At 33.2% G+C, this 48,850-nt stretch carries 61 protein-coding genes and 1 pseudogene; 52 read left to right on the top strand and 10 right to left on the bottom strand.

All coding sequences use genetic code 11. The annotated features are described in order from the left end of the window. The 33 genes from NK213_RS20640 to NK213_RS08270 all read left to right on the top strand — a co-directional run. Positions 1-84, top strand: an 84-nt coding sequence (locus tag NK213_RS20640; protein WP_253346388.1) for a hypothetical protein, incomplete at its 5' end; no start/stop codon positions are given. Between the two features lie 23 nt (positions 85-107). After that, positions 108-413: a 30S ribosomal protein S10 gene (gene rpsJ, locus NK213_RS08425; RefSeq protein ID WP_012863403.1), complete on the top strand. Its 306-nt coding sequence runs from the start codon at positions 108-110 to the stop codon at positions 411-413. Between the two features lie 62 nt (positions 414-475). Continuing rightward, entirely contained in the window at positions 476-1,102 is a 627-nt protein-coding gene (gene rplC, locus NK213_RS08420; protein WP_253348463.1) for a 50S ribosomal protein L3, read from the top strand. A 25-nt stretch (positions 1,103-1,127) separates the two neighbouring features. After that, the gene (rplD, locus tag NK213_RS08415; protein ID WP_253348462.1) at positions 1,128-1,766 is read left to right on the top strand and encodes a 50S ribosomal protein L4; all 639 of its coding nucleotides are present in this window, start codon (positions 1,128-1,130) and stop codon (positions 1,764-1,766) included. A 1-nt stretch (position 1,767) separates the two neighbouring features. Then, a complete protein-coding gene (gene rplW / locus NK213_RS08410; RefSeq protein WP_253348461.1) occupies positions 1,768-2,052 on the top strand; it encodes a 50S ribosomal protein L23 in 285 nt (94 codons plus the stop codon). Between the two features lie 40 nt (positions 2,053-2,092). After that, positions 2,093-2,920 carry a 50S ribosomal protein L2 gene (gene rplB / locus NK213_RS08405; RefSeq protein ID WP_253348460.1) on the top strand — a complete coding sequence of 276 codons (828 nt, stop codon included), beginning with the start codon at positions 2,093-2,095 and terminating at the stop codon, positions 2,918-2,920. 20 nt (positions 2,921-2,940) lie between these two features. Continuing rightward, the gene (gene rpsS, locus NK213_RS08400) at positions 2,941-3,219 is read left to right on the top strand and encodes a 30S ribosomal protein S19 (RefSeq protein WP_253348459.1); all 279 of its coding nucleotides are present in this window, start codon (positions 2,941-2,943) and stop codon (positions 3,217-3,219) included. Between the two features lie 24 nt (positions 3,220-3,243). Continuing rightward, positions 3,244-3,579 carry a 50S ribosomal protein L22 gene (gene rplV, locus NK213_RS08395; protein WP_253348458.1) on the top strand — a complete coding sequence of 112 codons (336 nt, stop codon included), beginning with the start codon at positions 3,244-3,246 and terminating at the stop codon, positions 3,577-3,579. A gap of 16 nt (positions 3,580-3,595) precedes the next feature. Continuing rightward, complete coding sequence (rpsC, locus tag NK213_RS08390) at positions 3,596-4,252, top strand: 30S ribosomal protein S3 (RefSeq protein ID WP_253348457.1); 657 nt, start codon at positions 3,596-3,598, stop codon at positions 4,250-4,252. Next, entirely contained in the window at positions 4,252-4,677 is a 426-nt protein-coding gene (gene rplP, locus NK213_RS08385) for a 50S ribosomal protein L16 (RefSeq protein ID WP_253348456.1), read from the top strand. Before rpsC ends, rplP begins: the two co-directional genes overlap by 1 nt. Then, a complete protein-coding gene (gene rpmC / locus NK213_RS08380) occupies positions 4,677-4,868 on the top strand; it encodes a 50S ribosomal protein L29 (protein ID WP_253348455.1) in 192 nt (63 codons plus the stop codon). The genes rplP and rpmC overlap by 1 nt, the downstream gene beginning before the upstream one ends. Before the next feature lie 16 nt (positions 4,869-4,884). Then, positions 4,885-5,145, top strand: coding sequence for a 30S ribosomal protein S17 (gene rpsQ, locus NK213_RS08375; protein WP_371926400.1), 261 nt, complete (start codon positions 4,885-4,887; stop codon positions 5,143-5,145). 14 nt (positions 5,146-5,159) lie between these two features. Then, the gene (gene rplN / locus NK213_RS08370; protein WP_012863392.1) at positions 5,160-5,528 is read left to right on the top strand and encodes a 50S ribosomal protein L14; all 369 of its coding nucleotides are present in this window, start codon (positions 5,160-5,162) and stop codon (positions 5,526-5,528) included. Positions 5,529-5,543: 15 nt separating this feature from the next. Next, the gene (gene rplX / locus NK213_RS08365) at positions 5,544-5,912 is read left to right on the top strand and encodes a 50S ribosomal protein L24 (RefSeq protein ID WP_253348454.1); all 369 of its coding nucleotides are present in this window, start codon (positions 5,544-5,546) and stop codon (positions 5,910-5,912) included. Positions 5,913-5,945: 33 nt separating this feature from the next. Further along, positions 5,946-6,485 (top strand): 50S ribosomal protein L5, encoded by a 540-nt coding sequence (gene rplE / locus NK213_RS08360; protein WP_371926402.1) that lies wholly within the window; start codon positions 5,946-5,948, stop codon positions 6,483-6,485. 17 nt (positions 6,486-6,502) lie between these two features. Further along, positions 6,503-6,790 (top strand): 30S ribosomal protein S14, encoded by a 288-nt coding sequence (gene rpsN / locus NK213_RS08355; protein WP_253348453.1) that lies wholly within the window; start codon positions 6,503-6,505, stop codon positions 6,788-6,790. A 22-nt stretch (positions 6,791-6,812) separates the two neighbouring features. Continuing rightward, complete coding sequence (rpsH, locus tag NK213_RS08350) at positions 6,813-7,208, top strand: 30S ribosomal protein S8 (RefSeq protein WP_253348452.1); 396 nt, start codon at positions 6,813-6,815, stop codon at positions 7,206-7,208. A gap of 33 nt (positions 7,209-7,241) precedes the next feature. Then, positions 7,242-7,775, top strand: coding sequence for a 50S ribosomal protein L6 (gene rplF / locus NK213_RS08345; RefSeq protein WP_253348451.1), 534 nt, complete (start codon positions 7,242-7,244; stop codon positions 7,773-7,775). A 13-nt stretch (positions 7,776-7,788) separates the two neighbouring features. After that, positions 7,789-8,157: a 50S ribosomal protein L18 gene (rplR, locus tag NK213_RS08340; RefSeq protein WP_253348450.1), complete on the top strand. Its 369-nt coding sequence runs from the start codon at positions 7,789-7,791 to the stop codon at positions 8,155-8,157. Positions 8,158-8,175: 18 nt separating this feature from the next. Beyond that, positions 8,176-8,682 (top strand): 30S ribosomal protein S5, encoded by a 507-nt coding sequence (gene rpsE / locus NK213_RS08335; RefSeq protein ID WP_253348449.1) that lies wholly within the window; start codon positions 8,176-8,178, stop codon positions 8,680-8,682. A gap of 18 nt (positions 8,683-8,700) precedes the next feature. After that, on the top strand, positions 8,701-8,880 hold the full coding sequence (rpmD, locus tag NK213_RS08330) for a 50S ribosomal protein L30 (protein ID WP_012863384.1): 180 nt from the start codon (positions 8,701-8,703) through the stop codon (positions 8,878-8,880). Between the two features lies 1 nt (position 8,881). After that, on the top strand, positions 8,882-9,490 hold the full coding sequence (gene rplO / locus NK213_RS08325) for a 50S ribosomal protein L15 (protein WP_253348448.1): 609 nt from the start codon (positions 8,882-8,884) through the stop codon (positions 9,488-9,490). 36 nt (positions 9,491-9,526) lie between these two features. Then, a complete protein-coding gene (gene secY, locus NK213_RS08320) occupies positions 9,527-10,816 on the top strand; it encodes a preprotein translocase subunit SecY (RefSeq protein WP_253348447.1) in 1,290 nt (429 codons plus the stop codon). Between the two features lie 118 nt (positions 10,817-10,934). Further along, a complete protein-coding gene (locus NK213_RS08315; protein ID WP_253348446.1) occupies positions 10,935-11,567 on the top strand; it encodes an adenylate kinase in 633 nt (210 codons plus the stop codon). A gap of 11 nt (positions 11,568-11,578) precedes the next feature. Further along, positions 11,579-12,352 carry a type I methionyl aminopeptidase gene (map, locus tag NK213_RS08310; protein WP_253348445.1) on the top strand — a complete coding sequence of 258 codons (774 nt, stop codon included), beginning with the start codon at positions 11,579-11,581 and terminating at the stop codon, positions 12,350-12,352. 63 nt (positions 12,353-12,415) lie between these two features. Continuing rightward, positions 12,416-12,634, top strand: a complete 219-nt coding sequence (gene infA, locus NK213_RS08305; RefSeq protein ID WP_253348444.1) for a translation initiation factor IF-1 — start codon at positions 12,416-12,418, stop codon at positions 12,632-12,634. Between the two features lie 23 nt (positions 12,635-12,657). Then, on the top strand, positions 12,658-12,771 hold the full coding sequence (rpmJ, locus tag NK213_RS08300) for a 50S ribosomal protein L36 (protein WP_012863378.1): 114 nt from the start codon (positions 12,658-12,660) through the stop codon (positions 12,769-12,771). Between the two features lie 140 nt (positions 12,772-12,911). Continuing rightward, positions 12,912-13,277 carry a 30S ribosomal protein S13 gene (gene rpsM / locus NK213_RS08295; protein WP_253348443.1) on the top strand — a complete coding sequence of 122 codons (366 nt, stop codon included), beginning with the start codon at positions 12,912-12,914 and terminating at the stop codon, positions 13,275-13,277. 19 nt (positions 13,278-13,296) lie between these two features. Next, complete coding sequence (gene rpsK, locus NK213_RS08290; RefSeq protein WP_012863376.1) at positions 13,297-13,689, top strand: 30S ribosomal protein S11; 393 nt, start codon at positions 13,297-13,299, stop codon at positions 13,687-13,689. A gap of 28 nt (positions 13,690-13,717) precedes the next feature. Beyond that, positions 13,718-14,305 carry a 30S ribosomal protein S4 gene (gene rpsD / locus NK213_RS08285; RefSeq protein ID WP_253348442.1) on the top strand — a complete coding sequence of 196 codons (588 nt, stop codon included), beginning with the start codon at positions 13,718-13,720 and terminating at the stop codon, positions 14,303-14,305. A 29-nt stretch (positions 14,306-14,334) separates the two neighbouring features. Continuing rightward, positions 14,335-15,300, top strand: coding sequence for a DNA-directed RNA polymerase subunit alpha (locus NK213_RS08280; RefSeq protein ID WP_253348441.1), 966 nt, complete (start codon positions 14,335-14,337; stop codon positions 15,298-15,300). A gap of 17 nt (positions 15,301-15,317) precedes the next feature. Continuing rightward, positions 15,318-15,668, top strand: coding sequence for a 50S ribosomal protein L17 (gene rplQ, locus NK213_RS08275; RefSeq protein ID WP_012863373.1), 351 nt, complete (start codon positions 15,318-15,320; stop codon positions 15,666-15,668). A 763-nt stretch (positions 15,669-16,431) separates the two neighbouring features. Continuing rightward, entirely contained in the window at positions 16,432-16,611 is a 180-nt protein-coding gene (locus NK213_RS08270; RefSeq protein WP_253348440.1) for a hypothetical protein, read from the top strand. Positions 16,612-16,613: 2 nt separating this feature from the next. On the opposite strand, the gene NK213_RS08265 is transcribed toward NK213_RS08270, so the two are convergent. The 6 genes from NK213_RS08265 to NK213_RS08240 are packed head-to-tail and all read right to left on the bottom strand — an operon-like array spanning position 16,614 to position 18,750. Then, positions 16,614-17,003 carry a hypothetical protein gene (locus NK213_RS08265; protein WP_253348439.1) on the bottom strand — a complete coding sequence of 130 codons (390 nt, stop codon included), beginning with the start codon at positions 17,001-17,003 and terminating at the stop codon, positions 16,614-16,616. Positions 17,004-17,036: 33 nt separating this feature from the next. Then, a complete protein-coding gene (locus NK213_RS08260; RefSeq protein ID WP_253348438.1) occupies positions 17,037-17,444 on the bottom strand; it encodes a hypothetical protein in 408 nt (135 codons plus the stop codon). A 30-nt stretch (positions 17,445-17,474) separates the two neighbouring features. Further along, on the bottom strand, positions 17,475-17,864 hold the full coding sequence (locus NK213_RS08255; RefSeq protein ID WP_253348437.1) for a hypothetical protein: 390 nt from the start codon (positions 17,862-17,864) through the stop codon (positions 17,475-17,477). Positions 17,865-17,924: 60 nt separating this feature from the next. Next, on the bottom strand, positions 17,925-18,131 hold the full coding sequence (locus NK213_RS08250) for a hypothetical protein (protein ID WP_253348436.1): 207 nt from the start codon (positions 18,129-18,131) through the stop codon (positions 17,925-17,927). Then, a complete protein-coding gene (locus NK213_RS08245; protein WP_253348435.1) occupies positions 18,131-18,310 on the bottom strand; it encodes a hypothetical protein in 180 nt (59 codons plus the stop codon). Before NK213_RS08245 ends, NK213_RS08250 begins: the two co-directional genes overlap by 1 nt. Before the next feature lie 56 nt (positions 18,311-18,366). Then, positions 18,367-18,750, bottom strand: coding sequence for a hypothetical protein (locus tag NK213_RS08240; RefSeq protein WP_253348434.1), 384 nt, complete (start codon positions 18,748-18,750; stop codon positions 18,367-18,369). Positions 18,751-18,933: 183 nt separating this feature from the next. On the opposite strand from NK213_RS08240, the gene NK213_RS08235 reads away from it, so the two are divergent. The 9 genes from NK213_RS08235 (at position 18,934) to NK213_RS08195 (ending at position 34,094) form a co-directional block, all read left to right on the top strand. Then, complete coding sequence (locus NK213_RS08235) at positions 18,934-20,433, top strand: deoxyguanosinetriphosphate triphosphohydrolase (RefSeq protein WP_253348433.1); 1,500 nt, start codon at positions 18,934-18,936, stop codon at positions 20,431-20,433. 172 nt (positions 20,434-20,605) lie between these two features. Further along, positions 20,606-21,616 (top strand): tagatose-bisphosphate aldolase, encoded by a 1,011-nt coding sequence (locus NK213_RS08230; protein ID WP_253348432.1) that lies wholly within the window; start codon positions 20,606-20,608, stop codon positions 21,614-21,616. 399 nt (positions 21,617-22,015) lie between these two features. Continuing rightward, the gene (locus NK213_RS08225; RefSeq protein WP_253348431.1) at positions 22,016-24,106 is read left to right on the top strand and encodes a BglG family transcription antiterminator; all 2,091 of its coding nucleotides are present in this window, start codon (positions 22,016-22,018) and stop codon (positions 24,104-24,106) included. Then, on the top strand, positions 24,103-24,540 hold the full coding sequence (locus NK213_RS08220) for a PTS sugar transporter subunit IIA (protein ID WP_253348430.1): 438 nt from the start codon (positions 24,103-24,105) through the stop codon (positions 24,538-24,540). Before NK213_RS08225 ends, NK213_RS08220 begins: the two co-directional genes overlap by 4 nt. A 47-nt stretch (positions 24,541-24,587) precedes the next feature. Further along, complete coding sequence (locus tag NK213_RS08215) at positions 24,588-24,887, top strand: PTS fructose transporter subunit IIB (RefSeq protein ID WP_012863364.1); 300 nt, start codon at positions 24,588-24,590, stop codon at positions 24,885-24,887. A 133-nt stretch (positions 24,888-25,020) separates the two neighbouring features. Beyond that, positions 25,021-26,199 (top strand): PTS fructose transporter subunit IIC, encoded by a 1,179-nt coding sequence (locus NK213_RS08210; protein ID WP_253348429.1) that lies wholly within the window; start codon positions 25,021-25,023, stop codon positions 26,197-26,199. 218 nt (positions 26,200-26,417) lie between these two features. Next, positions 26,418-29,108, top strand: coding sequence for a glycoside hydrolase family 38 C-terminal domain-containing protein (locus NK213_RS08205; protein ID WP_253348428.1), 2,691 nt, complete (start codon positions 26,418-26,420; stop codon positions 29,106-29,108). Positions 29,109-29,470: 362 nt separating this feature from the next. Beyond that, the gene (locus NK213_RS08200; RefSeq protein WP_253348427.1) at positions 29,471-33,610 is read left to right on the top strand and encodes a hypothetical protein; all 4,140 of its coding nucleotides are present in this window, start codon (positions 29,471-29,473) and stop codon (positions 33,608-33,610) included. A 115-nt stretch (positions 33,611-33,725) separates the two neighbouring features. Then, entirely contained in the window at positions 33,726-34,094 is a 369-nt protein-coding gene (locus NK213_RS08195; protein WP_253348426.1) for a peptidoglycan-binding protein, read from the top strand. A gap of 65 nt (positions 34,095-34,159) precedes the next feature. Here the strand turns inward: NK213_RS08195 and msrB are convergent. From msrB to NK213_RS08180, 3 genes and pseudogenes are all read right to left on the bottom strand, one after another. Then, positions 34,160-34,570 (bottom strand): annotated as a pseudogene (gene msrB, locus NK213_RS08190) (peptide-methionine (R)-S-oxide reductase MsrB); the annotation flags it as partial. 38 nt (positions 34,571-34,608) lie between these two features. After that, on the bottom strand, positions 34,609-35,271 hold the full coding sequence (locus NK213_RS08185; RefSeq protein ID WP_253348424.1) for a Crp/Fnr family transcriptional regulator: 663 nt from the start codon (positions 35,269-35,271) through the stop codon (positions 34,609-34,611). A 120-nt stretch (positions 35,272-35,391) separates the two neighbouring features. Further along, positions 35,392-35,817, bottom strand: coding sequence for a hypothetical protein (locus NK213_RS08180; RefSeq protein WP_253348423.1), 426 nt, complete (start codon positions 35,815-35,817; stop codon positions 35,392-35,394). A gap of 152 nt (positions 35,818-35,969) precedes the next feature. Between NK213_RS08180 and NK213_RS08175 the strand changes: the two genes are divergently transcribed. Both NK213_RS08175 and hcp read left to right on the top strand, forming a co-directional pair. Continuing rightward, positions 35,970-36,425, top strand: a complete 456-nt coding sequence (locus NK213_RS08175) for a 4Fe-4S ferredoxin (RefSeq protein WP_253348422.1) — start codon at positions 35,970-35,972, stop codon at positions 36,423-36,425. Between the two features lie 77 nt (positions 36,426-36,502). Then, positions 36,503-38,158: a hydroxylamine reductase gene (gene hcp / locus NK213_RS08170; RefSeq protein ID WP_253348421.1), complete on the top strand. Its 1,656-nt coding sequence runs from the start codon at positions 36,503-36,505 to the stop codon at positions 38,156-38,158. 159 nt (positions 38,159-38,317) lie between these two features. Here the strand turns inward: hcp and NK213_RS08165 are convergent, their stop codons facing one another. Then, positions 38,318-39,049: an MBL fold metallo-hydrolase gene (locus tag NK213_RS08165; protein ID WP_253348420.1), complete on the bottom strand. Its 732-nt coding sequence runs from the start codon at positions 39,047-39,049 to the stop codon at positions 38,318-38,320. Between the two features lie 241 nt (positions 39,050-39,290). Between NK213_RS08165 and NK213_RS08160 the strand changes: the two genes are divergently transcribed. From NK213_RS08160 to NK213_RS08125, 8 genes are all read left to right on the top strand, one after another. Continuing rightward, entirely contained in the window at positions 39,291-39,956 is a 666-nt protein-coding gene (locus NK213_RS08160; protein WP_253348419.1) for a hypothetical protein, read from the top strand. A 16-nt stretch (positions 39,957-39,972) separates the two neighbouring features. After that, entirely contained in the window at positions 39,973-40,644 is a 672-nt protein-coding gene (locus NK213_RS08155) for a hypothetical protein (protein ID WP_253348418.1), read from the top strand. A gap of 10 nt (positions 40,645-40,654) precedes the next feature. Continuing rightward, a complete protein-coding gene (locus tag NK213_RS08150) occupies positions 40,655-41,299 on the top strand; it encodes a hypothetical protein (RefSeq protein ID WP_253348417.1) in 645 nt (214 codons plus the stop codon). Positions 41,300-41,443: 144 nt separating this feature from the next. Next, the gene (locus NK213_RS08145) at positions 41,444-42,148 is read left to right on the top strand and encodes a hypothetical protein (protein ID WP_253348416.1); all 705 of its coding nucleotides are present in this window, start codon (positions 41,444-41,446) and stop codon (positions 42,146-42,148) included. 210 nt (positions 42,149-42,358) lie between these two features. Beyond that, positions 42,359-43,195 (top strand): Cof-type HAD-IIB family hydrolase, encoded by an 837-nt coding sequence (locus tag NK213_RS08140; protein WP_253348415.1) that lies wholly within the window; start codon positions 42,359-42,361, stop codon positions 43,193-43,195. Positions 43,196-43,218: 23 nt separating this feature from the next. Further along, positions 43,219-44,049 carry a Cof-type HAD-IIB family hydrolase gene (locus tag NK213_RS08135; RefSeq protein WP_253348414.1) on the top strand — a complete coding sequence of 277 codons (831 nt, stop codon included), beginning with the start codon at positions 43,219-43,221 and terminating at the stop codon, positions 44,047-44,049. Between the two features lie 14 nt (positions 44,050-44,063). Further along, positions 44,064-44,732, top strand: coding sequence for a hypothetical protein (locus tag NK213_RS08130; protein ID WP_253348413.1), 669 nt, complete (start codon positions 44,064-44,066; stop codon positions 44,730-44,732). A 538-nt stretch (positions 44,733-45,270) separates the two neighbouring features. Continuing rightward, positions 45,271-48,810: a hypothetical protein gene (locus tag NK213_RS08125; RefSeq protein ID WP_253348412.1), complete on the top strand. Its 3,540-nt coding sequence runs from the start codon at positions 45,271-45,273 to the stop codon at positions 48,808-48,810. The last annotated feature ends 40 nt before the right edge of the window (positions 48,811-48,850 follow it).

Below are 48,850 nucleotides of genomic sequence, written 5' to 3'. Positions count from 1 at the left end.
GCAATGGAAGAAGGATTAAGATTCGCCATCAGAGAAGGTGGAAGAACGGTTGCTTCTGGTGTAGTTGCTACTATTACGAAATAGTTTATTAAGTAGGAGGGAAAACTTTGGATAAATTAAGAATATATCTTAAATCGTATGATCATAAATTGCTGGATCAATCAGCAAAGAAAATAGCTGAAGTTGTTAAGAAGAATGGCTCAGAGGTAACTGGGCCCCTTCCTTTACCAACTAAGACAAAAAAATACACAGTATTAAGATCAGTGCATGTAAATAAAGATTCAAGAGAGCAGTTTGAAATGAGAGTGCACAGAAGAGTTGTAGAGATCAAAAACTCTAGTCAGCAAATAATTTCAGCATTAACTTCATTAAGTCTGCCATCAGGCGTAGGAATCGAAATAAAGCAATTATAGGCTTAATACAAGTTGGCTTATAAAATAGTTCAGTCAACCAATATATTAAGGAGGAAAAAATAATGTTACTAGGAAAAAAAATAGGGATGACACAAATATTTGAAGGTGAAAAATTAATACCTGTTACAGTAATAGAAGCAGGACCTAACTTTGTTATCCAAAAAAAGAACGTTGAAAAAGACGGATATAACGCGTTAACTTTAGGTTACGACGAGAAAAAAGAAAAAAATACTATAAAACCTGAAATGGGAGTATTTAAAAAAGCAGGAGTAACTCCAAAAAAATTCTTAAAAGAATTCAAAACTGACAATTTAGATGGTTATGCATTAGGACAGGAAATCAAAGTAGATTCATTCGAAGGAATAGAGTTCGTAGATGTTTCTGGTGTTTCAAAAGGTAAAGGAACAGCAGGGGTTATGAAAAGACATAACTTCGGAGGAAACAGAGCAACTCACGGGGTTTCTAGAAACCACAGACTTGGAGGATCGAATGCCGGTGGTGCTGCATCAAACAGTAATGTACCAAAAGGTAAGAAAATGGCAGGAAGATTAGGAAATGAAAATGTTACTGTTCAAAACCTTAGAGTAGTAAAATTTGATGTGGAAAATAACCTGTTATTAGTAAAAGGTGCAATACCGGGTCCTAAAAACGGATACTTAATAATAAAAAAATCAGTGAAAAAATACTAATTGAGAAGAAAGAGAGGAGGACAAAATGCCAGTTTTAGATATATATACTATTGACGGTTCAAAAGCAGGAACTGTTGATGTAAAAGAAGAAATATTTGGTATAAAGCCTAACAAAGCAGTAATGCACGAAGTGTTAACTGCAGAACTAGCAGAAGTAAGACAAGGTTCGGCTTCTACAAAGACTAGAGCTGAAGTAAGAGGAGGAGGAAGAAAGCCTTTCAGACAAAAAGGTACTGGAAGAGCAAGACAAGGATCAACAAGAGCTCCTCACATGGTTGGCGGAGGTGTTTCACACGGACCGAAACCAAGAGACTATGTAAAAAAAGTAAATAAAAAAGTTAGAAAATTAGCTATAAGATCAGCTTTATCAGCTAAGGCTCAAAATGGAGGAATCATCGTAATAGATGCTTTTGAATTAGAAAAGCCGAAAACTAAAACAATTATTGATTTTTCTAAAAAATTAGATATGGCAGGAACAAAACAGCTGTACATACTAAATGACTTATACATAGAGAATGAATATAACGCATATCTGTCTATAAGAAATATAGAAAAATCATATGTACTAATGCCAAATGAGTTAAGTGTTTACTGGTTATTAAAACAGGACAAAATAATCATGACAAAAGAAGCACTTGCACAGATCGAGGAGGTGCTAGCATAATATGAATTTATATGATGTAATAAAAAGACCGGTTAAATCTGAAAAAGGTGAAATGATCAGAAGAGAAAACAACGAATATGTTTTCGAAGTAGACAGAAGAGCAAACAAAATCGAAATCAGACAAGCTGTGGAAAAATTATTTGATGTAAAAGTAGTAAGCGTGAATACACTTACAGTAAAATCTAAAAATAAAAGATTCAGATTTTCTATGTATAAAACACCTATAGTAAAAAAAGCTATGGTTAAACTTAAAGACGGAGATGAAATCGCAGGATTTGAGTTTTAAGAAAAATAAATAAATAAATAACACGGAGGGAAGTATTAATATGCCAATTAAAAAATTAAAAGCAATGACTAATGGTACAAGGCATATGTCTATATTAGTCAATAATGATCTGGATAAAGTAAGACCAGAAAAATCATTAGTAGAACCGTTAAATTCATCTTACGGGATTGACAACTACGGTCACAGAACTGGTAGAAACAGACATAAAGGACATAAGAGACTTTACAGAGTAATTGACTGGAAAAGAGATAAAAACGGAATACCTGCAAAGGTAGCAACAATAGAATATGATCCTAACAGAACTGCAAATATTGCTCTACTACACTATGTTGATGGGGAAAAAAGATATATTCTTGCTCCGAACGGTTTGAAAAAAGGAGATACTGTGTTATCAGGAGAAGGTGCGGAAATCAAACCTGGAAATGCTTTAAAACTAAAAGACTTACCAATAGGTACAGTTATTCATAATGTGGAATTAATACCCGGAAAAGGCGGACAGCTGGCAAGATCAGCAGGAACATCTGCAAGACTGGTAGCGAAAGACGGAGTTTACTCACACGTGGAACTTCCATCTGGAGAATTAAGACTAATACACAGAGAATGTACAGCTACTATAGGTTCTGTAGGAAACTCGGAACATTCGCTTGTATCATTAGGTAAAGCAGGAAGAAACAGACACTTAGGAAGAAAACCTCATGTTAGAGGATCAGCGATGAATCCGGTAGATCACCCACACGGAGGGGGAGAAGGAAGATCGCCTATAGGAAGAAAAGCTCCTGTTACACCTTGGGGTAAACCAACATTAGGTAAGAAAACTAGAGGTAAGAAATTAAGCGATAAATTTATAGTAAGAAAGAGAAAAAAATAAATAAACTAAGGAGGAGATAAATGGCTCGTTCACTAAAAAAAGGACCATTTGTTGATGAATACTTACTAAAAAAAGTAGAAGCAATGGGTGAGAAAAAACAAGTTATTAAGACATGGTCAAGAAGATCGACAATTTTCCCACAATTTATTGGACAAACTTTTGCAGTATATAACGGAAAAAAACATATACCAGTTTACGTAACTGAAGAAATGGTAGGTCATAAATTAGGAGAATTCGCACCTACTAGAACGTTTTACGGACACGGAAAAGATGCAAAAAAAGACGCTAAGAGAAAATAGTAAGGGTTGGAAAGGAGGCCTATCGTGGCAGTGGTAGCAAAACTTCGTTATCAAAGATTAAGTCCTCAGAAAGCTAGATTGGTAGCTGACATTGTAAGAGGAAAAGACGCTTTACCGGCGTTAGCAATGCTTAAATTTACAAATAAAAAAGCGGCAGTTTATATAGAAAAAACACTAAAGTCTGCTATAGCAAATGCAGAACATAACTTTGGAATGGATCCTGATAAACTATATGTATCAAGAATACTTGTAGATAAAGGACCGGTACTAAAGAGAGTAAACCCAAGAGCTATGGGAAGAGCAGATATAATTAGAAAGCCAACAGCTCATATCACAGTAGAAGTGAGCGAAAGAAATTAATTAAGGAGGTATTTCTGTGGGACAAAAGGTTGATCCTAGGGGAATTAGATTAGGAATTACTAGAACATGGGATTCTAAATGGTTTGCAGAAGGTAAGGAATATTTAAATAATTTTCACGAAGACCTGAAAATAAGAGAATTTATTAAAAAGAATTATTATCATGCAGGTGTTTCGAGCATTCAAATAGAGAGAACATCACCGACTGAACTTACAATAATCATAGATACAGGGAAAGCCGGGATACTAATAGGTAGAAAAGGTGCCGAAATAGAAGCATTAAAAGGAAAAATAGAAAATCTGACTGGGAAAAAAGTACAGGTAAAAGTACAGGAAGTAAAAAATCCTAACAAAAATTCACAGTTAGTTGCTGAAAGCATAGCTACAGCAATAGAAAAAAGGGTTGCTTATAAAAGAGCTGTAAGCCAGGCAATTCAAAGAGCTGAGAAATCAGGAGTAAAAGGGATCAAAATAGCTGTTTCTGGAAGACTAAACGGAGCAGAAATCGCGAGAAGCGAATGGACATTATCAGGAAGAGTACCATTACACACTTTAAGAGCTGATGTTGATTATGCTACAGCTACAGCATTCACTACATACGGTGCATTAGGGATTAAAGTATGGATATTTAATGGAGAAGTACTTCCTAGCAAGAAGGAAGGAGGAAATGCATAATGTTAATACCTAAAAGAACGAAATACAGAAAACAATTCAGAGGAAAAATCGGCGGAGTTGCTACAAAAGGAAACAATGTAGACTTTGGTGAATACGGTCTTGCAGCAAAAGAATTTGGATGGATAACATCAAGACAAATCGAAGCGTGCAGGGTAACAATAAATAGAACCTTCAAAAGGGAAGGGAAAATCTGGATCAGAATTTTTCCTGATAAGCCTTATACAAAGAGACCAGAAGGAACAAGAATGGGTAAAGGTAAAGGAAATACTGAAGGTTGGGTAGCAGTAGTAAAAAGAGACAAAATTATGTTTGAGGTTGGCGGAGTACCTGAAGAAAGAGCAAAAGAAGCTCTAAGAAAAGCTGCACACAAACTACCTATAAAGTGTAAGTTTGTAAAAAAAGAAGAAATGGGTGGTGATAATTAATGTTATCTAAAGAAATTAGAGATTTGTCTATCGATGAATTAATATCACAAGAGAAAAACTTAAAAGAGGAATTGTTTAATTTAAAATTTCAGCACTCTTTAGGACAGTTGCAAAACACAGCTCAGATCAGAGATATGAAGAGAACAATAGCAAGAATAAAAACAATACTTACTGAAAAGAAAAACGGATAATTGAAGGAGGTAGACTGTGGAAATCAAACGTAACTATAGAAAAGTTAGAGAAGGTATAGTTGTTTCTGATAAAATGGAAAAAACAGTAGTTGTTATTGAAGAAACAATGAAATTTCATAAATTATACAAAAAAAGACTAAAAGTTTCAAAAAAATATAAAGCACATGACGAAAACAATGATTGTAACGTCGGAGATAAAGTAAGAATAATGGAAACTAGACCACTAAGTAAAGACAAAAGATGGAGAGTAGTAACTATTTTAGAAAGAGCTAAGTAGAGAGGAGGATTAGGATGGTTCAACAACAAACAGTACTTAACGTTGCTGATAATACAGGTGCAAAGAAAATTATGGTAATAAGAGTTCTTGGCGGATCAAGAAGAAGATTCGGGAGAATCGGAGACATAGTAGTTGCTTCTGTTAAAGAGGCTATTCCTAATGGAAACGTAAAAAAGGGAGACGTAGTTAAAGCAGTTGTAGTAAGAACAAGAAAAGAATTAAAAAGAGCAGACGGTTCATATATAAAGTTTGATGACAATGCAGCAGTTGTATTAAACGCAAACCTTGAAATAAGAGGAACAAGAATATTTGGCCCAGTGGCAAGAGAATTGAGAGCGAAAAACTTTATGAGAATAGTATCTCTTGCACCAGAAGTATTATAGGAAGGAGGATTTGCTGTGATAAAATCAAAAGTAAAATCGGTACCTAAAAAATTACATGTGAAAACAGGAGATATGGTAGTAGTAGTAAGCGGAAGATCGAAAGATGCTGCTGAAAAGCCAGGAGACAAGGACAAAGTGGGAAAAGTGCTAAGAGTAATGAGAAGCACAGGAAAAGTAATTGTAGAGGGTGTAAATGTAAGAAAGAAATTTATAAAGCCTAATCAAATGAACCCACAAGGAGAAGTTGTAGAGAAAGAAATGCCTATTTTTGCATCAAAAGTAATGCTTTGGGATGAAAAAGCAAAAAAAGGTACTAGAGTGAGAAAAGAATTCAAAAATGATAAAAAAGTAAGAATTTCAGTAGTTTCTGGAAAAGAAATATAGGAAGGAGGATAACATACAGTGGCTGAAAAATATATACCAAGATTATACACTATGTATAGAGAAGAGATTGTACCTGCATTATTTAAGGAATTAAACATGAAAAACATAATGGAAGTACCTAAACTGGACAAAATAATCGTAAATATCGGAGTTGGTGAAGCAGCTGGAAATGCTAAATTACTAGACGCAGCAATTAACGATCTTAAAATAATCACAGGACAGCAACCTGTTGCAAGAAAAGCAAAAAAATCTGAAGCAGGATTCAAATTAAGAGAAGGACAAAAAATCGGTGCAAAAGTTACTCTTAGAAAAGAAAAAATGTATGAATTTTTAGATAGATTAGTAACAGTAGCCCTTCCAAGAGTTAGAGATTTCGAGGGAGTTTCTAAAAAAGGATTCGACGGAAGAGGAAACTATACTTTAGGAATAAGAGAACAAATAGTTTTTCCTGAAATAGAAATAGACAAAGTAGATAAAATGTTTGGATTAGGGATAACTATTGTTTCTACAGCGAAAACTGATGAAGAAGGACATGCATTACTGGCAGCATTCGGTATGCCATTCCAAAAATAAGGAGGTGTTGAAACAAGATGGCTAAAATAGCAATGATGGAAAAAAACCTGAAAATAGCAAAAACTATAGATAAATACGCAGCAAAAAGAGCCGAGCTAAAAGAAAGAATCAGAAAAGGCGATAAAGAAGCAATAAAAGAGCTTGCTAAATTACCTAGAAATGCATCACCTACTAGACTTAGAAACAGATGTCAGGTAAACGGAAGACCAAGAGGATACATGAGAGAATTTGGAATTTCGAGAGTTGTATTCAGAAAGTTAGCAGGAGAAGGATTAATTCCTGGGATAAAAAAATCAAGCTGGTAAAAATTGAAAGGAGGCACATTTAATGAACTTAACAGATCCTATTGCAGATATGCTTACAAGAATTAGAAATGCTAATAGTGCTAAGCATGAAAGTGTTAAAATTCCTTATTCGAACATGAAACTTGGAATAGCTAACATATTAAAAAATGAAGGATATATAAAAGATTTTGAAATAAAAGAAGATGGTTCTAAAAAAGATGTAGTCGTTGCGCTTAAATATGTTGACGGTGAAAATGTAATAAAAGGACTAAAAAGAATATCAAAACCTGGAAGAAGAGTTTATTCAGGTGTGGAAGATTTACCTAAAGTATTAGGTGGATTGGGAATTGCAATTGTCTCAACGCCAAAAGGTGTTATTACAGACAAGGAATGCAGAAAGCATAGCGTAGGCGGAGAAGTTCTTTGCTACGTGTGGTAATTTACGCATTTTATATATTAGGAGGAAAAACAAATGTCGAGAGTAGGTAGAAAAGTTATAACTATACCTAGCGGAGTTGAATTAAAGCAAGATGGGAATAAGATAACTGTAAAAGGACCTAAAGGACAGTTAGAGAGAGAATTCAACCCGGAAATAACTGTAAAAGTAGATAACGGTGATATAAATATAACAAGACCAAATGATCTGCCAAATATCAGAGCACTACACGGGACAACAAGAGCAGTTTTGAATAATATGATTGTTGGTGTAAGCCAAGGATTCGAAAAGAAATTAGAACTTGTGGGAGTAGGATACAGAGTACAGGCAGCAGGAAAAGGGCTGACATTATCATTAGGATTTTCTCATCCGGTAGAAATAGAACCTGTAGAAGGAATCACTTTTAAAGTAGACGGAAACACAAAAATATCAGTAGAAGGTATAAATAAAGAATTAGTAGGGCAGATAGCCGCTAATATCAGAGCAAAAAGACCACCTGAACCATACAAAGGAAAAGGTGTAAAATATGCTGATGAGCAAATAAGAAGAAAAGAAGGTAAGAAAGGATAGGAGGTAGTTCATAGTGGTAAAAAAATTAAATAGAAATAAAGCTAGACAAAAAAAGCACGGTAGAATCAGAAACAAAATAGTTGGAACTGCTGAAAGACCTAGATTATCTGTTTTCAGAAGCTTAACTAATATTTTTGTTCAAGTAATAGATGATTCGACTGGAAAAACTATTGCATCTGCGTCAAGTATTGACAAAGAATTAAAAGCTGGTGTAGCTAACGGAAGTAACATGGAAGCTGCTAAAAAAATCGGTGAAGCAATAGCAAAAAGAGCGATGGATAAAGGAATCACTGAAGTGGTATTCGACAGATCGGGATATGTTTATACTGGTAGAGTGAAAGCCCTAGCAGATGCTGCAAGAGAAGCAGGATTAAAATTCTAGAAAAAAGGAGGACTTGTTTTGGCTAGAGAACCTAGAGAGACTAAACAAAGTGAATATAAAGAAAGTCTTTTAAGAATAAGCAGAGTTTCTAAGACGGTAAAAGGAGGAAGAAGAATATCTTTTTCTGTATTAGCGGCTGTAGGAAACGAAAAAGGAAAAGTAGGTATAGGATTAGGAAAAGCTAATGGTGTACCTGATGCTATCAAAAAAGCGGTAGCTAACGCGAAAAAAAATCTTGTAACTGTATCTTTGAAAGGTGGAACACTTCCACATGATCAAATAGGTAAATATAATTCAACAAGTGTATTATTAAAACCTGCATCAAAAGGAACGGGAGTTATCGCCGGGTCTGCAACAAGAGAAATTCTGGAGCTTGTTGGAGTGCATGATGTACTTACTAAAATAAGAGGATCAAAAAATAAAGATAACGTGGCAAGAGCTACAATCGAAGGATTAAAGCAGCTTAGAAGCGTAGAAGATGTGGCAAGATTAAGAGGAAAATCAGTAGAAGAGATTTTAGGATAAGGCTAGGAGGTAAAATTAATGTCTAAAATTAGAGTAACGCTAGTAAAAGGAATTAATGGAAGAAAACCTAACCATGTCGAAACTGTTAAATCACTTGGGTTAAGAAAAATAGGCCACAGTGCATTACATGAAAAAACAGCGGATATAGAAGGAAAAATAAAATTAGTTTCTTATTTACTTCAAGTAGAGGAGGTTTAGGATGAACATAAATGAATTAAGACCTTCAGAAGGTTCGAAAAAAGGAAGAAGAAGAATAGGTAGAGGACACGGATCTGGTTGGGGAAAAACTGCCGGAAAAGGTCATAATGGACAGAAGCAAAGATCAGGAAGTTATGTATCACCAGCTTTTGAGGGTGGACAAATGCCGTTGATCAGAAGAATTCCAAAGAGAGGATTCAGCAATTCACCATTTAAAAAAGACTTTATTGTATTAAATATTAAAGATATAGTAGACAGATTTGAAGATGGAGACGAAGTTAGTATTGCTACATTAGTAGATAACGGAGTTGTAAAAAGAGCCAGATTCATAAAGAAATACAGCGATGAAAAGCTAAGAAACCTGAAAGGGAGAAAATTAGTAAAGGAATATCTTGGAGAAAATATTGATTCTTATGTAAAAGAAAAAGATTTCAAAAGTATTCTTAAAATCATCGGAGAAGCAGAAGTTTCTAAAAAATTAAATTTCAAAGTTCACAGAATTTCTGGAAAAACTAAGGAATTAGTGGAAAAAGCTGGGGGAAAAGTAGAAATTTTAGAAATAAAATCATATTCTACTGTTGCCGGGAATAATAAAAAAGAGGAAAAGTAAGATATTCTTACTTTTTCTTGAGAATGAGGTGATAACTTGACTTTAGTAGAAGAAGTAGTTCATAAAGTAAAATCTATAGTTGAAATTCCTGAGCTTAGAAAAAGAGTAGTATTTACATTAATCATGTTTCTGATTGCCAGAGTAGGAGTACATATTCAGGTGCCGGGAATAGACGTAAGCAGACTTTCCAGCGCAATGCAGGGAAACTCGCTTGCAGGATTTATTAATACTTTTTCGGGTGGGGGATTTCAAAATGCCTCTATGTTCGCCTTAGGGATAATACCTTATATTAACTCGTCAATAATTTTTCAACTACTTGGGGTAGTTGTACCAAAATTAGAGGAGATGCAAAAAGAGGGCGGTAAGGAAAAAGAGAAAGTTACACAATGGACAAGATATCTTACAATAGGTGTAGCTATAGCTCAATCTTTTGGTCTGACTATTCTTTTGCAGCAGCAGCAGTTGGTATATGAACCGGGACCGATGTTTACACTGGTAACAGTAACATTGATGACCGGCGGTACTGCATTTCTGATGTGGGTTGCAGAGAGAATATCATTAAAAGGTATTGGAAACGGGACTTCTATGCTTATCTTCTTAAGTATAGTATCAAGACTCCCAGCTGAAATGTTCCAGATTGGAAAAAATCTGTCAACAAGCGGCGGAATGGGTCTGGTACTAATGCTGATAACACTGGTATTGTTTATAATACTTATAGCAGTAATAGTACTTATACAGCTTGCTGAAAGAAGAATCCCTATACAATATGTAGGAAAAGGCAGAACAGGAAGAAGTTCTGTTGGACAAAAAACTTTTCTGCCGTTAAAAATAAATATGTCAGGGGTAATGCCTATAATCTTTGCTTCGGTATTGATGGCAGTGCCGTCTGTATTAATTGGCCTGGTAAAAGACCCAAGTCTGAATGCCAAGCTAAAAAATCTGTTCTCTCAGACAGGAGTCGGATATCTTGTACTTTATGCAGTCCTTGTAGTAGTATTTGCATTTTTCTACACATCAATAGTTTTTGATCCGGAAAAAGTAGCAGATAACTTGAAACAAGGAGGAGCAACGGTACCAGGAAAAAGACCCGGAAGTGAAACTGTGGATTACCTTGAAGGGGTAGCTACAAGAATTACTTTTGGAAGTGCTGTATTCCTTGCAGTTTTAGGGGTATTGCCAAATATTTTCTTTGGTTATTTCCTGAAAATGCCGGTACTGATGAGTGGAACAAGCTTACTGATCTTAGTAGGAGTAGCAGTAGATTTATTACAACAAATAGATTCACATTTAGCAGTAAAAAGTTACAAAGGGTTTATATCAAAATAAGATATAAGCCCCAGCTTTTTATTTTATTTTTTAAATAAATTTATAAGTATAAGATATTTTGTAAGTTACTTTTAAGAAATAAAGTGAAGGGACAAAAAACAGGAAGGATAGGTAGAGTATGAATATTATTTTATTCGGAGCCCCGGGAGCAGGAAAAGGAACACAGGCAAAATTACTCGTAGAAAAATACGGAATCCCGCAGATATCAACAGGAGATATGTTTAGAGCAGCTATAGCAAATGGAACTGAGCTGGGAAAAAAAGCTAAAACATATATGGACGACGGAGTTCTGGTACCTGATGATGTAACAATAGGAATAGTAGAAGAAAGACTGGAAAAAGAAGATTGTGCAAAAGGATTTATTCTGGATGGTTTTCCAAGAACACTGCATCAGGCTGAAGAACTACAGAAAATATTGGAGAAACAGGGAAAGAGTATTGATAAAGTAGTGGTTCTGGATGTAGATGATAGTGAAATACTTGAAAGAATAACAGGAAGAAGAATGTCAAAAAAGACAGGTAAGATATATCATATAAAATATAATCCTCCTGTAGATGAAAATGAAGAAGATATCTATCAAAGAGAAGATGACAATGAAACAGCGGTAAAAACAAGACTGAAAGAATATAAAGATTTGACTTCACCTTTATTTGACTACTACAAAAACCTTGGGAAAACAGTAATAATAGATGGAAAACAGGCAGTAGGAAAAATAACAGAGGACATTTTGAGAGTACTAGACTCATTATAAAGGAGAATATAATGACAATTATAAAAACTTTAGATGAAATAAGAAAAATAAAGAAGGCTAATGAAATAATAGCCAGATTTTATGAAGATATAATTCCGAAGTATATAAAACCAGGGATATCTACACTGGAACTGGATAAAATAGCAGAAGACTATATCAGAAGTCAGGGAGCAATCCCGGGAACAAAAGGGTATGGCGGAGGTCATACCAGCAGACCGTATCCTGCGAGTTTATGTACTTCTGTTAATAACAAAGTAGTGCATGGAATACCAAGAGCAGACGAGCTGTTAAAAGAAGGCGATATTATAAGTCTGGATACTGTAACAGTGCTTGACGGCTATGTAGGTGATGCTGCGGTGACTTTTCCCGTGGGAGAAATAGACGAAGAATCAAAAAGGCTTCTGGAAGTGACTGAACACGCAAGAACAATAGGGATAGAGCAGGCTGTGGCAGGTAACAGAATAGGCGATATATCAGCAGCAATACAGGAATATGTGGAAAAAAACGGTTTTTCGGTAGTAAGAGACTTCGCCGGGCATGGTGTGGGAAAAGAGATGCATGAAGATCCTATGGTGCCTAACTATGGTGTAAGAGGACTGGGACCGAAGATAGAAGAAGGAATGGTAATTGCTATTGAACCTATGGTAAATGTAGGAACTTACCGTGTGAGAATACTTAATGACCAATGGACGGCAGTAACAAAAGATTATAAAAGATCTGCGCACTTTGAGCACAGTATAGCCATTGTTGACGGAAAACCGCTGATTTTAAGTTTGAAATCATAAGAAAAAATAATAGACAAATTTCAATAAATTTGATATAATAACAAGGATCTGAGGTGATTTTTTATGGCTAAACAAGATGTAATAGAATTAGAGGGTGAAATTCTCGAAGCATTACCAAACGCGATGTTCAAGATAAAGCTCGAGAACGGACACGAAATTCTAGGACATATCTCAGGAAAAATGAGAATGAACTACATAAAAATTCTTCCTGGGGATAAGGTAACGGTGGAGATTTCTCCATATGACTTATCCAGAGGCAGAATAATTTACAGAAAGAAATAATAATATGTGGAAGGAGAGTTTCTATGAAAGTAAAAGCATCAGTGAAACCAATATGCGACAAATGCAAATTGATAAAGCGTCACGGAAAAGTGAGAGTAATCTGTGAGAATCCGAAACATAAACAGGTTCAAGGATAATATGAGTTTAACTGTCTTTATATATATATGAAAATTGTAAAGGTATGTTGGGCTGTAGAGCTTATTCTTATGTTTTATCACATAAGGCATATTGATGAAGGTTAACAAATTAAGAAAAAAATTATTAAGGAGGAAAAGATTTGGCTAGAATCGCAGGAGTAGATATTCCTAGAAATAAAAGAGTTGAGATTTCACTGACATACATTTTTGGAATAGGAAGAAGTACTGCTATCAAAATTTTAGAAAAAGCTAATATTGACAAAGATATTAAAGTTAAGGACTTGTCAGAAGAGCAAGTCGGGCAAATCAGAAATGTCGTTGATGAGTACAAAATCGAAGGTGAACTTAGAAAAGAAATAAGACTTAATATCAAAAGACTTATGGACATAAAGAGCTACAGAGGTCTAAGACACAGAAACGGGCTTCCGGTAAGAGGACAAAAGACAAAAACAAATGCAAGAACTAGAAAAGGTCCGGTAAAAGCTGCCGTAGCTAAGAAAAAATAATATAAGGAGGAATTTTTAAGTGGCTAAGAAGACATCGGTAACTTCTAAAAAGAAAAAATTAAAAAATATTCCTAACGGAATAGCATATATACATTCTACATTTAATAACACTGTAGTAACTATAACTGACACAGAAGGAAAAGTAGTTATATGGAAATCAGGCGGAACGTCTGGATTCAAAGGAACTAAAAAAGGGACACCGTTTGCTGCACAAATAGCAGCTGAACAGGCAGCTGTGACTGCTATGGAAAACGGTATGAAACAAGTTGAGGTAAAAATAAAAGGACCTGGATCAGGAAGAGAAGCTTCTATAAGATCTATTCAAGCAGCTGGTTTAGAAGTAACTAAAATAGTTGATATAACACCAGTACCTCATAATGGTGCAAGACCACCAAAAAAGAGAAGACCATAAAATAAGAAAATAAGGAGGAAATAGATAGATGGCAAGAGATAGACAGCCTGTTCTTAAGAAATGTAGAACTCTTGGTATTGATCCAAGCATTTTAGGTGTAAATAAAAAATCAAAAAGAGGCTTGAGACCAAACGCTAATAAGAAATTAACAGACTACGGAATTCAGTTAAGAGAAAAACAAAAAGCTAGATTTGTTTACGGAGTAATGGAAAAACAATTTTATAAATTATATGAAGAAGCAACAAGAAAAGAAGGAGTAACTGGTGAGTTATTACTTCAGTATCTTGAAAGAAGATTTGACAATGTAGTATACAGATTAGGACTGACTACTACAAGAAGACAAGCTAGACAGTTAGTAAGTCACGGACACCTTGAAATAAACGGAAAAAGAGTTAATATAGCTTCTTACAGAGTAAAACAGGGAGATGTAATTACAGTAAGAGAAAAATCAAGAGATTTAGCTGTAATAAAAGACTCTCTTAACCAAAAAAGCGTACCAGGATGGTTATCATTGGATGAGAATGCTTTATCGGCAAAAGTTATGGAAAACCCAACAAGAGATGCTGTGGATTTCGAAATTAACGAAGCAATGATAATAGAATTCTATTCAAGATAATAATTTTCAATTCGAGGAGTTGATTAAATTTGTTAAAAATTGAAAAAATAGCAAAAAGTATAAAATTGAAAGAAGATAAAATTGATGATTTTCATGCTATTTATACATTAGAACCTTTATATAGAGGCTATGGAGCTACTATTGGAAATGCATTAAGAAGAGTTCTATTATCTTCAATTCCTGGGAGTGCAATAAAAGGAGTAAAAATAGACGGAGTTCTTAATGAATTTTCTACTATAGAAGGTGTAAAGGAAGCTGTTACGGATGTTATCCTGAATATAAAGGAAATTGTAGTAGAATCAGATGAACCCGGAGAGAAAAAAATGTCTTTATCAGTAAAAGGACCAAGAGAAATTACAGCTAAAGATATAGTACTTGAACCTGGTTTGAAAATAATCAACCCTGATCAGATAATAGCTACTATTACAACTAAAAGAGAAATAAATATGGAATTTTTAGTTGATTCGGGAGAAGGATTTGTTGTATCTGAAGAAATAGAAACTGAAAATTGGCCTATAGGCTATATAGCAGTAGATGCGATATATACACCTATAAAGAAAATCAGCTATTCAGTGGAAGATACAATGGTCGGAAGAGCAACAGATTACGATAAATTAACTCTTGATATTACTACAGACGGAAGTATAGAAATAAGAGACGCTTTATCTTATGCAGTAGAGCTGATAAGTTTTCACCTGAATCCGTTTACTAACATAGGAAACAGCATGGAAAAATTCAGATCGGAAGATGAAGTAGAATCAAGTATTGAAGTAATAAGTGAAAACAATATGGATGACATGAAGATAGAAGAGCTAGACTTTACTGTCAGATCATATAACTGCCTGAAAAAAGCAGGAGTTAACACAATTGGAGACTTAGGAAAAATGACTTACGCAGAGCTTCTTAAAATAAAGAATCTGGGAAGAAAGTCATTAAATGAAATAATAGATAAAATGAAAGAATTAGGCTTTGACCTAAATGATAACTCTATCTAAGGAGGGAAGAAAGTAAAATGAATCATAATAAATCATATAGAAAACTAGGAAGAAGACCAGCGCAGAGAAAAGCTATGATGAAAAGCATGACTATATCGCTGATCCAGAACGAAAGAATAGAAACTACTGTAACAAGAGCAAAAGAATTAAGAAAGTTTGCTGAAAAAATGATTACTTTAGGAAAAAAAGGAAGTATTCATAACAGAAGAACAGCTTTCGCTTTCTTAAGACATGAAGAAACAGTAGCAAAGATTTTTAAAGAATTAGCTCCTAAATATGCTGAAAGAAACGGTGGTTATACAAGAATCATCAAAACTGATGTAAGAAGAGGAGATTCTTCTGAAATGGCAATAATTGAATTAGTATAATTTATATAATAAGAATTCCATTTTTAGTGTGAACTAAGGGTGGTTTTTTTATTTGGAAATTTTTTGATTTTCAGGAATTAAAGTATAAAAAATGAATAATAAAAAAACTATCAATCAGTTCAAAAAACTCAGATAGTTTTATTTATATAATTTTAGTTGAATAATTCAGTATATTCCTTATATATTTTTACACATGCTACAATTATGTAGATATATATTATTAAATAACAAAAGAAAATAAAAAAAATGTAAGCGGAGAAAAAAATATAAAAATAACAGATATTCCCGGCATTATAATACGGGCACCGCTGGTTATTAAAGCCAATTTTAAGCCATTAGGAAGTGCACAGTTTTTTGGAAATTTTGAATATATTATTATTGATATGATAAAGACTGCTATTGCCATGAGAAGCCCAATAAACAAAAACAGAATAATTTCAACAATAAGTAAAATAAATAGTGTAAAATATAAGTTTTGAATATCTTTATTAGTATTCATGTTAACCCCCTTTTTATAATTAAGTTTTTAAGCTAGTTAATGGCTGTATATGCTTTATAGACCTTAATACAGCCGATAATCATCAAAATATATGAGATAATAAATAGTGAATAAAACAGAATATGTGAAAAAATCATAAAAACAGGAATAGAATTTTCATTTAATGAAAATAATATAGTAGTTAGATAAATTAATGGAGCACAAAAATTAATTATACAAGCAATCATCATTAATTTCAGACCTGAAGTGTTCTTAGGCTGTTTCATGAAAAGAATAATGATTAATACAAAAATTGCAATATCTAAAAGACCTGCTAAAATGTTCATAAAAATTATAATAGTAATAAGTGAAAATACACATTGTAAAATCCCAAGAATAAACAATGCAAAATATAGTGCTTTAAAATCGGTATTGTTGTTATTCATAGCTGTTCTCCTTTTTTAAAATTAGTAATTATCAATAGCTTTGTATTCAGAATATATTTTAACACAGCTGACAATAAGCAATACAAATGTAGCGATGAGGTATATAAAAAAAATCAAAAAGCAAATAAGAGAAAAAATCAGAAGTCCATCAGAATATTCTGATAACTCAGCGAGAATCACTATAAATATAGAAAAAAAGTTACCTAAAAAGTGCAGTACAGTGGAGATAATTGCTAATTTTATTCCTGAAGGAGTTCGTGTTCCTTTAGGTAATTTTGAACGTAAAATCAAGGCTATAATAAAGGTAGCAACAGCCATTATATTTCCAAAAAGAATAAATAAAACAGTTTCTATAAGAAGAAGTATAAATAATACGAAGTACATAGATTTTAGATTATTGTTATTTTCCATTGAAAAACTCCTTTTTGTTATAAAATTTTATTTTTAATTAATCGAGTTGTATTCTTTATAAACTTTCACACTGCTGATAATTAAGAGTACAATAGAGACAATTGTCAGTAAAATACCAATTAAATTAGCAGGAAGAAATATAAGATTACTGCTGTCACGCCCAATTTCAAGTGATATAATATAATTCAGTAAACTTGAAATTGACAGTAAAACAACAGTGACAAAATGTATAATACAAGATATTAATAATAACTTTATACCAGAAGGCATCGGCTTTTCTTTAGGCAGTTTCGGTCTTAAAATTATCAGAATTAATATAAATACAGCTATATCTATAAAAAAGCCAAATGAAAATGTTACAAAAAGTGTAGAAAATACAGCGTTTACAACGCTAAGAATAAATAGTGCGAGATATAATGATTTGGTATTATTATTTTCCATAAAACCCCTCTTTTCTAAAATATAATATATTTATTTGATATTTTTGTATTCTTTATATGCGAAAATACATCCTGAACTAAGTAAAATAAATGAGAAAATCACAAGTATTATAAAGATGTTTTCCAATGTACGCAGAAGATAAAAGGCATTTGAATGAAAACCTTTTATTGCAATTAGTATAGAAGCATATACAAGAATGAGGAAAGAAATAAAATGAATTATGCTTCCAATAAGTAGAAATTTTAATCCTTTGGGAATAGTGCCTTCAAAATTATAATATCTGAATTGAGAAATAATTTTAAAAACTATTATGAAAACTACAGGAGATAAAATATTTCCCGGAAAAAAAAAGAATACAGTTTCAATAATTGCTAAAATAAATAGTGCTTTGTATAGTGATTTTAAATTATTATTTTTCAATAAAAACTCCTTCAAAATCAAGAATAAAGTATTTTTCTTGATTCTCGCATAAAATTAGTATTATTTAATTGCATCATATTCCTTGTAAACAAAAACACAGGCAATGATCAGTACAACAAATGCTCCCAGATTAAACAGGGAGATAAAAACATTGAAAAAATTCAACAGAATCCCACTGGAATAAGTCAAATAAGAAATCAATGCTACTATCGCAGTAATGAATCCAAGGGCAAGAGTCCCAATTTGAATTCCGCTTCCTATAAGCATTAATTTAATTCCCGGAGTAGGGGCAGATTTTCTTTTGCCAGTTTAGAACGCAGGATAAGTGCAAATATAAAAACAGCAATTCCTATAATACTACCTAGAAAAAAGGCTAGGACAGCTTCGACTATTCCCAGAATGAACAATACAAGGTACGTAGATTTTATACTTTCTTTATTTTCCATGAAATATTTCCTTTCTATATTTAAAATATTGGATTTGAGTTCAAAATAAAAAATACTTATACTTCTTTAATTGCATCATATTCATTATAAATCATGATACAAGCGATGATTAATATAACAAATACAGCAATGTTAAGAAATAGAGCAATTATAGAATAAAAAAGATTGAAAAACGGAATTATATAAAATATAAACGAGAACAGACTAAATATCCCCAAAATAAGAGTTGCTGCATGAATTCCGCTTCCTATGATTGTTAATTTAATTCCCTTACTAGCAGGCTTTCCAGCCTCCATTAATTTTGTACGCAGCATAAAAGCTATTATAAGAACAGCGATTGCGACTAGATTGCCCAAAAGAAGCGTAAGAACTATTTCAATAATAACTAAAATAAACAATGTAAGATACATTGATTTTATACTGCTATCAGTACTATCCATAAAATTATCCCTCCAAATTATTAGTTACACTATTATATCATATTTAATAGGAAATAATTAAAAAAATTAGTAAAAATGCCGGAAATAAAGAGGGCAGATAAAATTAATAATCATTTATTTGCCACTTAATCATGAAAATGTGGTATAATTAGTTTATAAAATACAAAATAATAAGGATAGAAAATGACAAATAGAATGAATTGGAAAAATCTGCTTTCACAGGAAAGTAAAAGCAGAAGAGGACGAAATAAAAGTATTAATAATAATGATCTGAGAACAGAGTTTGAAAAGGATTATCACAGAATATTAATAAGCGCTTCTTTTAGAAGATTACAAGATAAAACACAGGTTTTTCCTTTGGATAAAAATGATTTCGTAAGAACAAGACTTACACACTCAATAGAAGTATCATCTTTTGCCAAGTCAATAGCACAGTCTATATCGAACAGGCTGATTAATGATAAAATAGATGAAGAATTTACACAGGAAGATGCAGGCTATATCTCTGACATACTTGCAAGTGCAGGACTTCTTCATGATATAGGAAATCCGCCTTTCGGACATTTTGGGGAAGATACCATAAGAAGCTGGTTTAATGAAAAACTTGATGAAATTACAGTAGAGAGCCCTCTTACAAATGAAATGCAGAAATTATCCGAAATACTAACTCCTCAGATGTGCGAGGATTTTAAGAATTTTGAAGGGAATGCTCAGGCAATAAGACTTGTATCGAAGCTTCATTTTCTTATTGACGAAAACGGAATGAATCTTACATATGCATTGCTGAATACATTGATTAAGTATCCGGGAAGCTCGCTTGAGATAAATAAAAAAAGCGGTGATATAAAAGATAAAAAAATGGGATACTATTTTGCAGAAGAAAATTTATTTAATTCAATAGTAGAAGAAACTGGAACCTTAAATAAAGAAACAGGGAAAATAAGCAGACATCCCCTGACATTTCTGCTGGAGGCAGCAGATGACATAGCATACTCTACAGCTGATATAGAGGATGGCTTTAAGAAAGGTTTTATCACTTATGATGATTTGGTAAAAATAGTGGAACCTCTTAAAAATGAAGAAAATCCTTCTTCGTGCTGTTACCAAAAGCTTGTTTACTACAAAGAAAGAGCTATAGAAAAGAATTATGAAAAACCTGAAATGTATGCAGTGCAAAGATGGACTATTTTTGCACAGGGATATATGATAAATTCAGCAGTTACTTCATTTATAAATAACTATGAGGATATTATGCACGGCGAATATAAATATGATCTTTTTGAGGAAACCAATTCAAAAGAACTGGTAAAAAGCCTGAAAGGTCTGGCATCTAAGAAGATTTACAGATCATTTGCAATAATGAAAATGGAGATAACAGCACATAATATCATTAGTTTTTTTCTGGAACATTTTATGAAAGCAGTGATGTACTATGATACTCCGCTGAATGAAAAGTACCTGAAGGGAATAGATAAGAGATTTTTGAATATAATTTCTGACAATTATATGCACATATACAGATATTATACTGATAAGTATATCAAAAAAAATGAAGGTGAATCAGAAGAAAAACTGTTCGCTTACAAACTATATCTCAGGCTTTTACTGGTAACGGATTATATCTGCGGAATGACGGATACTTATGCTAAAACTCTATATCAGGAGTTAACCGGAATAGTTTAATGATGTGAATGTGAAGTTTACACTTCTTGAGTAAGTTTTGATAAATAAAACTACAGTGCAGGATTTTTGCGTCTTACTGATTGATCCGAGAGATCGGTTTTTGTAAAAGAAACACTATTTTACAGGTTTTTAACAAATAATAATATATATTGATAATTTAGGAGGAATTCAAATGGCAAAGATAACTAAAGGTAAGTTTGAAGGATTAAAAAGATTGTCAAATAAAAAAGGAATAATAGAGGCTTTGGCCATTGACCAGCGTGGTTCAATAGAAAAAATGCTTTCCAAAGTCAGAGGAAGCTCTGTAAAGCTTGAAGAAATAGAAGAATTTAAGGAAGCAGTATCAAAGGAGCTTACACCATTTACATCTGCAATATTGCTGGATTTGGAATATGGAACTACAGCAATAAAAGCTAAAAATCCTGATACAGGGCTTTTGGTGGCATATGAAAAAACGGGATATGATGCTACTGAACCCGGACGACTTCCTGATCTGATAGATGATCTGTCAGCTCTCAGAATTAAGGAATATGGTGCAAATGCTGTAAAGCTTTTGATTTACTATGATCCTGACGAACCTGCGGAAATCAATGATATAAAGCATGCTTTCATAGAAAGAGTGGGTGCAGAGTGTAAAGGATTAGATATACCATTTTTCCTTGAACCTGTTACTTATGACAGTAAAATAGAAGATGCAAAAAGCATAGAATATGCAAAAGTAAAACCGCATAAAGTAAAAAATACAATTAAAGAACTTACAAAACCTCAATATAACATAGATGTCCTAAAACTTGAAGTGCCGATAAATTTACACTTTACAGAAGGGTATACAGACGGGGCGACAGCTTATACTAAAAAAGAAGCTATAAAACATTTTCAGGATGCAGCCGATCTCGCTACACTGCCTTTTATATATCTGAGTGCAGGAGTAACAGCTGAACAATTCCGTGAAACTATAAAGCTTGCAGCTGAAGCAAAAACTCCTTTCAGTGGAGTGCTTTGCGGAAGAGCAACATGGCAGGATGGTGTGAAGGTGTATATAGAGAAAGGTTTACAAGGATTGACAGAATGGCTGAGAACAGAAGGGAAAGCTAATGTTCTTGAACTAAATGAAATTCTGGAAAAAAGTGCAGTACCTTGGTGGAATATCTACGGGGGATTGGAAAAGATAGAAGTAAAATAATATTATGAGATATAAATAGGATTGTCATATTAAGATTATGAGAATCCTATTTTTATATTTGAAGTAAGTGTTAATGCCGGCGATAAATTGTCTGACTTTATATGGGGATAAGAATGTTTCTGTTTTATATTGTAAAGAAAAAACAGTGGTTTACAAAGAGAGATATTACAATTATAAAATAGAATAGTGAATATAGATAAAAGGTCGGAAATATTAATAAAAATAAACAGAACAAATATACTATACTTATTTTATAAAAAACAGCTACACAATTAACATTACATAACAGAAAAATTTACCCCTTAATTTCTTTTCACTAATTCATGAAAAACTTTAAATCTTGGTAAATGTTCAAAATGAAGGTATAAATTAAGTGGAGTGTATGGAGGTGTCTAAAAAATGAGTTTGAAACAAAGACATATTGAGATATTAAATCTGGTTTTCCAAAATGACAAAGTTATGGATATAAAATATATTTCAGAACACTTTCAAGTTTCTGAGAGAAGTATCAGATATGATATAAAAGAGATAAATGAAGAATTTATAAATAGTGAAAATACTAATATTCTTGAAATGGAAGAAGGGAAACTGGTTTCCAATATAAGCCGGGAAGAACTGACTTCTCTTATAAAAGATATGCTCCCGCAAAAATATATTTTTACAAGTGAAGAAAGAATAGAGATACTTCTGCTGGAAATATTGCTTTTCAGGGAAAAATTCACTCTTCAGGCTCTGTCTGACGAGCTGCTTATAAGTAAAGCAACTCTTAGAAAAGATATAAAAGATATGAATGAGAAAATCAAAGAGTTTGGTGTAAAAATAGATATTAATAATAATCAGGGTTATATTCTCACAGGTGAAGAAAGTAACATAAGACAGCTGATGATAAGCATACTGCATAAATACGGCGGTTTTACCGAAGAGATAGAAAGAGAAGATATAAATAATCTAAAAATAGTAAAACTTTTGATTTTTGAAAAGAAGAAAAAATATTTTCAAAATGAAGATATAAACCTTTATAAAAATATTCTTTTAAAAATACAGCAGAAAACTAAGAAAATAATCACTGACGAAGCTTATGACGCACTTTTACTGCATATGATTATTACCAGTATAAGAAACAGAGGAAAGTATTTTATAACTGAAGATATAAGCAACTCTAATTTTATAAAAAGTACCGAGGAATACAAGATAATAAAAGAGATTTTCCAAAATGAAGATGTAAATTACAGAGAAAAAGACCAGATAATATTCACGGATTTTTACATGGGATCTTACTCATATAATACAAAATTTTCGTTTTATCTGAACTGGATGAAAATAGAGACGCTAGTAGGAAGAATACTGGAAGATGCTGCAAAAGTATTTGATACTGACTTCAAAAATGACCAGATTTTGATAAAAGAACTGATAAATCATATGAAACCGGCGATTTACAGGATTAAAAACAAAATGAGCCTGAAAGTTTCCATATTGGAAGATGTAAAAACTGAATATGCTGATCTTTATGAAAAAACAAGAATCAGTCTGGGAGTAATAAATGAGTTTTTGGATGAGAGTATTGACGAAGATGAGATAGCCTTTATTACAATAATGTTTAAGAGGGCAATAACAAGAAATCAGGAAAAACTTCTCGGTGAGGAAAAACGTAATATTCTGCTGGTATGCGGTCTGGGTTACAGCAGTTCACAGTTTCTTGCAGAAAATATAAATGAAAAATTTGATGTAAATATAGTGGATATAATACCTTTTAACCAGCTGGAAAACTTTGAATATATAAAATCCGTGGATTTGGTGGTATCTACAATAGATATAGAGATGGAAGGTCTGGAAGTGGTAAAGGTAAATCCCATACTCCAGCAAGAAGATATAGATAAGCTTGAAGAATATGCATTAACAAAAAAATCAGCTAAAATACCTATCTCAAAAATTTTGAAGGTAATAAAAGAAAATAAACATATAGAAAACGAAGAGCTTATAATAGAAAACATAAAGAAACAACTAAGGGAATATGTGAAAAATGACATAGAAACAGAAAAAACTTCTAATTTTTTGGAACTGCTGGATAAGAGAAATACAGCACTGAATGTGGATTTGAAGAACTGGGAGGAGGTATTGGAATATTCCGGAAAACTTCTTATAGATTCAGGATACATAGTTTCTGACTATATAGAGGAAATGAAGGAGCAGATAAGGAATTTCGGGGATTATGTGGTAATGGGTGAAAATACTATTCTTCCACATGGGAAGCTAAATGAAAGTGTAAAGAAAACAGGTTTCAGTTTTGTTTCATTGAAAAATCCCATTTCATTTTTCGGATCAGAAATAAAAATAGCTATATGCCTGGCATCTGTAGCCAAGCATGAACATATAAATGCGATACTTGAATTAAATAATTATTTCAGAGATCCCGAATTTGAAAAAGAACTTTTAAAAATCAATACAAGAGAGCAATTAGAAAATTTTTTGATAAATAGGAGGAATAGATGAGTACAGGACTGTTAAAAAAAGAAAACATAATTTTAGATATGGATACGGAAAAAAAGGATGAAGTAATAGTCAGTCTGGCTGAAAAACTTCAAAAAGAAGGAATAGTAACTAATTTTGACGGTTTTTTAAAAGATATATATGCCCGTGAAGAAATGGATAATACTGCTGTAGGTTTCGGCGTAGCAATACCTCACGGAAAATCATCATGGATAAGTGAAGCGAGACTTGCTTTTGCAAGGCTCACAAAAGAAATAAACTGGGGAGATGAAGACGAATATGTAAAATATGTGTTTTTAATAGCAGTTCCCGCAGGAGAAGCATCGAAGCACATAGAGGTACTGGCCGGTCTTTCTCAGAAAATTCTTGATGAAAAATTCAGGGAAAAATTGGATACGGCAAGTCTTGAAGAAGTTTTGGAAATGATAAACAGTTAATAAATATATTAATTTATAAAAAACAAATTTAGCAGGAGGAAAGAAATATGAGTAAAAAAATAGTAGCGGTTTGTGCATGTCCAATGGGTCTGGCACATACATTTATGGCAGCGGATTCTTTAAAAAAGGCAGCAGATGAATTAGGGTACGAAATAAAAATAGAAACTCAGGGAGCTGACGGAATTCAGAATGAACTTACAAAAAAGGATATAAGAGAAGCAGATGCAATAATACATGCTATTGCAGTAACACCACAGGAAGTAGAAAGATTTGACGGATATGATGTGCATGAGGTTTCTTTGAAAGAAGCAATCAGAAATGCAAAAGAAATTCTTGAAGAGTGCTAATCCTTTGCTGAACAGGCTGTTTGATTAAATCAGCCGGAAAATATTTTTGGTACATTAGTATTTTGTGTCATTTATTAAAAGGGTGAGATCCAAGAATCAGAAAATAAAAACTGAAATTATAGTGGAGGGAACTATGGAAAAAAAGAAGAAAAATAATAAAGTGATAAAAGAGCTTTATAAACATGTAATGACAGGGATATCATACATGATACCCGTATTGATAATGGGGGGACTAATAGGAGCATTTTCTCAGATAATACCTTATGTAATTTTTAAAGTGGATCCGGCTGTGTCTATATCAGATGCAGTGGCATCAGGTCAGTTTTCGGGAGCTTCATTAATGCTGATGAGACTCGCGGATATAATGTCTAATTTTGGATTTACATTATTCAGCTTTGCAATACCAATGTTCGCAGCGTTTACAGCTAACTCAATCGGTGGTAAAACAGCACTTGCAGGTGGATTTATCGGTGGATATATCGCTAATAAACCAGTATCAGTATTAAAATTAATTGACGGAAAATGGGAAGGTGTAACTCCAGTACCGTCAGGATTTTTAGGAGCTATATTAATAGCTTTTGCAGTAGGATATTGTGTAAAATTTTTAAATAAAAAAATACAGATGCCGCATAAATGGCTTGCGTTTAAGAGTACATTCCTTATACCTTTATTATCTTCTTTTTTCTGTATGGTTCTAATGGTTTTTGTTCTGACTCCGGTAGGAGGATGGCTGAATTTACAGATAAGATCGGTACTTGAAGCAGCAGGAAATGCAGGACAGCTTGTATATTCGCTTGTACTTGCGGGAACAACAGCGTTTGACCTTGGAGGACCGGTAAATAAAGCAGCAGGTTTCGTGGCTTTAGGATTTACTACTGAAAAAATACTTCCAATCACAGCAAGAACAATAGCAATAGTAACACCGTCTATAGGTCTTGGGTTATCAACATTAATTGACAGAAAACTTGTAGGAAGAAAAGTATATGAAGATGAATTCTATGAATTAGGAAAAACATCTATGTTTCTTGCATTTATGGGGATTTCTGAGGGAGCAATACCATTTGCCCTTGAAAGACCAAGCTTTACTATTCCTTTATATGTAGTAGGTTCTATAATCGGAGCTATGTCAGGTGTAATTCTGGGTGCAGAACAATGGTTCCCTGAATCGGCAATATGGGCTTGGCCTCTTGTAAAAAATCTGGGTGTTTATATACTTGGAATAGCAATAGGTGCAGTAATAATAGCCGTAGTAAATGTATACTACAGAAACAGCCTTATTAAAAAAGGAAAATTAGTAATAGACGAAGATTAATAAAAAGTTCTGCCCCTCTTATTAATATGAGAGGGGTAATTAACAACGGTTTTTATTCAGATTATTCGAGTAAACAGCCGGTATAAATGTTTTGTTATTGCAGATATGTGCGCAATTATAAAACATAAGTAAAAGGGGCAGATTATAAAAACGGGATTTTTATATCCCGGACTGCCTTTTTTCTTTTTATCAGAAATACATAAAACAAAGGAGAAAAAATGTCTAAAAAATATAAATTTCCTATTATTCCGCATACACACTGGGACAGAGAGTGGTATTTTACTACTTCAAAATCAATTATATATTCTCTTGTAGACTTCAAGGAGGTAATGGACGTTCTGGAAGAGAATGAGAATTTTCCGCATTTCTTACTCGATGCACAGACATCGGTAGTAGATGATTATCTTGAATTTCATCCTGAAGATGAAGAGAGAATAAAGAAGCTTATTAAGGAAGACAGACTTACAGTGGGGCCATGGTATACACAGACAGACCAGCTGGTAATAGGCGGGGAGTCAATACTGAGAAATCTGTATTACGGAATCACAAGAGCAGAAGAGCTGGGGAAAAGTATGATGGTAGGATATATGCCTGACTCTTTTGGACAAACTGCACAGATGCCGCAGATTTTGAATGGTTTTGATATTTACAGAAATACATTTAAAAGGGGAATAAAAGCTGAGCAGTATCCTAAGAATGAATATTACTGGGAGTCAGAAGACGGGAGCAGAGTATTTAACTGTTATCTGGACAGATATGGTAACTTTACATACTTTACAAGTGAAGAAGAATCGTTGAGATCGTTAATTGACAGGCTCAAAAAAGAAACTGACGAGAGATCAAGAATAGGAACTCTTACATTGTATAACGGAGAAGATCAGAGACCAATAAGAAAAAATCTTCCTGAAATTATGGAAAAAATGAAGGTTCTTTTCCCTGACTGTGAATTTAGTATTTCTACAGTGGAAAAAGTAATGGAGCAGATGGAAAATGAGGATATAGAATACGATACTATAAAGGGTGAAATGACATCCGGAGAATACAGCAGAATTCACAAGTCTATTTTTTCAACACGTGCAGATTTGAAAATAATGAATAATAAAACTGAAAACCTTATCACAAATGTATCAGAACCTTTGAGCTCAATTGCCTATAAGCTTGGTTTCAAATATGAAACAAAAGTATTTGAGAAAGTATGGAAATTAATGTGTGAAAATGCTGCACATGACAGCAGCGGAATGTGCAATTCTGATAATACAAACTCGGATATCTGGTACAGATTCAAGCGTTCACAGGAAATAATGGAAAGTCTTAATGAAATAAATATGAGACTTATAGGAATGAAAATTCCTGAAAAAGATATCTTTCAATTTCAGGTTTATAATTTTTCACCATATAAAAGAAACGGTGTTGTGGAATTAGAAATCTTTACACCATCTGATAAATTCACTATTACAGATGCTCAGGGAAAAGAGCTTGGCGTGACACTGCTTCATTCAGAGGAAATTGCTGAAAGAATCAGAAATAAAATGCTTTCTGAAGTAGGGTTCGACGGGAATGAAAAACCTAGATGGGTTCAGGAAGATGTGAGAATATTCTCGTCGAAAATATTGCTTTATATTACAGATATAGAAGCTATGGGATATAAAACATTGTATGTAAAGAAAGAAGAAGAAAACTTTACATCGGCAGAGCTTACAGAAACAGCAGGAACTACTGAGATAGAAAATGATATTCTGAAAGTGGAAGTTTCACAAAATGGCGAAGTAAGCATATTTAATAAGATAAACCAAAAAGGGATAAAGGGTTCTTTAGTATTTGAAAACAGCGGTGATGACGGAGATACATATGATTATTCCGAACCGAGAAAAGACTGGATTTTACATTCTAATAAACATGAAATAAAGAATATTAAAGTACAGAAAAGTGATATAATAAGTGTCCTGAGCTATACTGCAATATTGGAAATACCAGCAGATCTCAAAGAGAGAGTAGAAAATACAGTATCAAAAAAAATAGATGTAAATGTAAAACTAACTCTGGAGATGGGTTCTGATCTTTTGAAAACAGATGTAGAGTTAGAGAATACAGCTATTGAGCATAGAGTAAGAGTCCTGTTTAAAACCGGAATAGATTCTGAGTTTTCTATTGCTGATCAGCAGTTCGGGACTATAAAAAGACCTACGTATCTGAAAGAAGTGGAAAACTGGCAGGAAAACGGATGGAATGAAAAGCCGAGAACAATAGAGCCGATGCAGTCATTTGTAACATTGAAAAATGCTGACTATGGTGTGGCTGTTTTCACAGACTGTGTAAGAGAATATCAGATAACTGGTGAAGGATATAATACTATAGCTCTGACATTATTCAGATCAGTGCCTGAAATGGGGAAAGCTGATTTGAAAGACAGACCGGGAAGACCTTCGGGAATGCCTTGGCCTACTCCTGATGCACAACTTTTGAAAAAACTGAAATTTAATTTTGCTGTAAAAATTTACACTATGGATGAAAATATAAACAAAATAGCAGTAAAAGCAAAAGAATATCTTACACCGTTTACAGGATACCAGGCAGCTCATTTCAAAAACGTAGATATGTTCTTTCTGTTAAATCAGCCGGGAGCTAAGGATTTTCCTGAGGAATATTCGTTATTTAGTTTTGGTCAGAATAACGGAGTATTGAGTACAGTAAAGAAATGTGAAAAAGAAGACGGACTGATTATCAGATTATTTAATCCTGATTTTGAAAATACTGCTTCTGAAAATATTGTTTATAATGGTGAAATAAAAGCTATGGAAGAAGTTAAGTTTAACGAAAAAACTATTGTAAAGGAATTGGGAAATAATTCTGATATAAAACTTGATAATATAGAAAAGTGTCATGCTTTAAGTATAAAAATCAAAGGATAGAGAATTACTTCATTCTTTATGCAGCAGACAACGGTTTTGTAAAATATGAAATGCACCTCGGATGTTAGATAAAGCTAACAGACAGAGGTGCATTTTATTATGGGAGTATTTTTAATTACATAGGGATTTGGAAGGGCTAAAACAAATTTATATTATTTTTGGATCGGTGTTCCGAAAAAATAGAAAGATAATTCTAAAATTATATGTTTCCTTTTTATTGCATATTTTTTATATTTTTTGAATTACATTATATATAACTAATGAATAACAAAGAATAAAGTAAGTATACAATAATAAAAAAATCGTAATATAATACTATGATAATTAAACGGAACATAGTTCTGAAAAAATAGAAAGTTGTGATGAAAATAAAAAAAATAATGTTTTTAATGGCATTGATTTCAATTGTATCATCTGCGGAAATAAGTGTTATCAATTCAGGAAATACTAAAAATATAAGCGTAAACTCCACTTCGACAGATAATATGAGAGTGAGCGGAGACGGAGCATATAAAAGCGGAGGAAATCCTGATTATATGGATCCCGCGAAGTTTTTAAACGGTTACAGCATAAAAAACGGTCTTATCTTTGAAAATAAACATATTATAAATCTTGACGGATGGTATAACAGCGGGCTTTTAATTACTAACGGCGGCATAGCCGGTAACTCTGGAACTATAAATGTAAACGGAACAGGCGGAATAGGTCTTTTTACAGGAGACGGGACAGGACAGCTGGTAAATATTCAGTCTGGGATTATAAATGTTTCAAATTCTGGAAAAGGGATGGCTTCAGCAGGATGGCCGTATTACAATTTTACAGGGAAACTCAGAAATGATGGTTCTATAATAGTAAACGGCAGCGGTACAGGAATAAGTGTGGGCGGTAATGTGGATGTACAAGGCGGTACAGCTATAAATAACGGAAAAATACGTTTGAACGGCGGAGGCAGCAGTACGGGTGTCTACGTAGCCGGGTATAATACTTTTACCAACAACGGGGAAATTTCTGGAACAACAACCGGTGCAGAACAGAGTAATCTGATTTTGGCTAATAATCAGGCTCAGATTATTAATTCTGCTGGCGGAATAATAAGAGGGACAAATAATACAACAGGTATATATATCACGAATTCATATTCTTCACATAAAAGTACAGTGATAAATGATGGTCTTATAGAGACTGAAAACGGAAACGGAGTCTTTTCAGTAAGTACAGATGTAATAAATAATGGTGTTATAAGCTCAAAAACTACAGGAATTCAGTCAACAATGTATGCAGGGAATTTTCCTGTGGGAACAGTTCTGAATAACGGTACTGTAAAAGTACAGGAAAATGGGACAGGGATTAACGGGGTGGCATCAATAGTCAAAAATGACGGAATAATATCAATTGAAGGAAATAATGCCACAGGAATTCTGGTTTACAGCCCTGCTGCTTCTATTGCTGCACAACTGATAAATAATGCAGATATTACCGCAGATCAAAATAAAAATAATGTGATTTTATTGAGAATTATAGGTAATGGGGCAGCGGGAAATAATGACGCGAATTTATATAACTCTGCTCATCTTACTGCTGAAGGTGATAACTCCACAGCGATTTATTCACAATCGGGGGCAAGTATACATAACAGTGGAAGCATAACAGTGAACAACGGTACTGGAATTGTATTAAGAAATTCATCTGTAAACACAGGGGATAATACAGGAACAATTACAATAAACGGTTCCGGTACGGGAATTTTAGCAGATATGGCGAATTCAAACGTAATAAATGACGGGGAAATAAATTTGAATGCTAATGGTACAGGAATATACATAGCTTCAGGAAATAAAGGTGAGAACAGAAATAATATAAATATCGCTGGTACAGGTGCAACAGGCGTATATGTGAGCGGTCAGGAAACTGAATTTACAAATGGAGGTTTTATATTGGCAGGTGAAAATAATACAGGACTGAAAGCAACAGACGGCGGAACTTTGTTAAATAAAGGAGATATGTATCTTACAGGAAATAATTCTGTGGGAATAGAAGTGTCAGACAATGGTAGATTATATGTAAATACAGGAAATATAACATTAGAAAATGGAACAGGTATAAGAATTCTGAATTCAATGTATGAAAATAGAAACGAAGGGATGCTGTACGTCACAGGTACAACTGGAATAGGGATAGAAAGTGCCGGTTCAAATGTGACAAATGCAGGGACAATTTATACAGGCGGCTATGAAAATAAAGGAATTGCTGCTTATGGTTCAAATGTTGAAAATACAGGAAAAATATATGGGATGAGTGCAGCAGGAATATATGCAAATTACAGCAGAATATTTAATTTTGGATCAGTGGATATGTTCGGGAGCGGAACAGGGATAAAGTCAGAAGGATCATCTATTATTAATACAGCAGGCGGTATGATAAATGTAGAGTATGGTTCTGGAATAGAAGCTGTAAACAGCAATGTCGAAAATCAGGGAATGATAAATGTCATGAATGGTAGTGGAATAAGTTCTCTGGATTCACATATTTTGAATTCTGGGAAAATAATCGGAGGAGATAGAGGGATTTATGCTGAAAATAACAGAGAAACAATAAATACAGGTGAAATAAATTCAAGAATCGGAGTGGAGATAACAGCAGGAAGTAATGAATACAGCGGTCATTTTTTGAACAGTGGGAAGATAAGCGGATCAGATTATGCTATAAAATTCAATAATGGAAGCAATGTATTGGAATTACGTGACGGAACTGAAATAAACGGTAAAATTCAGGGATCGACAGAAGATAATACTGTGATAGTAAACGGAAATATAAAGCTTGAGGAATTAAGAGATTTCAGTAAACTGGTTACAAAGGGGAATTCTATACTTGAAGGAAATGTATATTTGAAGCCGGCAGAGAATGAGAATTATTACACAGAGGCATTCGGCAATGCTAAAAATCTTTCAAATATACATGAAGAAACAAACTTAGGGAACCTCATTGTAAATGGGACTGTGAATATTGGCGTAGATTATGACAGTATAATTAATGAAACTGAAAAAACAGGAAAAATAATAGCAGAAAGTGTAAATCTTCAAAATGGAAGTATAATATTAAATAATGCAGGAAGAACTGATAAAAGTATTACAGATGAGTCAGGGCTTATGAATAATGGTGACCAGATAAGAGTGAAAAGTATAATTATATCAAATAAGCAGCAGGCAGTGGATCCGCAGTTTAAATTTAATACATCGGGGAATATGACAGCAGGAGAAGGGTGGGTCAGTGAAACTGTTTCAAGAATAGAAAACGGTGTAACTGTTTTGGATGAGCTGTATACCAATGTAAAAACTCTTCCTCCGGTTCCTGCGGATGATAACGAAAATAAGCCGGAAGACGGTCAGAAAGAAGATGAAAATACTCCGGAAGAAAAACCGGAAAATGAGAAAAAGGAAGATCAGAATATCCCGGAAGAAAATCAGGGCGATAACAAAGAGGAAGAAAAGATTATTCCGGAAAAAAATAATGCAGAGGACGAAAATAAAAAAGGTAATTCGGAAATTACTGTAGATCCTAAATTTTCAGAGCAGAAACCTAAAAATATTTCAACGGTAAAAATGAATTATGTCCCAAGAAACAGAGTGGATCTGGATAATATGAATAAAATAACTTCTGTGTCTGAAAAGATACTTGATACAGGAATAAATATAAAAGCCGGAGAATCAACAGTATCTTTTGACTATATAGGAAACAGAGGAAATACTGATTTTAACGAAAATAGCACACACAATTACAATTATGATGCAAAGGCTGACGGAATAAACGGAAGTATTTTGTATAAAGCAAATGAAAATGCAGCGGTGGGAATAACACTGGGCTATATTGACAATGATGTGACATATTCAAATAATGATACTGAAAAAATAAATTCTTCAAATATTAATATATTCGGAAGATATCAGGCTGGAAATTTTATTTTTGATGCATATGCAGGATATGGATATAACAGACATAGTCAGGAAATAGACTGGCTTGGTGCAGGAATAAAAGAAAGCAGATATGATTCTAATGTAGTGAAAACAGGTATTTCTATAGGATATAACCAAAAACTGAATAACAGCGGCATAGTTTTACGTCCGGATTTTGGATTGGAATATATATCAGTTTATGAAGGAACTATAAGAACAGAAGATATGGCTGATATTAGTTCTGCCAAAGGGGACGGGACAGCAGGAAAAATAAAGCTGAGTATAATGAACACAGAAGGGAAATTTAAGTGGAATGCAGGTATAGGATTCGAGAGAAACTTTACTGACACATACTATAAAGAAAGAGAAATGGTAAATAATTATAAAATGGCAGAATTAGATTACGGACAGAATAATCTGAGCGGAAATATAGATATTAATTACGAAATGACTGATAAAGTTACCTTTAAAGCAGGATACGAATACGAAAATAATGAAAATTATGAAAATCATAATTTTAAAGCAGGAATTTCATATACTTTAGATAAATAATGAAAATTTGAAAAGAAAGGCTTCTGTAATAAACAGAAGTCTTTTTGCATAGTAAATTTGACAAAAAATTTAATCAGGGTAAAATTAAGTTGAGGTAGAATAAACAGGAGGTGTTATGAAAAAACTATTATTATTTTTAGTAACTGTAAGTATAGTTTCTTATTCGCATTCAGGAAGAACAGACGGCAGCGGAGGTCATAACTGTTCTGCAAAGTCAAGAGCCAAAGGTCTTTGCAGCGGATATCATTATCATAACGGCGGCTCTGGAGTTTCTAAGCCCAAAGTAACGGTACAATCACGGTCAACTACAGAAAATAAAATAAAAGAAATGCAGGAACTTCTGAAAGACAGCGGATATTACAAAGGAAGCATAGACGGTATTATGGGTTCGGGAACACAAAGTGCTGCAAAACGGTATCTAAATGATAAGAACTATAATAATGACAGGTTGAATTATTTATTAAAGGTAAACGGATTAATGTAGAAATAAAAAAGAGAACCGCTCTGTATAATTAATGCAGATAGTTCTCTTTTACATTTAAAAAAATTTTATTTGAATAATATTAAAAACTCACCATAACCTTCTTTTTCAAGGTCTTTCAAAGGAATGAACCTTAGTGAAGCTGAATTCATGCAGTATCTCAAGCCTGTAGGATCAGGGCCGTCAGGGAAGACGTGTCCCAGATGTGTTCCTGCACTTTTACTTTTGACTTCTGTACGCGGGAGTCTTAGCTTATAATCATCTGAAAATGAAAGAAGTCTTTCATCCAAAGGTTTACTGAAGCTTGGCCATCCTGTACCGGAATCAAATTTATCCTCTGAGGAAAATAAAGGTTCCCCTGAAACAATATCAACATATAGTCCGCGTTCTTTATTATCCCAGTATTCATTATCAAAAGGTGGTTCTGTGCCGCCTTCCTGAGAAACATTGTATTGAAGCGGGGTAAGTTTTGCCTTTAGTTCTTTTTTATCCATAATATCACTTCCAGTCTGGAAAATTAGATTTTATCAAATTCTTTGCGATTAACAGTATATTTGTTTTTTCCTATTCTTTGTAATATCCCTTTGCTGCATAAATTAGATATTTCACGTGACAGGGAAGGGCGTGTAACGCCGAATCTTCTTGAAATTTCTGAAATACTGGGTCTGAAATGAACAATATTGTCTTTGCTGTTTTGTTCGATATAATCAATGATTTTATCTTCTATACTTTTGTTAACAAAATTAAACCAGAGCCTTTTTGAAAGAAACTGACTTTTGTTAGAAATTTCATCAAGAAAGTTATTGAGAAATTTTTTATTTTCCTGCATACACTCTAAAAGCTTTTCTTTTTCAAGCGAAAGAATGTCACAGTCTGTTCTTGATACCACATCCACAGGAGTGGTATTGGAATCCCCGAAAATGAAAGCGGAAACAAAAAGTTCATGTGCTTTGATAATACCAACCTCTATAACATCCCCGTTATATTTTTGCATTTCTGTATAAAGCTCCCCTGAAAGATTAATAAGTGCATAATTTATCTCATCACCCCTAAAATAGATAGTTTCATCTTTTTTGTATTTTTTTATTTTATAATTTAGTTTAAGGATAATCTGCTTTATCTCCTCTTTGTCCATATCTTTAAATATGGAAATGTTTTTAAGGGTATCTAGAAGTTCCAAAAAGAATTCCTCCTTATTTAGTTATATTAATTTATTATATAATAATGTGATAAGAATGTAAATAAGAACGTGAATTCTATCTTCACAACAGTCTTTTTAGAGGGATCAGTTTATAAAATATTAATCAGTGAGACTTTTCAATCTTTCTAATTCTTCCTTGCTTGACTTTCTTACATTCGAGAATTTTCCTGAAAAACCACTGAATTCAGAATCATCGCAATCTTCACTTACTATATTTACTGTTGTTTTAGCAGGATAAAATTTTATTTTACATATTTTGTTCTCATCAAATATATGATAGCCGCTGTAAATATAATAATCATTTTCTTTTACAGCTTTTCCAAATTCTGTACGTATTTTTACCCCTGTGGGTGAAATAAAATTTCCGTGAAAATCCGTTGCTCCCCATTCAGTTTCCAAAATAAAGGCATAAGTATTTTTATCTGCTTTATTTAATACAAGGTCAGTATATCTGCCCTGTGTATATGTATCTGAAAAAGCAGAAAAGTAAGATAATGACAGAATAATAAACATAAATTTCTTCATATAAAAACTCCTTTAGTTAATAATTATATATGTTATAGCATTTATGAAAAAATTAATCTATATTTTTTTATAAACCGTAACATAGGTTACGAAAAAAAAGAAATATTTATTATACAATGACCGTGTAAGTAAAGAAAACTTTAGGAGGAAAAATGGCAGGATGTCCAGGTTCAAGAACAATGAGCTTAAATGAAAATACCGATGAAAATAAATCGGGAGATATAAATTCACAGCTAAAACAATGGCCGATACAGCTTCATCTGATTTCACCCGCAGCTCCTTATTATGAGGAAAGTGATTTATTACTAGCGGCAGACTGTACAGCCTTTGCAATGGGTGATTTTCACACAAATCATCTGAAAGGAAAGTCAGTGGCTATAGCCTGTCCCAAGCTTGATTCAGATCAGGATATATATGTGAAAAAAGTCAGACAGCTTATAGATCATGCAAAAGTAAAATCCATCACAGTATTGGTAATGGAAGTACCATGCTGTATGGGACTGGTGCAGACAGTGAGGGAAGCACTCAGTCAGAGTGAATTAAAGCCGCCGGTGAAAATTTTGGTTGTCGGTTTAAAGGGTAATATAAAAAATGAAATTATGTTATAATAACTTAGAGAATTTTTTTTATTTTTTTAAAGTTTTTATATATGGAAGTTAAAGAGAATTTTTAGGAGGTAAAGAGAATGAGTATGTTTTGTTTTCAATGTCAGGAGACATTTAAGAACCATGGATGTACAGTAAGAGGAGTATGTGGTAAAACTGATGATGTTGCTAACCTTCAGGATACATTAATATTTGCTTTGAAGGGAATGGCTAACTATTCATCACAATTGAGAAAGGTAAAAAAGGTTTCAGATGAAATTAACGGATTTCTGTTCAAAGCTCTTTTTTCCACTATTACAAATGCTAACTTTGATGCGGATGACATGGTGGAAGACATTAAAAAAGCCGTGGAATACAGAAAAAGTATAAAAGCGGAACTGGAAAAAGAAGGTGTGGCTCTTGATCCGAAATTCGAAGGGAAACCATTGACAACATGGGAATTCACTACAAAAGAAGGAGCTGAACAGCTGGCTCCCGCAGTAGGAGTGTTAAGAACAGAGAATGAAGATGTAAGATCATTAAGAGAGATAATTTTGTACGGATTAAAAGGAACGGCCGCATATGGTTTCCATGCTTTTAATCTTGGAAAAGAAAGTGAAGATCTTTATGCTTTCTATGAAAAAGCACTTCTTGCTACAGAAGATGAGAGCTTGACTGCTGAAGAACTTACGAATCTTGTGTTTGATACCGGGAAACACGGTGTAGATGTAATGGCTTTATTAGATGAGGCAAATACAAGTACATTTGGAAACCCTGAAATAACAGAAGTAAACATAGGTGTAGGAAAGAATCCGGGAATTTTGATTTCTGGTCATGATCTGAAAGACATGAAAGAGCTGCTTGAGCAGACAGAAGGAACAGGAGTAGATGTATATACACATTCGGAAATGCTTCCGGCACACTATTATCCTGAATTCAAAAAGTATAAACATCTGGCAGGAAATTATGGAAATGCCTGGTATCATCAGGTAAAAGAGTTTGAAACATTTAACGGCCCTGTAATTTTTACTACAAACTGCCTTGTACCGCCAAGACCTAACTCTACATACAATGATAGAATATTCACACTAAATGCTACAGGTTATCCTGAATGGAAAAAACTGAAAGCTGATGAAAACGGAAAATTTGACTTTACAGAAGTAATAGAAATGGCTAAAAAATGCGAACCTCCAAAAGAAATAGAAACAGGAACAATCGTAGGAGGATTTGCACATGCACAGGTATTTGCACTTGCGGATAAAGTGGTAGATGCTGTAAAATCCGGTGCAATAAAGAAATTCATAGTAATGAGCGGATGCGATGCAAGAATGAATGACAGAGAATATTATACAAAGTTTGCAGAGGCTCTTCCTAAAGATACAGTAATTCTTACATCAGGGTGTGCAAAATACAGATACAATAAATTAAATCTCGGAGATATAGGCGGAATACCGAGAGTACTTGATGCAGGACAGTGTAATGACTCATATTCATGGGCAGTTGTAGCATTGAAATTAAAAGAAATATTTAATGCAAATGATATAAATGATCTTCCTATAGAATTTAACGTGGCATGGTATGAGCAGAAAGCAGTAATAGTATTACTTGCATTATTGTATCTTGGAATTAAAAATATACATGTCGGGCCTACATTACCGGCGTTTATATCACCAAATGTAGCTAAGCTTCTGAATGAACAGTTAGGGCTTACAGGAATAACAGATGTAGAAACAGATTTAAGAGAGTTTTTTGCTTGAATATTTATATAAATAAAGAGTGCTGTATCAAAACGCAGAGTTTTGGTACAGCACCTTTGATATTTATGGATTAGTTTATATTATGATTATTAACAGTTCACCGTATAAAAGGATTATATCAGGTAAAATAATTATCTGCTGCAATCCTTTTATCTACTTTTATGTAGATGCATTCAGTATTTCTTTTTTAATATCAAAAGAACTGCCCTCTTTTGTTCCGCCGTGGTAGCAAAGCACTTTGCTTATGGGGCATTGTGCCAGCTTTTTTGCTGAGTTTTTTGCAGTTTCAAGATTTTCTGCAAACTGCGGAAAAGGAAGTTCAAGCTTATTGTTTTCTATTACAAGCGCATCGCCTGCAATAAGAGTTTTTTCTTCATGAAAATAAAAAGAAACATGACCTTTTGTATGTCCGGGAGTAGCAATAACTTTTATATTGCCGTCTAAAAGCAGCATATCATCATATAGAAGAAAATCTACCTTGTCAGGTTCAACAGATTTTAAATATTTTTGAAATATCAATCCTTCATTTTGCTCTTCTTCTGAAAGATGTGTCTGAAGCTCCACAGCCTGTTTCATTCTCAGGGGAATTTCCCTTCCTTCTATATACGGAACTTCACCGGCACCGGCATAAACCTTTATATGCGGATACTTTTCCCTGATAGCATGAAGCGAACCTATATGATCGTGATCATGGTGAGTAATCCAGATACGCGTGAGATTTGAAAATGACTCTCCATTGTTTTGGAAAGCTTTTTCTAATTTTGAAATCATATTTGGATATCCTGTATCAATAAGTATAAGTTCGTTTTTATATTTTATCAGAGTAGGATAAATAAAGTTTTTTTTCCCTGAAGATATAAAATCAATTTTTAGTTCTTTTATGACAGACATATTTTTCACCTCACTTAATTTTTAATAATTAAATAAATAAATAAAGTAACTATTAAAATTATAAGTTATTTGCGGGAAAAAATCAATTTTATATGCAGATAATTCTTATATGTATATCAGCAATTTAGTATAATCGGTAATTGAGGAAATAATAAATATTTTTTGAACAGCTACTGTCTTTATTTAATTTCATTTCTATGGTATAATTTCATGTATATTTGGTAAGTTTTAAGGAGGTCGCATGAGGAAGGGAATCTTAATAATATTGTTGGTTTTAATGGTTTTATCCTGCGGAACTTCAAAGAAAGTAACACTTCCAGATAAAGATGTAAAAATAGAAAATGAAACTGTACTTTATAAAAATGAAAAATACACAGGGAAAATAAATCTAAAAGATAAGAACGGTGTTTCAGGATTTGTTTCATTTAAAGACGGTTATCTTGACGGGCCTACAGAGCTGAAAAATGATAAAAAGCAGATGTATACAAAGTTTAATATAGTTGATAATAAATTCGAAGGAGAAACCGTTATAAAAAATGCAGATCAGGGCGTAAACATGACTGTAAATTACAATAACGGAAAGATAGTGAGACTTTTGGGAGATTATTCCAAAAGTATAAAGTATGACATTACGTTTGTGGATGGTCTGGCGAACGGATGGTTTGAGTCAGAGGGAGAAAAATTTGAGTTCTCTGACGGTGTGCTGACTCTTGAAGAAGATGGTCTTACCACAGAAGTAAAATATTATGTTAATCAGGAAACCGGAGATATGGGAATGGAATTCTTTATTAACGGAAAATCTGTGGGGAGAGACGAGAAACCCAATAAAGTTTTTGGAATGGAATATTTTAGAATAATTGCAATATCAAGTATTTTAGAGGAAAACAGCAAAGGAAAGGATAAATAAAACTTAGGAGATAGGAATGAGAAGATTTTTTTTATTTATTTTACCGGTTTTACTGGTAATTACAGCATGTAAGGCACCGGAAGAAATAATTCTGCCGGAAAAACACTTAAGTGTTCAGGACAGAATAATTGTCTACAGAAAAGAACCTTATACAGGTAAGCTTGTTCTTCCGAAAAGCCAAAAAGGTAATGAAGGCTATATGTATGTAAAAGACGGACATCTGGATGGAAATGCAGAGATAAGAAATGTAAAAGACGGATTCCTGTTAAAATATAATATAAGCGGAGGAAAATTTCAGGGAGAACTGTTGTATAAAAGCGGAGACGGAGAGCTTGTTCTGAATGTTGACAACGGGACGATACTTTCTATGCAGATGAAGAATGACAAGGAAAAGACAGATTATGACTTTACATTCACAAACGGACTGGCAAACGGGACATTTAAATATGAAAATAAAAAAATCATGACTATAATTGCATTTAAAGATGGTATGGCAAAGATAGAAAATGACAGCAATATGGATATAGAGGCAAAATTTTCAATAGATCAGAATACCTGGATGATAACAATGGAGAGCTTTGTTGACGGAAAATCTTATTCCAAAACAGAAAAATTTCTGGGAATAAATCTGGAAACAATAGAAGATATTGTATTTAGTTCCATTGAGGATCATAAAGCTCAAAAGTAGAGGAGGACAAATGAAAAGGATATTATTTGTGATAATATGTATGCTTGGAATCTTATCGTGCGGGGTGCCGAAAGAGCTCACTGTTCCGGACAAGCACCTTAGTTATAAGGATGGTATAGTTTTATATAAGGAAAAACCTTATACCGGAAAAGTAAAATTAAAGAAAATTGCTGATAAAGAACAGTTTGAAGAAGGGTTTATCGATCTGAAAGACGGGCGTTTGTACGGAATTACTGATTTCAAGAACGATGCCGCGAAAACTCATTTCAAATTTAATGTAAAAGACGGGAAATTTGACGGGGAATATATCCTGAAACATCCTTTAATAGGAGAATTTTCGATGAATTTTGAAAACGGGGAATTAAAAGAACTGAAAGGGAAATTTCCTAATGATATAAGTCAGGATCTGATATTTGATAAAGATGGAAATGTGAACGGTCTTATAGAGCAGGCCGGAGAGCAGCTTGATTTTCAAGGTGGTGTTGCTGTTAAGGATACTTTAAAGGTAAAAATGTTTCTTGATCCTGAAACAAAACAAAAACTTATTACGGAAGTATATGAAGGTGATAAATTAATGGCAAGAGAAGAAAATATACTTTTGTTTACAGTAAAAGATTTTGAGGAAGAATTACTGCCTGTGGCAGGATTAAAATAAAACAGAAACTATAATACCGGGATTGTATTTCCGGTATTTTTATTTTCCTGTTGTTTATTAAATTGATTTTATATGTGTGATATGTTATATTTTAATTATATTGTTTTTTGATAAATATAATACAAATAAAGAAAGGGAGTTTTTATGAAAAGATATTTATTAATGCTGGTGCTTATTTTAGGGCTTGCAGTTTCATGTATGCCAAAGGAAGTAACTATTCCAAATAAAAATCTGAAATATGAAAAAGGAGAAATTACTTATAAGGGTAAGGCTTATAAAGGAATAGTCACTTATAAAGGGCAGCCTTACACAGGGAAAATAAAAACTAATTTGAAAGAAAAGGTCGGTACAGGATGGGAAGGCTTTCTTACTTTGAAAGATGGACATTTGGACGGAGTAACGGAAATAAAAAACGTATCAGGTGAATATGCTAAATTTACTGTTGTGGATAAAAACTTTGACGGGGATTACATTGCTCAAATGGATAAAATGGGAGAAGTGCATATAGTTTTCAAAGCAGGACGCCCTGAGTCAACAAAGATTGATCTGAAATTTATGGGAGTAGAAATAAAACAGAATTTTACAATAGATGCAGATGGTAAAGTAAACGGAGACATGACAGCCAATGGTAAATCGTTTGTTTTTAAAGACGGATCAGCTGATTTTGATAATATGGTAATGAAATTATATTTAAATGAGGAAAATAAAATAGTAACAGAGATTTATCAAGGGGATAAACTGATTCAGAAAGATGTTCCGAAAGCGGCAGCTACACCGGAATTATATGAAAATCTTGTATTTCCGGCTATAATAAACGGGGAAAAAATGGATATGAGCCTTGTGTTTTAGTTTATTAATAACGTAATTAAAAAAAATTATATAAAAATTTTGACTTGTCTTTATAATAAGCAGGTCAAATTTTTATTTACCGGAAATAAATATGAATATTAATAAAATAATAAAAAAGGCAGATTTAAATACTGTTTTAAAATTTTCGCGAATATAATTTTCTTCTGCTATATGGTATAATGAAATAAAAAAATAAAGGGGAAACAGAAAATGATAAAATTATTTATATCTGATTTAGACGGAACATTGATTCATGAACCCAAAACCGGAATTGAACCTAACGAAAGAAATGTAAAGGCAATAAGACTCCTACATGAGAACGATATTGAATTTGCAGTGGCAACAGGAAGATTTGATTATCATATTCTGGAAATAGAGGGCTATATAGATTCCCGAAATTACAGAATAGGTTTGAACGGAGGAACGATATACACAAAGGATAATATTCTCATAAGGGAAAATACTTTTACATATGATGTGATTGACAGACTAAGAAATGATATTGAGAAGAATTATATAAAAGAGCTTAATTATATGGTTTTACAGACTGTAGGAGCAAAAAGATATATCAAGTATCCTAATTTTTTGAAGAAAATGGCAAATTTCTATAAGTATCAGCGACAGTTTAATGCAATACACTATTCAGGGGATATAGTAAAAGAACTAGCGGAAAGAAAGGAAAAAATCATAAAACTTCTTGTAAGTACAGATCCGGCAAATAAATATACTCTTCAGGAAATATTGAGAGAAAGACATTCTGATGCGGAAATTACCATTTCTGGGCCGAAGAGTATAGAGATAGGGCCAAAGGGAAATACTAAGGGAAATGCCATAAAAATGGTAATGGAGAAAGAGAATCTCACGGAAAACGAAGTGGCTTTTATAGGTGATTCATATAATGATGTTTCCGGTTTTGAGGTATGTAAATACAGTTTTGCTATGTCTCATGCAGATGACTTTATAAAAAGTAAAGCGGCGTTCGTGGTGGACAGTGTGGCAGATGCAGTAGAAAAAGTATTAAGAGTAAACGGTGAAAAAGAGCTTTAAAATAAATTTATAGGAGACTTTAAATGATAAAAATATTTATCTCTGATCTGGACGGGACGTTAATACATAAAGCAAGAAATCATGTGAAGCCAAATCAGGCAAATGAAAAAGCTTTGAAAAAATTAGAGAACAATAATGTTAAGCTGGCGATAGCAACAGGACGTCTGGAAAAATCCATATATGAAGTGGAAAAAAATCTAAAAATCCCTTTGTATAAAATAAGTGTAAACGGCGCAGTTATATCAAATACGAACAATGAAATAATACATGAAAGTTTTTTGGAAAAGAGTATAGCACAAAGAATAATAAAAAAACTGGAGAAAAAATATATAAAGGATATTTATTTTTATGTACTGGTGACAGATAAAGCGAGTAATTATTTCAGACCTGCGGTTTTTGTGAGCAGAGTTATAAATTTACTATATAGAAAAAGATTTAATACAAAGTATCTGACTAAGATGCATTTGAGACTTTTATTGTCAGATGCAGAAAAAGTTCTGAAAATAAATATCGGAACTGGGAAAGACAAGAAATATAAGATACTGGAAGAGATGCAGAAAGAATTTTACGGAAGTGAGATTTTTATAACAGGGAGCAGAAGTGTGGAAATAGGACCGAAAAATAATTCCAAAGGTACTGCTGTACTGAAACTTCTTGAATATTTGGATATAAGTCCTGATGAAGCGGCGTATATTGGCGATTCATATAATGATCTGCCCGGTTTTGAAGTATGCAGGTATAGTTTTGCCATGGCTCATTCAGAGGAAAGCATAAGAGAGAAGGCAGCTTTTGTGGTGAGAAGTGTGGCGGAAGCAGCAGATAAAATAATGGAAATTAATGGAAAAAATAAATAAACAGGAGTGGGAGAATGAAAAAGTTATTGTTGTTTTTGATTTTAGTTTTTGGAGGGATTTTGTACTCTTCTGTAAATGAAGTGAATATAAATAATAAAGGACTGGAAGTGAAAAACGGACTTATTACATTTAACAGTGAGAATTATACAGGGATAGTAAGGGCTGATCTGGCCGGCGGGAGCGGATATTTTACGCTTAAAAACGGGTATCTTTCGGGGCAGACAGATTTGAAATTAAAGGATCTGATTTTTAAGTTTAATGTACCTGACGGGTATTTCGACGGGGAAACTGTCATACAAACAGCTTTAAATGACAGATTAGAGATGTTTTTTGAAAGGCATGAGCTGAAAAGATATAAAATTAATTCACAGGCATTTACTTTAAATATAAATTTTGGCAGTGACGGTAGGGCAAACGGAGTGGTTTCGTTTAAAAGTGATCAATTCAGAGATAGTTATTTTAGTAAATTCGGTGTGAAGAGTGACGTAAGTAAACTGGTATATAAGAATGGTTCGGCTGATTTGAAGGATGGAAAATCTTTAAAGCTTTATGTTGATAAGAAGAGTAAGAAAATGGTCGAGGAGCTGTTTGAGGGGAATGTATCAACTGCGAAATTTGAGGAGGATATTTCGAAAGCTGATTTGAGAGGGTATCAGGAGTTTTTGATTAAGGTGTTGAATTGAGTGGTGTTTTTTGGTAAATAAATATTTCGGGAATTTTTGTAGTTTTTATTTGATAATTATAAAGTTGTTTAATAATGTGTTGCGGGAGATTTTTGGATATGTTATAATAATGAAACGATTTAATTTAGATGGAAAGTTTAATATTTAATATAAGTAATGAGAAGCGGAACAATAATTAATTTCAGGAATCATTAGTAAGTATAAAAGTAGAGTAGTATTTTTATAGTAATTAGATATTTTAATTTTCCTTTTTTATTTGAAAAAATAAATGGGAGGAAAAATGGGTAATGGAGTTAAATGGAAAAATAAAAGGAACAAACCATTGTACTAAATATTTTAAAGAAGATATCTTGTGATATCTCATTTTTGGTTATGGGAAAAGTGAACTGGATCATGGCAAAGTATCAGTTGATAATAAAATGATCTTTAAATTAATAGATTTGTTGCATAAGTTAGCTAATTAATATATTTAATAAGAATCACAAAATTTTAGGAAGGAAAAAAGGGAGTATGAAAAAAGTAAAACAGGAGGGAATAAGTGAAGAAAGGTAAATGGGAAAGGTTCGTAAACAGGAACATAGCAATAGGTCTTTTATTGGGAATGCTGAATAGCTTTATGTTCGCAGATATAAAGTTAGATAGAAATGCAAATCAAAATACAAGTATAGACAGAGCTCAAAATGGACAGGCTGCAATAATAAATATAAATACACCGAATAATAAAGGTATAAGCGTAAATGATTTTGAGAACTTCCAAACTAAAGAAGGAGTAGTATTTAATAACTTTGGTGAAGGTGTAGGAAGAAGTTATCTAGCAGGAATGATGGCAGCTAATCCTAATCTTAGTAGAGAACAGGCAGCAAGGCTGATACTGAACAGGGTAGAAATAGAAGCATTTCTTGAGGTGATGTCAAGTAATAAGACAGACATGGTTTTCTTATCAACGAATGGATTCTATTTGAACAATACAGGATTTATAAATTTTGATAAAGTGATGTTCACTACATCAAGAGTGGATGTAGACGGAAATGGGAATCTTCTTCCTTTTAATATTAGGGGTGGAGATATAACAGTAGGGCGTGACGGAATAAATGCAGAGGGTGTGAGATATCTTGCATTACTATCAAAGAATATAAATATAGATGGTCAGATACATGCTAAAGATGCAGAGGTAGACTTGATAGCCGGGAATTTTGACTATAATCCTGATACAAAGGAGTATACAAAGCAAGGAACAAATAATAACGAACTTTTGATATCATCATCAGCCTTTGGAAGTGTATACGGGAATCAGATAAAGATAGTAGCAGTAAATGGTAATGTTGGAGTTAACGGAGATGTTATTTCTGAGCGTGTATTGAGAATAAATGCAGATGGAACGATAGTTACTAATAGAATGCAGGCTAAGGAAAGTATAGATATAAAAGCTAAGGAATTTACACAGGAGTCTTCGACTTATTCAGAAGGTAAAGTGAAGATAGAAGCTGATAAAACTTCACTGAAAGGATCAGGGACTCAGGCTGGTGAACTGGAAGTAACTGGGGATCTTGAAAGTAATGTAACAGTGTATTCAAAAGGAAATATTACTGTAGGCGGAGATACTAAGAGTAATGGACAGCTTTTATCAGAAGGATCACTCGAAGTAAAAGGTAATCTTGAAGCTTCTGATCTGGTTTATGGAAAAGATGAAATAAAAGTAGGTAAGAGTCTAACAAATAAGTCAGATATGCAGAGTGAAGGAAATGTAACTGTAGGTGGAGATGTTGCTAATACAGGGAAAGTTTTTTCTGATAAGAATCTGAATATAAAAGGAAATACGACAAATCAAGGAACTTTATACGGAAAAGATAGTATAAAGATAGAAAAGAATCTCAATAACTCTGGTAATATTCAGACAGCAGGAGATTTGTCGGCAAAAGATACTAATAATACAGGAAATATCGTAGCTGAGGGAAAGATAGAAACAGAAAATCTTGATAATAATGGCGAAATATTAACTAACGAAAAGCTTACTACAAAAAATATAGATAACAAAACAACTGGGAAGATAAATACAGGAGCTGGAATAAGTGCAGCAGGAAATGTAGTAAATCGAGGTACAGCAAATACAAATGGAGATTTTACAGTAAACGAGAATTTTGAAAACCATAATATCGTGAATGCAGGTGGTACATTAACTGCAAAAGATATAACAAATACTGGTACTTTAAAAGTCTCAGATAAAATAGTATCAAGAGGAACAACATTTACAAATAGCGGAGAAATATTAACAGAAAATCTGGATGTAGATGTATCTGGAAATATCATTAGCAGTAACCAGATAATAGTGTTGGATAATGCAAAATTAAAAGGAAATAATATAACGAACCAAAACTATATAAGTGCTACAAATATGGAGCTAATAACTTTAAGTTTGACTAATTCTGGGACACTTGCAGCTGACGGAGTGCTTAAAGCTAATAATGCCTTCATTAACAATGTTGGAGGATATATAGGGTCGAATCAAAAAGTAGAACTTAATAATACAAACCTAACAAACAGCGGAACAATAGAATCAGCATCAGTAGATATGGGAAATCTATCAGGTTATGGAAATACAGGCTTGATAAGAGGAAACAGTGTAGTGCTAACATCTGGAGGAAACCTGACACTGAATGGAACATTACATGGCGAGGACTATCTTCAGGTGAATGGTCTTGATATACTTAATTCAGGAGAGACAACAGGAGCAGGGTATATAGAGATAAAAGGAAGAGACATCATTAATAATACAGAACTGGCTTCTGAAATAATAGTTTTAGAAGGAACAGGAACTGTAGTAAATAATAGTATGATAACAGGAGAAAATGGAAGAATAAGTGCTTATAACATAGTAAATAATGAGTTAATAGCCTTTTCAGAACAGCTTGGACTGATAGCGACAGATAAGATAACTAATAATGTAGGTATGGCAATATATGGTGGAGAGTTATTAGATATAAAATTTAATACGCTTGAAAATTTGAGTGGAGAACTTCTATCAACAGGACTTATCAATCTAAAGGGAAACTATCTTCTGAATCAGACAGGAATGATACAGAGTTCCGGAGATATCTCTATGGAAGTAACCAAAATAGATAATATAGGAAAAGTAACCGGGTTAACAGATTATGAGATATACTATAAGACTTGGGACGGACAAATCTACACAGAAGCTGAGTTCAACAGTAAATGGGCATTTGGAAGAGAAGAAAATGCAGGATCAAATGCAGGAAGAGTAAATCATTTCAATTCAATACTAAGTATGGCAAATGCACAAGGAGGATTTAATTCTTTACTTGATTACTATTACGGATCAGAAATACATTCAAGATTTGTAACAGATGGAGAATTTGGAGTAGCAGCATCAGATACACTTATGTATCCGGGAGAATCAATAAAAGGGATACTAAAAAGCAATGCTCAAACAACTTATGCCAATATCTCGGCAGGAAATAACATTCAAATAACAGGAAATGAATTAAATAATAAGGATGGAAAAATATCAGCAGGAAATACAGCAGAACTCACAGTGGGGACAATAACAAATACAACAACACTTGGGACAGGAATCCAGCTTAAAGACGGATATGAAGAAGTAGAGTGGCATGGAATAAACAGTACAACAAGACCGGTAAGATACAGAAGATTAGTAAAAAATGGAGATTTATCTTATGTAACAGGGCAAGCAAGTGTAATAGAAGCGAGAAATCTCATAATAACTACAGGCAACCTGATATTAACGGCAGAAATAGACAGAGATTCACAAATAATCACAGGGAGTACAACAAGCGGTGGATTGGTGGCAGGAAAAACTGTGAATACAGGAGTAAGTAACGGTTCGGGAATAATAAATATAGTAAAGAATATGGATCCGATACTTGATATAAAAGCAACAGGAGTATTACCGATAAATCCTTTGGCAGCACAAAGCAGTCTTTTTAATATGTCAAACGATCCAACATCAAAATATCTTCTTGAAACAAGAAGTAAATATATAAACTTAGGTAATTTTTATGGAAGTGGTGTTAGTATGAAAAAGTGGACACAAAAATCTTGATTGTGTAAACTAATTGAGAGAAGGCAGGTGTCCGAAATGA

Source organism: Sebaldella sp. S0638 (assembly GCF_024158605.1).
GTDB lineage: Bacteria > Fusobacteriota > Fusobacteriia > Fusobacteriales > Leptotrichiaceae > Sebaldella.
This window is presented reverse-complemented; position numbering and strand designations above follow the sequence as displayed.

Coding starts and splice junctions, on each gene's coding strand:
- NK213_RS08140 (WP_253348415.1), top strand. CDS start 42,359: ATGATAAAATTATTTATATCTGATTTAGACGGAACATTGATTCATGAA.
- NK213_RS08265 (WP_253348439.1), bottom strand. CDS start 17,003: ATGGAAAATAACAATAATCTAAAATCTATGTACTTCGTATTATTTATA.
- rplD (WP_253348462.1), top strand. CDS start 1,128: ATGCCAGTTTTAGATATATATACTATTGACGGTTCAAAAGCAGGAACT.
- rplF (WP_253348451.1), top strand. CDS start 7,242: ATGTCGAGAGTAGGTAGAAAAGTTATAACTATACCTAGCGGAGTTGAA.
- NK213_RS08245 (WP_253348435.1), bottom strand. CDS start 18,310: ATGGAAAATAAAGAAAGTATAAAATCTACGTACCTTGTATTGTTCATT.
- NK213_RS08260 (WP_253348438.1), bottom strand. CDS start 17,444: ATGGAAAATAATAATACCAAATCATTATATCTCGCACTATTTATTCTT.
- rplB (WP_253348460.1), top strand. CDS start 2,093: ATGCCAATTAAAAAATTAAAAGCAATGACTAATGGTACAAGGCATATG.
- NK213_RS08220 (WP_253348430.1), top strand. CDS start 24,103: ATGAGTACAGGACTGTTAAAAAAAGAAAACATAATTTTAGATATGGAT.
- NK213_RS08180 (WP_253348423.1), bottom strand. CDS start 35,817: ATGAAGAAATTTATGTTTATTATTCTGTCATTATCTTACTTTTCTGCT.
- rplQ (WP_012863373.1), top strand. CDS start 15,318: ATGAATCATAATAAATCATATAGAAAACTAGGAAGAAGACCAGCGCAG.
- rpmD (WP_012863384.1), top strand. CDS start 8,701: ATGTCTAAAATTAGAGTAACGCTAGTAAAAGGAATTAATGGAAGAAAA.
- NK213_RS08155 (WP_253348418.1), top strand. CDS start 39,973: ATGAGAAGATTTTTTTTATTTATTTTACCGGTTTTACTGGTAATTACA.
- NK213_RS08150 (WP_253348417.1), top strand. CDS start 40,655: ATGAAAAGGATATTATTTGTGATAATATGTATGCTTGGAATCTTATCG.
- NK213_RS08135 (WP_253348414.1), top strand. CDS start 43,219: ATGATAAAAATATTTATCTCTGATCTGGACGGGACGTTAATACATAAA.
- rplP (WP_253348456.1), top strand. CDS start 4,252: ATGTTAATACCTAAAAGAACGAAATACAGAAAACAATTCAGAGGAAAA.
- rplN (WP_012863392.1), top strand. CDS start 5,160: ATGGTTCAACAACAAACAGTACTTAACGTTGCTGATAATACAGGTGCA.
- NK213_RS08165 (WP_253348420.1), bottom strand. CDS start 39,049: ATGTCTGTCATAAAAGAACTAAAAATTGATTTTATATCTTCAGGGAAA.
- NK213_RS08210 (WP_253348429.1), top strand. CDS start 25,021: ATGGAAAAAAAGAAGAAAAATAATAAAGTGATAAAAGAGCTTTATAAA.
- NK213_RS08270 (WP_253348440.1), top strand. CDS start 16,432: ATGAAAAGAATAATGATTAATACAAAAATTGCAATATCTAAAAGACCT.
- NK213_RS08145 (WP_253348416.1), top strand. CDS start 41,444: ATGAAAAGATATTTATTAATGCTGGTGCTTATTTTAGGGCTTGCAGTT.
- infA (WP_253348444.1), top strand. CDS start 12,416: ATGGCTAAACAAGATGTAATAGAATTAGAGGGTGAAATTCTCGAAGCA.
- NK213_RS08250 (WP_253348436.1), bottom strand. CDS start 18,131: ATGCTTATAGGAAGCGGAATTCAAATTGGGACTCTTGCCCTTGGATTC.
- rpsN (WP_253348453.1), top strand. CDS start 6,503: ATGGCTAAAATAGCAATGATGGAAAAAAACCTGAAAATAGCAAAAACT.
- NK213_RS08235 (WP_253348433.1), top strand. CDS start 18,934: ATGACAAATAGAATGAATTGGAAAAATCTGCTTTCACAGGAAAGTAAA.
- NK213_RS08215 (WP_012863364.1), top strand. CDS start 24,588: ATGAGTAAAAAAATAGTAGCGGTTTGTGCATGTCCAATGGGTCTGGCA.
- rplO (WP_253348448.1), top strand. CDS start 8,882: ATGAACATAAATGAATTAAGACCTTCAGAAGGTTCGAAAAAAGGAAGA.
- NK213_RS08230 (WP_253348432.1), top strand. CDS start 20,606: ATGGCAAAGATAACTAAAGGTAAGTTTGAAGGATTAAAAAGATTGTCA.
- map (WP_253348445.1), top strand. CDS start 11,579: ATGACAATTATAAAAACTTTAGATGAAATAAGAAAAATAAAGAAGGCT.
- NK213_RS08130 (WP_253348413.1), top strand. CDS start 44,064: ATGAAAAAGTTATTGTTGTTTTTGATTTTAGTTTTTGGAGGGATTTTG.
- rpmJ (WP_012863378.1), top strand. CDS start 12,658: ATGAAAGTAAAAGCATCAGTGAAACCAATATGCGACAAATGCAAATTG.
- NK213_RS08205 (WP_253348428.1), top strand. CDS start 26,418: ATGTCTAAAAAATATAAATTTCCTATTATTCCGCATACACACTGGGAC.
- rplW (WP_253348461.1), top strand. CDS start 1,768: ATGAATTTATATGATGTAATAAAAAGACCGGTTAAATCTGAAAAAGGT.
- NK213_RS08240 (WP_253348434.1), bottom strand. CDS start 18,750: ATGGATAGTACTGATAGCAGTATAAAATCAATGTATCTTACATTGTTT.
- rpsH (WP_253348452.1), top strand. CDS start 6,813: ATGAACTTAACAGATCCTATTGCAGATATGCTTACAAGAATTAGAAAT.
- NK213_RS08160 (WP_253348419.1), top strand. CDS start 39,291: ATGAGGAAGGGAATCTTAATAATATTGTTGGTTTTAATGGTTTTATCC.
- NK213_RS08195 (WP_253348426.1), top strand. CDS start 33,726: ATGAAAAAACTATTATTATTTTTAGTAACTGTAAGTATAGTTTCTTAT.
- rpsD (WP_253348442.1), top strand. CDS start 13,718: ATGGCAAGAGATAGACAGCCTGTTCTTAAGAAATGTAGAACTCTTGGT.
- rpmC (WP_253348455.1), top strand. CDS start 4,677: ATGTTATCTAAAGAAATTAGAGATTTGTCTATCGATGAATTAATATCA.
- NK213_RS08175 (WP_253348422.1), top strand. CDS start 35,970: ATGGCAGGATGTCCAGGTTCAAGAACAATGAGCTTAAATGAAAATACC.
- NK213_RS08315 (WP_253348446.1), top strand. CDS start 10,935: ATGAATATTATTTTATTCGGAGCCCCGGGAGCAGGAAAAGGAACACAG.
- rpsS (WP_253348459.1), top strand. CDS start 2,941: ATGGCTCGTTCACTAAAAAAAGGACCATTTGTTGATGAATACTTACTA.
- NK213_RS08200 (WP_253348427.1), top strand. CDS start 29,471: ATGAAAATAAAAAAAATAATGTTTTTAATGGCATTGATTTCAATTGTA.
- NK213_RS08225 (WP_253348431.1), top strand. CDS start 22,016: ATGAGTTTGAAACAAAGACATATTGAGATATTAAATCTGGTTTTCCAA.
- rplC (WP_253348463.1), top strand. CDS start 476: ATGTTACTAGGAAAAAAAATAGGGATGACACAAATATTTGAAGGTGAA.
- hcp (WP_253348421.1), top strand. CDS start 36,503: ATGAGTATGTTTTGTTTTCAATGTCAGGAGACATTTAAGAACCATGGA.